Annotated in this window: 50 protein-coding genes, 1 pseudogene, 2 riboswitches and 2 other annotated features; of the genes and pseudogenes, 10 read left to right on the plus strand and 41 right to left on the minus strand. The window is 28.8% G+C overall.

The window, feature by feature from the left end; all coding sequences use genetic code 11:
• Positions 1-262 precede the first annotated feature (262 nt).
• From TY07_RS11805 to purR, 19 genes are all read right to left on the minus strand, one after another.
• Positions 263-664: a S1 domain-containing RNA-binding protein gene (locus TY07_RS11805; protein ID WP_042400035.1), complete on the minus strand. Its 402-nt coding sequence runs from the start codon at positions 662-664 to the stop codon at positions 263-265.
• Between the two features lie 88 nt (positions 665-752).
• Positions 753-1034 carry an FtsB family cell division protein gene (locus TY07_RS11810; protein WP_042400039.1) on the minus strand — a complete coding sequence of 94 codons (282 nt, stop codon included), beginning with the start codon at positions 1032-1034 and terminating at the stop codon, positions 753-755.
• Positions 1035-1112: 78 nt separating this feature from the next.
• Positions 1113-1505 (minus strand): spore cortex biosynthesis protein YabQ, encoded by a 393-nt coding sequence (gene yabQ, locus TY07_RS11815; protein WP_042400042.1) that lies wholly within the window; start codon positions 1503-1505, stop codon positions 1113-1115.
• 9 nt (positions 1506-1514) lie between these two features.
• Positions 1515-1808, minus strand: a complete 294-nt coding sequence (gene yabP, locus TY07_RS11820; RefSeq protein WP_042400046.1) for a sporulation protein YabP — start codon at positions 1806-1808, stop codon at positions 1515-1517.
• A 52-nt stretch (positions 1809-1860) separates the two neighbouring features.
• Positions 1861-2121 carry an RNA-binding S4 domain-containing protein gene (locus TY07_RS11825; protein ID WP_042400050.1) on the minus strand — a complete coding sequence of 87 codons (261 nt, stop codon included), beginning with the start codon at positions 2119-2121 and terminating at the stop codon, positions 1861-1863.
• A gap of 75 nt (positions 2122-2196) precedes the next feature.
• Positions 2197-2472, minus strand: coding sequence for an HU family DNA-binding protein (locus TY07_RS11830; protein ID WP_042400053.1), 276 nt, complete (start codon positions 2470-2472; stop codon positions 2197-2199).
• 253 nt (positions 2473-2725) lie between these two features.
• Positions 2726-4174: a bifunctional methyltransferase/pyrophosphohydrolase YabN gene (gene yabN, locus TY07_RS11835; RefSeq protein ID WP_042400056.1), complete on the minus strand. Its 1449-nt coding sequence runs from the start codon at positions 4172-4174 to the stop codon at positions 2726-2728.
• Positions 4175-4194: 20 nt separating this feature from the next.
• Positions 4195-5724, minus strand: coding sequence for a putative polysaccharide biosynthesis protein (locus TY07_RS11840; protein ID WP_042400060.1), 1530 nt, complete (start codon positions 5722-5724; stop codon positions 4195-4197).
• 115 nt (positions 5725-5839) lie between these two features.
• Positions 5840-6388, minus strand: a complete 549-nt coding sequence (gene spoVT, locus TY07_RS11845; protein ID WP_042400064.1) for a stage V sporulation protein T — start codon at positions 6386-6388, stop codon at positions 5840-5842.
• 293 nt (positions 6389-6681) lie between these two features.
• A complete protein-coding gene (locus TY07_RS11850) occupies positions 6682-7695 on the minus strand; it encodes a peptidylprolyl isomerase (protein WP_042400067.1) in 1014 nt (337 codons plus the stop codon).
• Between the two features lie 84 nt (positions 7696-7779).
• Complete coding sequence (gene mfd / locus TY07_RS11855; protein ID WP_042400169.1) at positions 7780-11304, minus strand: transcription-repair coupling factor; 3525 nt, start codon at positions 11302-11304, stop codon at positions 7780-7782.
• A 24-nt stretch (positions 11305-11328) separates the two neighbouring features.
• Positions 11329-11904 (minus strand): aminoacyl-tRNA hydrolase, encoded by a 576-nt coding sequence (gene pth / locus TY07_RS11860; RefSeq protein ID WP_042400072.1) that lies wholly within the window; start codon positions 11902-11904, stop codon positions 11329-11331.
• 98 nt (positions 11905-12002) lie between these two features.
• Positions 12003-13136 (minus strand): S1C family serine protease, encoded by a 1134-nt coding sequence (locus tag TY07_RS11865; protein WP_042400075.1) that lies wholly within the window; start codon positions 13134-13136, stop codon positions 12003-12005.
• A gap of 100 nt (positions 13137-13236) precedes the next feature.
• On the minus strand, positions 13237-14646 hold the full coding sequence (locus TY07_RS11870; RefSeq protein ID WP_042400078.1) for a sensor histidine kinase: 1410 nt from the start codon (positions 14644-14646) through the stop codon (positions 13237-13239).
• Positions 14646-15332, minus strand: a complete 687-nt coding sequence (locus TY07_RS11875) for a response regulator transcription factor (protein WP_042400081.1) — start codon at positions 15330-15332, stop codon at positions 14646-14648. The genes TY07_RS11870 and TY07_RS11875 overlap by 1 nt, the downstream gene beginning before the upstream one ends.
• Positions 15333-15473: 141 nt before the next feature.
• Complete coding sequence (locus tag TY07_RS11880) at positions 15474-16433, minus strand: ribose-phosphate diphosphokinase (RefSeq protein ID WP_042400083.1); 960 nt, start codon at positions 16431-16433, stop codon at positions 15474-15476.
• Positions 16434-16500: 67 nt separating this feature from the next.
• Positions 16501-17874 (minus strand): bifunctional UDP-N-acetylglucosamine diphosphorylase/glucosamine-1-phosphate N-acetyltransferase GlmU, encoded by a 1374-nt coding sequence (gene glmU / locus TY07_RS11885; protein ID WP_042400086.1) that lies wholly within the window; start codon positions 17872-17874, stop codon positions 16501-16503.
• A 169-nt stretch (positions 17875-18043) separates the two neighbouring features.
• A complete protein-coding gene (spoVG, locus tag TY07_RS11890) occupies positions 18044-18325 on the minus strand; it encodes a septation regulator SpoVG (RefSeq protein ID WP_042400088.1) in 282 nt (93 codons plus the stop codon).
• Positions 18326-18456: 131 nt separating this feature from the next.
• Positions 18457-19272, minus strand: coding sequence for a pur operon repressor (purR, locus tag TY07_RS11895; protein ID WP_042400092.1), 816 nt, complete (start codon positions 19270-19272; stop codon positions 18457-18459).
• Positions 19273-19594: 322 nt separating this feature from the next.
• Here purR and murC point away from each other — a divergent pair, with 322 nt between their 5' ends.
• Together murC and TY07_RS11905 are read left to right on the plus strand one after the other, a co-directional pair.
• On the plus strand, positions 19595-20971 hold the full coding sequence (murC, locus tag TY07_RS11900) for a UDP-N-acetylmuramate--L-alanine ligase (protein WP_042400094.1): 1377 nt from the start codon (positions 19595-19597) through the stop codon (positions 20969-20971).
• A gap of 28 nt (positions 20972-20999) precedes the next feature.
• Complete coding sequence (locus TY07_RS11905) at positions 21000-21818, plus strand: purine-nucleoside phosphorylase (protein WP_042400097.1); 819 nt, start codon at positions 21000-21002, stop codon at positions 21816-21818.
• A gap of 87 nt (positions 21819-21905) precedes the next feature.
• Here the strand turns inward: TY07_RS11905 and TY07_RS11910 are convergent, their stop codons facing one another.
• Both TY07_RS11910 and TY07_RS11915 read right to left on the minus strand, forming a co-directional pair.
• Complete coding sequence (locus TY07_RS11910) at positions 21906-22631, minus strand: DUF421 domain-containing protein (protein WP_042400099.1); 726 nt, start codon at positions 22629-22631, stop codon at positions 21906-21908.
• Positions 22632-22757: 126 nt separating this feature from the next.
• On the minus strand, positions 22758-23834 hold the full coding sequence (locus TY07_RS11915) for a M24 family metallopeptidase (RefSeq protein ID WP_042400101.1): 1077 nt from the start codon (positions 23832-23834) through the stop codon (positions 22758-22760).
• 195 nt (positions 23835-24029) lie between these two features.
• Between TY07_RS11915 and TY07_RS11920 the strand changes: the two genes are divergently transcribed.
• On the plus strand, positions 24030-24728 hold the full coding sequence (locus TY07_RS11920) for a metallophosphoesterase family protein (RefSeq protein ID WP_042400103.1): 699 nt from the start codon (positions 24030-24032) through the stop codon (positions 24726-24728).
• A gap of 147 nt (positions 24729-24875) precedes the next feature.
• Here TY07_RS11920 and TY07_RS17365 read toward each other — a convergent pair whose 3' ends face one another.
• Positions 24876-25478, minus strand: a complete 603-nt coding sequence (locus TY07_RS17365) for a cytochrome b5 domain-containing protein (RefSeq protein ID WP_052330710.1) — start codon at positions 25476-25478, stop codon at positions 24876-24878.
• Positions 25479-25575: 97 nt separating this feature from the next.
• Positions 25576-25811, plus strand: a binding site (T-box leader).
• Between the two features lie 78 nt (positions 25812-25889).
• On the opposite strand from TY07_RS17365, the gene asnS reads away from it, so the two are divergent.
• Positions 25890-27284, plus strand: coding sequence for an asparagine--tRNA ligase (asnS, locus tag TY07_RS11930; protein WP_042400105.1), 1395 nt, complete (start codon positions 25890-25892; stop codon positions 27282-27284).
• A 228-nt stretch (positions 27285-27512) separates the two neighbouring features.
• Here the strand turns inward: asnS and nrdG are convergent, their stop codons facing one another.
• From nrdG to nrdD, 4 genes are all read right to left on the minus strand, one after another.
• Positions 27513-28019, minus strand: coding sequence for an anaerobic ribonucleoside-triphosphate reductase activating protein (nrdG, locus tag TY07_RS11935; protein WP_042400107.1), 507 nt, complete (start codon positions 28017-28019; stop codon positions 27513-27515).
• Between the two features lie 152 nt (positions 28020-28171).
• Positions 28172-30463 carry a hydratase gene (locus TY07_RS11940; RefSeq protein ID WP_042400110.1) on the minus strand — a complete coding sequence of 764 codons (2292 nt, stop codon included), beginning with the start codon at positions 30461-30463 and terminating at the stop codon, positions 28172-28174.
• A gap of 2 nt (positions 30464-30465) precedes the next feature.
• The gene (nifV, locus tag TY07_RS11945) at positions 30466-31638 is read right to left on the minus strand and encodes a homocitrate synthase (protein ID WP_042400113.1); all 1173 of its coding nucleotides are present in this window, start codon (positions 31636-31638) and stop codon (positions 30466-30468) included.
• A 414-nt stretch (positions 31639-32052) separates the two neighbouring features.
• The gene (gene nrdD / locus TY07_RS11950; RefSeq protein WP_042400115.1) at positions 32053-34170 is read right to left on the minus strand and encodes an anaerobic ribonucleoside-triphosphate reductase; all 2118 of its coding nucleotides are present in this window, start codon (positions 34168-34170) and stop codon (positions 32053-32055) included.
• A 239-nt stretch (positions 34171-34409) separates the two neighbouring features.
• Between nrdD and TY07_RS11955 the strand changes: the two genes are divergently transcribed.
• From TY07_RS11955 to thiT, 4 genes are all read left to right on the plus strand, one after another.
• On the plus strand, positions 34410-35255 hold the full coding sequence (locus TY07_RS11955; RefSeq protein WP_042400118.1) for a DegV family protein: 846 nt from the start codon (positions 34410-34412) through the stop codon (positions 35253-35255).
• A 3-nt stretch (positions 35256-35258) separates the two neighbouring features.
• Positions 35259-35714 (plus strand): PadR family transcriptional regulator, encoded by a 456-nt coding sequence (locus TY07_RS11960; protein ID WP_042400120.1) that lies wholly within the window; start codon positions 35259-35261, stop codon positions 35712-35714.
• Positions 35715-35799: 85 nt separating this feature from the next.
• Entirely contained in the window at positions 35800-36003 is a 204-nt protein-coding gene (locus TY07_RS11965) for a hypothetical protein (RefSeq protein ID WP_042400124.1), read from the plus strand.
• A gap of 25 nt (positions 36004-36028) precedes the next feature.
• Positions 36029-36130, plus strand: a riboswitch (TPP riboswitch).
• A gap of 55 nt (positions 36131-36185) precedes the next feature.
• Positions 36186-36833 carry an energy-coupled thiamine transporter ThiT gene (gene thiT / locus TY07_RS11970; RefSeq protein WP_042400127.1) on the plus strand — a complete coding sequence of 216 codons (648 nt, stop codon included), beginning with the start codon at positions 36186-36188 and terminating at the stop codon, positions 36831-36833.
• 132 nt (positions 36834-36965) lie between these two features.
• Here thiT and TY07_RS11975 read toward each other — a convergent pair whose 3' ends face one another.
• From TY07_RS11975 to TY07_RS12020, 10 genes and pseudogenes are all read right to left on the minus strand, one after another.
• Positions 36966-37790, minus strand: a complete 825-nt coding sequence (locus TY07_RS11975; protein ID WP_052330711.1) for a YhfM domain-containing protein — start codon at positions 37788-37790, stop codon at positions 36966-36968.
• A 159-nt stretch (positions 37791-37949) separates the two neighbouring features.
• Positions 37950-39083, minus strand: a pseudogene (locus TY07_RS11980) (DUF7922 domain-containing protein); the annotation flags it as partial.
• Positions 39084-39277: 194 nt separating this feature from the next.
• The gene (rsmA, locus tag TY07_RS11985) at positions 39278-40120 is read right to left on the minus strand and encodes a 16S rRNA (adenine(1518)-N(6)/adenine(1519)-N(6))-dimethyltransferase RsmA (protein ID WP_042400133.1); all 843 of its coding nucleotides are present in this window, start codon (positions 40118-40120) and stop codon (positions 39278-39280) included.
• Positions 40121-40675 carry a ribonuclease M5 gene (rnmV, locus tag TY07_RS11990; RefSeq protein ID WP_042400136.1) on the minus strand — a complete coding sequence of 185 codons (555 nt, stop codon included), beginning with the start codon at positions 40673-40675 and terminating at the stop codon, positions 40121-40123.
• Positions 40676-40835: 160 nt separating this feature from the next.
• Positions 40836-41885 (minus strand): G5 and 3D domain-containing protein, encoded by a 1050-nt coding sequence (locus TY07_RS11995; RefSeq protein ID WP_042400140.1) that lies wholly within the window; start codon positions 41883-41885, stop codon positions 40836-40838.
• Positions 41886-42116: 231 nt separating this feature from the next.
• A complete protein-coding gene (locus tag TY07_RS12000; protein WP_042400142.1) occupies positions 42117-42902 on the minus strand; it encodes a TatD family hydrolase in 786 nt (261 codons plus the stop codon).
• Positions 42903-43008: 106 nt separating this feature from the next.
• The gene (locus tag TY07_RS17370) at positions 43009-43812 is read right to left on the minus strand and encodes a zinc ribbon domain-containing protein (RefSeq protein ID WP_052330713.1); all 804 of its coding nucleotides are present in this window, start codon (positions 43810-43812) and stop codon (positions 43009-43011) included.
• A gap of 230 nt (positions 43813-44042) precedes the next feature.
• Positions 44043-45671: a methionine--tRNA ligase gene (gene metG, locus TY07_RS12010; RefSeq protein WP_042400145.1), complete on the minus strand. Its 1629-nt coding sequence runs from the start codon at positions 45669-45671 to the stop codon at positions 44043-44045.
• 207 nt (positions 45672-45878) lie between these two features.
• Positions 45879-47822 carry a methionine--tRNA ligase gene (gene metG, locus TY07_RS12015; protein ID WP_042400148.1) on the minus strand — a complete coding sequence of 648 codons (1944 nt, stop codon included), beginning with the start codon at positions 47820-47822 and terminating at the stop codon, positions 45879-45881.
• A gap of 137 nt (positions 47823-47959) precedes the next feature.
• Positions 47960-48197 (minus strand) — a binding site (T-box leader).
• 43 nt (positions 48198-48240) lie between these two features.
• A complete protein-coding gene (locus TY07_RS12020) occupies positions 48241-48576 on the minus strand; it encodes a hypothetical protein (protein ID WP_042400151.1) in 336 nt (111 codons plus the stop codon).
• A 194-nt stretch (positions 48577-48770) separates the two neighbouring features.
• On the opposite strand from TY07_RS12020, the gene TY07_RS12025 reads away from it, so the two are divergent.
• Entirely contained in the window at positions 48771-49268 is a 498-nt protein-coding gene (locus tag TY07_RS12025) for an FUSC family protein (protein ID WP_042400154.1), read from the plus strand.
• Positions 49269-49397: 129 nt separating this feature from the next.
• Here the strand turns inward: TY07_RS12025 and TY07_RS12030 are convergent, their stop codons facing one another.
• From TY07_RS12030 to TY07_RS12050, 5 genes are all read right to left on the minus strand, one after another.
• Positions 49398-51107 carry a Na+/H+ antiporter NhaC family protein gene (locus tag TY07_RS12030; RefSeq protein ID WP_341349577.1) on the minus strand — a complete coding sequence of 570 codons (1710 nt, stop codon included), beginning with the start codon at positions 51105-51107 and terminating at the stop codon, positions 49398-49400.
• Between the two features lie 124 nt (positions 51108-51231).
• Positions 51232-51406: riboswitch (Lysine riboswitch) on the minus strand.
• 81 nt (positions 51407-51487) lie between these two features.
• Positions 51488-52744, minus strand: a complete 1257-nt coding sequence (locus TY07_RS12035) for an aminopeptidase P family protein (RefSeq protein WP_042400156.1) — start codon at positions 52742-52744, stop codon at positions 51488-51490.
• A gap of 42 nt (positions 52745-52786) precedes the next feature.
• Positions 52787-53227, minus strand: coding sequence for an ACT domain-containing protein (locus tag TY07_RS12040; protein WP_042400159.1), 441 nt, complete (start codon positions 53225-53227; stop codon positions 52787-52789).
• Between the two features lie 238 nt (positions 53228-53465).
• Complete coding sequence (locus TY07_RS12045; RefSeq protein ID WP_042400163.1) at positions 53466-53990, minus strand: spore maturation protein; 525 nt, start codon at positions 53988-53990, stop codon at positions 53466-53468.
• Between the two features lie 18 nt (positions 53991-54008).
• Entirely contained in the window at positions 54009-54584 is a 576-nt protein-coding gene (locus TY07_RS12050; RefSeq protein ID WP_042400165.1) for a nucleoside recognition domain-containing protein, read from the minus strand.
• Between the two features lie 181 nt (positions 54585-54765).
• Between TY07_RS12050 and TY07_RS12055 the strand changes: the two genes are divergently transcribed.
• Complete coding sequence (locus TY07_RS12055; protein WP_042400166.1) at positions 54766-54951, plus strand: hypothetical protein; 186 nt, start codon at positions 54766-54768, stop codon at positions 54949-54951.
• Positions 54952-54983: the final 32 nt, after the last annotated feature.

The following is a 54983-nucleotide window of genomic DNA, read 5'->3' on the forward strand; positions in this document are numbered from 1 at the left end:
ATTTCGTCGCCGTCATCTGACGACAAAATTAATTATATAGTATGAACATAATACTGTCAACATTTTTTTCACTTTTTTTTATTTTTATTTCATTTTCTATCTAAAGCCAGTAAAATAGCCACTTCCAACTGATTTATTTTCTATACTTTTTTATATTTTTTATATTTTTTTATTATTTTTTATAAAAAAATTTAATAAAAAAAGAGAAAGATAAGTGATTATCCATTCTCTCTAATATATAAAACTTATATAACGGTTCTAATTAAAAACTCTTTTTAGATCTTCCTTTAAATTCTTGATGCTTTTTAAAATCTTGTTGTCTTTCTTCACTATCCTTTAAGAATCTAGACATAATATCTTCAAAGTTTGCTGGTGCAGCTTTTTTCTTTTCAGATGTCCATTCAATTTCTGCAGGTTTTACAGATTTTTTCTTAACGTTAGCTTGCTTAATTGATAAACTAATTTTTCCATTATCATCAATTGATATAACTTTAACCTTTACCTTATCTTGTTCATTAAGATGTTGTCTTATATCCTTAACAAAAGAATCTGCAACTTCTGAAATATGAACTAAACCTGTTTTACCTTCTATCTCTACAAAAGCTCCGAAGTTTGTAATATTTACCACTGTACCCTCTAATATGTTTCCTGCCATTAAGGTCATTTTACAAAGAATCCTCCTTAAAATTAAAAATAATCTATGTCATTAATAATAATAACCATATTAATAGAAATTTAAACTTAAACCAATACTATTCTACCTCATTACTTGGAATAATTTGCTGCTCACCTTCTTTTATTAATCCTAGCCTCTCTCTAGCTAGTTTTTCTAGATACTCATTATTACTTTGAGCCCTATCTAGTTCTGCTTGCAACTTAATATTTTTTTCTTTTAATTCCTCTAATTCTTGGGCTTGAGTAGAAATATCACTCTTTATTCTTTTTAGTACAATAACTTGTTTTATTACACTTATACTAAAAAATCCAATAACTAAAACAATAATAATTCCTTTAAGGTTTACGTTTTTTTTCATAAAATAGTACCCTCTTTATATTATTCTATAAATATATTGTAAACCACTCTACATAATTAATTCAAGATATTTTTTATACTAATTGTTTTTTCCTGTAATATTGTGAAATATTACTTTAAATGGATAAATAAAATTTTTAAATATTACTCTAAACATTTTTCCTAAAGCACTTATAAGCTTTAACTCAAATTTAATACATATATTACTAATAAACCTTATGTATAAGGTCAACGAAATAATCATAAATATATAAACATAAGCTCCTAAAAAAGCATAATTAGTATAAAGGAGGAATGTAAAAACTGCCATAGCCGCTAGTATCCAAAACAATATATCTTCAATTGCAATTACAATTTTATTTACATTGCTACCTCTTATTATTCTATATAAGTCAAACATTGCTCCGGTTAGTATACCAGCTAACATTGCATAAAGTATAATACTAAATTGTACATCTGTTTTTAATGGCATAATAACCTCCTATTTAAAAAGCCTTCCAATTATGCTTTCTTTTTCTTTTTTAACTTCTTTTCCACTATAAACGATATAATATATTTCTCCATTAATCATTACATCGCCATTCTGTACATCAAGCTTATTCATTTTCAAATTTTGACCCTTTATCGTTAATGCTCCAAGCTTAGTATTAAGTAATATCTTTTCATCATCAAAGCTAATTACTTCCTCTACTCCAGTTAATGTCATTTTCTTTCTGTTTTCTAATATAATATTTCCTCTATTATCCTCTATACTACCCTCTAATTTTTTCTCCATTATTTACTCCTCCATATATTTCTTGATTAAATATATGAAGTATTATTAAAAATTATTCTTGATCTTCTACACCTTCTAAAATCTCATACATTTCTTTAGCATTTTCTTTTCTCACATGATCAGCAATATTAATAATTCTTGCCTTAAGCTTTCTATTTGCAAAAGTAATTTCTATTATATCTCCTTCATTTACATTAGTTGATGGTTTTGCTACCTTATCATTAATTGAAACTCTTCCGCCTTCACAAGCTTCCTTAGCCACTGTTCTTCTTTTTATTATTCTTGATACTTTTAAATATTTATCTAATCTCATATAATATTCCTCCACATAAGTTCATTAATTTTAGGTATTAAAAAGCCCGAGATAACTCGGGCTTAAAAATTATAATTACTTATTAACTCTCTCTTTAAATTCCTTACCTGCTTTAAATACTGGTACAGTAGAAGCTGGAATGTTTATAGTTTCTTTAGTTCTTGGGTTTCTTCCTTCTCTAGCTGCTCTTTCTCTAGTTTCGAAAGTACCAAATCCAACTAATTGAACTTTTTCCCCATTTTCTAAAGCTTCTTGAACTGAATCAATGAATGCTTTTAATGCAGTTTCTGCATCTTTCTTTGTTAATTGGCTTTTTTCTGCCATGCTAGTAATTAATTCTGCTTTATTCACGATTTACATCCTCCTTAAATAAACAGTTAAAAATATTGTAGTTAACTATTTTTAATTATGTACTATAACTACATTACCTTATTATATATCCACTTTATTCAGTAGTCTATAGTAATACGGGCTTTTTTCTATAAAAATATATTTATTACAACTTTTTCTTGTAGTATAGTCATTTTTATATTCCTCTTCTTAAAATATTCTGCACAAACTATAAAAATCCTTCTATAAATGCAGAAATTCTCTATCTTTTCTGTTAATCGTACTTTTTTGAATCTTCCCATAAAGCATTCATTTCATCTAATGTAGAGTCGTTTAAATTTTTGTCTTGCTTTAATAAATTTTCCTCAACAAATTTAAATCTTTTAACAAACTTTTTGATTGATTTATTTAATGCTTCTTCTTCATCAACATTTAATAATCTAGCTACGTTAACACAAGCAAATAATAAATCACCAACTTCATTTATTATTTTTTCCATATTATTGGATTTATATACATCTAATACTTCATTTATTTCTTCTTCTATTTTTTTAACAGCTTCATTTACATCTTCAAAATCAAATCCAACCTTTGAAACCTTTTTTTGTACCTTGTGTGCTTTAGTTAATGCAGGTAATGTCTTTGCTATTCCCTCAATTTCTTCAGTAAGAGTTTCATAGTTCTTTTCCTTTTTCTTTAATTCATCCCAATTCTCTAAAACCTCTTTAGATGAATCAGCAACTACATTTCCAAAAACATGAGGATGTCTATAAATCATTTTTGTTGTTATTGCTTCTATAACATCAGATATATTAAAATATCCATCTTCTTTTCCAATTACAGAATGGAATACAACTTGTAATAAAACATCTCCTAACTCTTCTATTAACCCATCTATATTATCATCTTCTATAGCTTCTACAGTTTCGTAAGCTTCTTCTATAAGAGAATTTTTAATACTTTCGTGAGTTTGTTCTCTGTCCCAAGCACATCCATCTTCTCCTCTTAAAATTTCAATTGTATTGATTAAATCATAAAAATCTTTTTTATTATTTATATCCTTAGGAATATATACTGAAGTTAAATAGTCTATATCTTCTTGCATATCTAATTCATATAAAGGAATTTTTCTTATAGATTCTTCTCCTTCTATTCCTGCGGCTCTTACATAGTATATCTCTGTTTCATCATTATAATATTCAAGTAATTCAAGTTTTACTTCAGAAGCAATTAATACATTATATACTTGAGTAATTATAGTACCAATTCTTTTATCCAATATTTGATTTTTTATATCAAACGCATCTATTATCTTTAGTCCTTCTATTGGATCAATTTGAAGCCTATCCATCATAGCATCCACAAAGCTAACTGCAGGTAGTATTTTATATTCTATATTATTTTCATTACATAAGTTAATAAGATTTAAAACTGATCTTTCTGCTACTAAAGGATGTCCTGGAACAGCATAAACTAGTTCACCACATTTTTTATATTCTTCTATCATTTCATTTGCAATATTAGAATATACCTCATCAAAACTACTTCCTTCTTCATAATAATTATCACAAGTCTTAAAAGAAGTTAATCCTTTTTTTAAATAATCAACTGTAGGATGCTTTTCTGTTCTAAAATAAAGGTTTTTACTTTCCTCTAAAGCTCTAACAGCTCCTATCGTTAAAGCATCTGGTGAACCAGGCCCTAATCCAACTATTTTTATCATTGTACAGTACTCTCCTTACATCATTTTCTTACTAATCTATTTTTTATTTCATCAACATTAAATACTTTAAAAAGTAGAATAGCTATTATATATATAATAATACCCATAAATATTGATAATAAGCAAGAAATACTGTTACTGTCTATTTTTTTCATTATAAAATCATAGCTAAATAAGACTACTACTATCATTGCAACTGATGCATATGCCGGCTTTATAAAAGAATCATAAATACTTACTTTACATTTAATTTTACTTTTAAGTGCTATAAGATTTAATATAGTAACTACTACATAAGCAGAAATACTTGCTATTACAGCACCAAAAATATTTATTTCTGGTATTGGAACTAATATTGTAGTTAAGATTACCTTTACAATACATCCTATTACTAGGTTTATAACTGGCCTTATATAATGATTTGTAGCCTGTAAAACAGACGTTGTCGTTTGAGTTACAATAACAAAAGGTATGGATATTGATAAATATCTTAATATTTCAATTCCCTCATATCTATCAAAAAATACTAACTTCATTATAGGTCCTGCTAAACAAAACATTCCTAATGTAGCTGGCAATGCAATAACTGCTGATAATTTCATTGCAATATTAATTTTACTTTGCATTTCTTCTTTTCTGTTTAGTATATAGTTTTCTGCTATTATCGGAATTAATGATGTACAAATTGCTACTGATAATGTTAAAGGTATATTAACTAATACAGCAGCCTTACCAGTAAGTTGTCCATATAAAGCCGTTGCATTTGCAACACCAGATTCAACTAGTTTTTGTGGCACTAATATAGAATCTATTAAATTCATTATTGTTCCTACTGTAGCACCAATAGAAATTGGAATTGCAATCTTTAATATTTTACTTAATAATTCTGGATTAGTTTTAACCCTTCTTATTCCCATTTCCCTTTTTACATGCCTATACTTTATAATCAAATATATTCCTGCAATAAAAGCTCCTCCTGCCGCTCCAAAAGCAGCTCCTCCTGCGGAATATTCAATTCCCTTGCTAAAAAGAAGATAGGCTAGTCCAACTCCAATTATCACTCTTCCTATTTGCTCTAATATCTGTGATACTCCAGACGGTGTCATATTTTGAAGTCCTTGAAAGAAACCTCTAAATATAGTAACAAATGAAACCATCATCGGTGCAAAAGATATACCTATTAATGAGTAATAAGATTTCATATCCCATTTTAAGAAACTAATAATTGGCTTTGCAAAAAAGAATAATATCAATGAAGTTCCTACCCCTAACGTTATCATCAAAAAAGAAGATTCTTTAACAACTTCATAACTTCCTTCTACATCTCCAACAGCATTTTTTTCTGATATCATTTTAGAAACTGCTACCGGAACCCCACTTGCCATTCCTACATAAAACATGTATAAAGGATATGATAATTGATAATATCCAATTCCTTCATCACCAATTAACATAATTAATGGCCATCTAAAGAAAAAGCCTAATACTTTTGCTAACATTCCAGTCATTCCCAATACCAAGCTTCCTTTTATAAGAGATTGCTTCTTCATAAAATACCTCCAAACTCAAATTACTGACTACTACTAATTTTTATTTAAAGCTTAGAGGTATTATTACAAATATTGTATAAATATTTAACAAATATTGTAATATGTCTAGTATTATTTATTGTTCCATTTGCTTTCCTAAGAAAGCTGCTGCAGTTTCAGCTAATTTTAACTCTAAATCTCCAAAAACATCTCCAGATTCTTTTGATACAATAAGCACAGCTCCAATTGCATCACCTTCAGCAATTATTGGTGCTATCACTTGGCTTGTATATTCTCCTGGGTCCTCATCATTATGTAATGGAATTGTTTTACTATTCTCTGTTATGATAGAAGGTTTTCTACCATCCATTATAGATTCTAGTTCTGAACTTATTTTTCTTTCAATATAATCTTTCTTTGTTGCTCCACTTACTGATATAAAGGCATCTTTATCAGCAATTAAAACAATATGTCCAATTGCTTGTTGCAAGCTTTCAGCATACTCCTTAGAAAAATCAGTTAATTCTCCTATTGGTGAGTATTTCTTTAAGATTACACCACCTTCTCTATCTGTAAATATTTCTAATGGATCTCCTTCTCTAATTCTTAATGTTCTTCTAATTTCTTTTGGTATAACTACTCTTCCTAAATCATCAATACGTCTTACTATTCCTGTAGCTTTCATTACTATGAGTTACCTCCTTAATTATGTTATATGATTAACTGCATTATTATTATTTGAAGTATTAGAAATTTTATACACATATACCCAATATTTATCCTCTCCTATCTAAAGAGGAATTATATGAAGTCTATGGTAATTTTACAATTATTAAATTCAAATAATAATTGTGAAAATTTAAAATAATATCTTCCATATCTTCAATAATAAATTTCCCTAAAATTCAATTTATTATTTATAATAATAAAAAAAGCCAAACAAGATTTTTATAATCTTGTTTGACTTTTTACTACAAATTAAAGTCTATCTTCATATAATTTAACATTTAAATCTTTTTTCCATTGTTCTAATGTTGAATTATATACTTCTTCTTTCTTTTGACTTTCTAAAGTTGATTTGATAGTATCTTTTACTTCATCAAGTGGAGTTACTGTATCTTCAGCTTGAACTCCCTCAACCTTTATTATATGGTATCCAAATGAACTTTGAACAGGATCTGAAATTTCACCTTCTTTTAATACTTTAAATCCAGCTAAGAAGTCAGTATCAAAGTTTTCTTGCTCATTTTCAACATATCCTAAATCTTCTGATAATGGGAAAGTTCTTGAAGTTGCATTAGCTTCATACTCTGCATATATATCATCAAAAGTAGCTTCACCAGAATTTATTTTATCCTTAGCTGCTTTTGCTTCTTCTTCAGTTTTAAATAATATATGCTTAGCATTTGCTCCAGCTTTTTTAGTATAATCCTCTATATTTTCATTATAGTAAGTTTCAATATCTTCATCAGTTACAGTAACATCTTTTGTTATTGCCTCAGTAACTTTTTGAACTTTTACTAAATTTTCAAGGAAAGAATTAAATTTCTCATCGCTCATTCTGTAATGTTCTAAAGCTTCCTTTAATTCATCTTCTCCGCCATAAGCCTCAACAAAGTTTTGTCTTTCAGTTTCTATTTCAGTTGCTAATTCTTCATCTGATGGAATATATCCAAGCTCTGTTCCTTTAGTGATTAATACTTTATTATCTACTAATTGTTCAAGAACACTTTGTCTTGCACTCTTTAATTTAGCTTTTAATGTATCATCTATATTATTTTCATAATCTTCACCATAAGTTTCAATTAAATAGTCTATATCAGCCTGTAATTCACTATTTACATCTGCCATAGTAATTTTGTCACTTCCAACCTTCGCCAATACAGTCTTTTGTATAGCTTCTGGAGTTTTTTCTATCATCTTACAACCAGCCATTGAAAATGCCATGACAGCAACTGTTGCAATAGCTACTATATTTTTTATCTTTCTCAATTTATTTCCCTCACTTTACATTCATAATAATTTGTTACATACCCTAGTATATCAGTTATATCCTTTTTATTCAAATTCTACTGTCTATTTTTTACGTGAATTTTTAATTAAATCAGTAAGAAGTTTTTTATAAAAATCTAATATTTCCTCACGCTTAATACTATTTACTTTCACAGCAAAAAATGGAGTTTCTCCAAAGTATAAAACAACATTTTCTTTATATTTTTTCATTAATATGTGATAAATATCATTAACTTTTTTATATCCTTTTGGGAACTTAAATCTTACCTCTTTAGGTGTTTCTTTTATCTCTTCAATTAATAATACTTTAGCTAAACTCTTAACATATGCAATATCCATCAAATTATATACAGCTTCAGGAATTGATGAGTATCTATCCTCTAACTCATCCTTTATATCTTTATAATCATCCATATTTTCAATTGCAGCAATTTTTTTATAAACCTCAATTTTTTGAATTTCATCTTCAATATATGATGATGGAATATATGCATCAACTTTAATATCAACAGTTGTTTCAATAGGTTCTTGTTCTATTTCACCTTTAATTAACTTAACTGTATCTTCAAGCATTCTACAATATAAATCATATCCTATAGCTGCCATATGTCCATGTTGAGATGAGCCCATCATATTTCCGGCTCCTCTTATTTCTAAGTCTCTCATTGCTATTTTAAATCCTGATCCAAGCTCAGTAAAATCCTTCAATGCTTTTAATCTTTTTTCAGCAACTTCTGTTAATACCTTATCTTTAGTATACATAAAATATGCATATGCAATTTTATTAGAACGTCCAACTCTTCCTCTTAATTGGTATAATTGTGATAATCCCATCTTATCAGCATTATTTACTATCATGGTATTTACATTTTGAATATCTATACCTGTTTCTATAATAGTTGTACAGACTAAAACATCATATTCCCTCTGCATAAACTTAATCATTTCAGATTCTAATTCTTTTTCAGTCATTTGCCCGTGAATTATTCCTACCTTACATTCTGGTACTAATTCACTAATATATTTAGCCATTCCTTGTATGCTTTCGACTCTGTTATATACAAAATAAACCTGGCCATCCCTTGCCACTTCTCTTAATATAGCATCTCTGATAAGCTGATCATTTTGCTCTACAACATAAGTCTGAATTGGAAATCTCTCTTCTGGTGGCGTTTCAATAACCGAAATATCCCTAACCCCTGTTAATGACATATGAAGCGTTCTTGGAATAGGTGTTGCACTTAATGTTAATACATCAACATTTTTCTTAATTGATTTTATTTTTTCTTTTTGCGCAACTCCAAATCTTTGCTCCTCATCAACTATTAATAATCCTAGATCTTTAAAAACAATATCCTTTGATACTAATCTGTGAGTTCCTATTAATATATCAACATTACCTTCTTTTAACGCTTGCAACGTTGCTTTTTGCTGCTTAGCTGTTCTAAATCTACTTATCATATCAATTTTCACAGGAAAATCTGAAAATCTTTTAACTAAATTTTTATAATGTTGTTCAGCTAATATTGTAGTTGGAACTAAAAATGCAACTTGTTTTCCATCCATTACAGCTTTAAATGCTGCTCTTATCGCAACCTCTGTTTTCCCATATCCAACGTCACCACAAAGCAATCTGTCCATTGGCTTATCTGATTCCATATCATGCTTTATCTCTTCTAATGAAGATAATTGGTCTGGTGTTTCTTCGTATGGAAACTCATCTTCAAACTGTCTTTGCCATTCAGTATCTTTAGAATATTTATACCCCTTTAAAGCTGCTCTAGCTGCATAAAGTTTTACTAAATCTTCAGCTATTTCATTTATTGATTTTCTTACCTTTGCTTTAGCTTTTTGCCATTCATTTCCACCTAGTTTATTTATTTTAGGGCTTTTTCCTTCACTACCAATATACTTTTGAACTAAATCTAGTTGATCTACTGGTACATAAAGCTTATCACCTTTATCATATACAATATCTAAATAATCTCTTGTATTTCCTGCAATCTCAATTTGCTTTATTCCCTTAAATACACCTATTCCATGATTTGCATGTACAACATAATCTCCAGGTTTTAATTCTGCAAAGCTAGTAATTTTTCCAACGCCCTTTTTCTTACTGCTTTTTTTAGGAAGAGATTTCTTAGCTTCACCAAATACTTCTTTATCCGATATTACACAAACTTTTAAATCTGGATACTCAAATCCCTTTACTAGATTACCAAAAGTAACTACAACTTGCCCTAATTCAATAGAGTCAACATCATCTTTATAAACACTTTCAACATCTCTATCTCTTAATGTCTTTACTAATCTTTCACCTCTAGTTCTAGTTCCAGCTAAGATTAATGTCCTATATCCATTTTCCTTTCTTGATTTTATATCTTCAATCAATAAATCTAATTGCCCATTATAACTATTTGATGTAATTTGCTTAAATTCAATATTTTTTCTTGGATATAATATATCTGTTTTATTTTCAAAAGTATTCAAAGTAATAACGTTTGACTTTTCTAAATTAACTAATAATTCATCTTTATCAATAAGTAATTTGTTTTGTGATGGTAAAATATCCCCTCTTTGAAGAAACGCTAAATAATTTTCATTAAATTCATAGTAGATACTTTCAAGTTTTCCTTCACATCTCTTCAAATCATCAATTACAAATGTATATCCATCCAAATAATCAAAAAGCGACTCTGATTTCTCATAAAAGAAAGGTAAATAACTATCAACAGTTTCAAAAGTAGATGTTTCACTTAACATTTCTAAATTTTTATTTACTATTCTTGATATTTTCTCAATTTGTTCACTATTTTTATTATTTGCCTTTTCTAATATAGAATTTAGCTCACTAATAATTGTGTCGTTAGCTCTTTTTTTTGCTTCTTCATCAACAATTACTTCTTTTGCTGGAAAAATATCAATTGATTTAACTTTTTCAATACTACGTTGTGACTCTATATTAAAAGTTCTAATCGAATCTATTTCATCACCAAACAATTCAATTCTATATGGATAAACAGCTGTAGGAGGGAAAACATCAAGTATCCCTCCTCTAAACGAAAATTCACCTTTACCTTCTACCACTTCAACTCTTTCATATCCACACTCAATTAATTTAGTAGAAATCTCTTTTAAATCTACCTCATCACCATTTTTTATATTAATACTATAACTTAAATATTTTTCTCTTGGTGTATATAATGCTGTCATCGCTTCTATAGAAGTAACTATTATCTTTTTATTTTTATTATTAAGTATTTCTTTTATAACCTTTAGCCTAGCCCATCTTAAATCGCCCGAAATAGCATCAACATTATAAAATACAACTTCTCTTATAGGTAAAAAATACACATTAGTTGAATAAAAACTTAAATCATCATATAAATTTTTAGCTTCTATTTCATTATGTGTTACTACAACTAAGGAATTATCTATTTCATTAGAAATAGCATCTATAATATAACTTTTTCCTGATTCTGATAACCCAACAATATTTATAGGAAAAGTTTTCGTCTTTAATCCCATTGAAATATCAATAAATTTTTCATTTTCAATTAAGGGTTGTAATAGCCCCTGCAATCTCATTGTATCACCTTCCATATTCCCTATTTACTTCTCTTTACCTGCATTAAAACCATTTAATTTATTCATTGCTTCTTTAGTATCTTTACTAATCATTATACTTACAGCATCACTTGAAGCTTTTATTGTTTCCCTTAATATTTCTACTTCATCATCACTAAATTTCCCCAATACATGTGAAACCAAATTCCCTTTAGGTGCACCTACACCAATTTTCACTCTTGGAAAAACATCAGTACCTAAATTAGCTATAATGCTTTTTATTCCATTATGCCCTCCATGACTTCCTTTTTCCCTTATTCTTAGTCTTCCCACTTCTAAACTAATATCATCATAAATTACTATTACTTCTTCGTTGCTTATTTTATAAAAGTTAACTACCTCTCTAATACTTTCCCCACTTAAATTCATATATGTAGTTGGTTTTAATAAAATTACTTTCTTCCCATTTATTAATCCTTCTCCAAATATACCTTTAAATTTTATCCTATTTAATTCTATATTATACTTATCTGCTATATAATCTACTGCAGCAAATCCTATATTATGTCTTGTTCCATCATACTCTTTACCTGGATTTCCTAATCCAACAATTAAAAACATTTAAACTCCTCCGTTACTTCAAATTAGACTATTTTATATTATACCATTTTTTTTAGCAAAAATTTAGACTAATTCCTGTTAGAATTAGCCTAAATCATCTAGCTTAATATTTTAATATCTACATACTTCATTTCGCCGTCACTTAAGACCTTGCAGTGTAATATATCATCTTTTTGTTTATCTTGCAATACTACTATTATATCATCAGCCTCTACAATTTCATGATCATCAATTTCAACAATTATATCTGTGGGTTTAATCCCTGCCATATATGCACTTCCACCTTTAGATAATTCCTGTATGTAAAATCCACTAAATCCCCTTTCCTTATCGACTACAATTCCACCTTCAACTATTCCCAAAAGACTCTTAAATCTATTTGTTGAATTAATCATTTCTTGAAGTTCTTTCATTTGTAATCCATAATAAAGCCCAGATTCATTTTTTTCATTTGTTATAGACAAATGAGCAATACCAACTAATTCACCTTTTGAGTTACAAATAGCTCCTCCAGTATTCTTTTCATCAATGGGTGCACTTATTTGTAATAGAGAATATTTTTTTCCATCTAAATCCCACTTCTCATTCTTTGAAGTTATTATTCCTGGAATCGAACTTCCTATATATTCATCTCCAATTGCATTTCCTAAAACAACAATCACCTGACCTTCTTTTATAGTATTTGAATCGGCTAACTTTATAGGCTTTAATTCTCCATCAAACTCTATTTTTATAACCGCTAAGTCAATACTTTCATCTTCAATCAAAATTTGTGCTTTAATTGGCCTTGATGCAACAGATGATAACTTTACATAAATATCACTTTTTCCTTTTATTGTTGAATAATTAGTTAAAATTATTCCACTATCATCAATTATTATTCCTGTTACATTTCCATCAAAATAACTATTATTATTAAGTTTATCTTCATCATCACTAATAGTAACTAAAGATGGAGATACCTCATTTATAACTTTTGTATAATCTAATATAACATTATCCGCATTATCACTTAATTCTTTTACCTGTTGCATTACTTCCCCATATTTATTTTTAACATTTATTCCTGAAATAATTGCCCCTAAAAAACTAGCTGTAACAAGATATAGAATTATTTTAACGCCTATCTTAACTCTTGCTTGAGTAGTATTTTTTTTCTCAAAAATTATATTAGCTATCCTATCTTGTGGAGTTCGTGATATTTTTCTTTCTTTACTTCTTCCAAACTTCATATCTTCCTCCAAGCATTTATAAAATATCTATAATGATTAAACACTATAAGTATTTCAAAATTAATATTAGAACTAATTTTTGATCCTAAATTAATATTTTTTAACTATTTCTTTGCAATGTAAAAGTAAATTTAACACCCTTTCCTTCTACATTATTTACCCATACATCTTGATTATGCTGCGTTAAAATTAATCTTACTATTGGTAAACCAAGTCCTGTACTTATTTTATTCGTTCTTGATTTATCACTTTTATAAAATCTATCCCAAATATGATTAATATCCTCTGGAGAAATAGTCTCTCCAGAGTTAAATATGCTTACATATATTTTTTCACCTTTTGTAGATATATTTACTTCTATTTGCCCATTATCTTCACTATACTTAATTGCATTTTCTAATAAATTAGTTACAACTTGAAGAATTCTATCTCTATCTCCTATTGCAAAACAACGATTTTCATGAAAAATAGCTTTAACATTTAATCCTTTGGCCTGTATTTTACTTTCTAAGTTTAATATACATAAACTTATTGTTTGATTAATGTCAAATTCAGAAATATTTAAATTAAATTTTCCTGATTCCATAGCTGACATATCTAATAAATCATTTACTAATCGTGCTAACCTATCAATTTCATCGTATACTATTTTTAAATAGTAATTTTCCTTATCTTTAGGTATGACACCATCTAATATTCCACCAATAAAGCCTTTAATAGATGTAATTGGTGAGCGTAGTTCATGAGAAACGTTTGAAATGAATTCTTTTCTTATAATATCTGATTCTTCTATAGATTGCGCCATTATATTAAATGACTGAGCAAGTTCTCCTATCTCATTATCATTAATCACCTTAACTCTTTCATCTACATCTCCCTTTGCCAACCTCTTTGCAGCATTATTTATTTCTTCTATAGGCTTAACAACTAGCAATTCAGCAAAATACTTTACTATAGCTGCAGCAACTATAACCGCTAAGATAACAGCAACCCATATAATAATTATGGTATGTTTTACACTTCTTTTTTCCTCTTGAAGCATAATAATATATCCATCTAATTTTTCATTTGAATAAATAGGCTTTATAAAAGCACCTAGATTTTCATTTGAATAATCCTTTATTAATTTCTTTGAATACTCCAACTTATTTGAAGTTGGCACTTTATTTGAACTTATATCAATATTTGTGTATTTAAGATAGTCGTATTTACTATTTGAAACTATATATACATATCCAAGTCTATCTACAATAATCCCATCCATATTATTGCTTAAACAGGCTATTTCCAATAGTCTACCAATTTCTTCATAGCTTCCTTCCTGAGACTTTAAATAGCTACCAACAGCCTCAGAAACAACATCTAATTGCTTATTTAATGATTCTACTGTTCCATTATAATCATTTTTATAAAACCAAATAGTTAAAACCAATCCTACTAATATTAATAATCCACCAGTTATAGAAGAGAAGGTTATTATTAGCTTTCTTACTATGCTATTTTTCTTCACTATCTCACCTCAAACTTATATCCAACACCCCATACTGTTTGAAGCTCCCACTCATCTCCACCTTTAACCTTTTCTCTTAATCTTTTAATATGTACATCAACGGTTCTTGAATCTCCTGGGTAATCATATCCCCAAACTTCATACATAAGCTGTTCTCTAGTAAAAACTTTATTTGGATTGTTGGCCATAAAATGAAGTAACTCTAACTCTTTTGGTGCTAATTTCACATTTTTTCCTTTATACGTTACTTCATATGCTCCAATATCAATAGTTAAATCTGAATATTTAATAACATCTTTTGATTGATTATCCACTGCATATCTTCTTGTTACAGCCTTAACTCTAGCTAATAATTCCTTTGGATCAAATGGTTTTACCATATAATCATCTGCTCCTAATTCTAAAGCAAGTACTTTATCAAATACCTCTCCCTTTGCTGTAAGCATTATTACAGGAATATCACTATTTTTTCTTATATGTTTTAATACATCAATACCATCTTTTCCTGGCAACATAACATCTAATATTACTAATCCGATATCCTCTGTCATTACAATATTACATGCATCATTTCCATTAAAACATTTTTTAGTGCTATATCCCCCACTTTGTAAATACATATCTATAAGTTCATTAATATGAATATCATCATCTACTATTAATACTTTTCCTAACTTATCATCCATTTTTATTCACCTTCCTTAACTAATATTCTATACTATAATTTAAAAAACTCTAATAAAATTTCAATAAAATTTACATTTGTAACACATTATTTAAAAAAGACTAAAAAAATAAGCTGTTGCATTTACAACAGCTTATTTTTATTAGTTCTCAAATAATTTACTTATTGGTTCATCATCATATATTCTCTTAATTGCCTCTGCAAATAACGGAGCTACAGAAATTGATTTAAACTTTTCTAATCCTTCTTGTTCTGGAAGTGGAATTGTATTTAACATAACTAATTCTTCAATAGCAGAATTATTAATTCTTTCAAATGCTGGTCCTGATAACACTCCATGAGTACAACATGCATAAACATTCTTTGCACCTAAATCTTTAAGTGCATTTGCTGCATTTGCTATTGTTCCTGCTGTATCGATCATATCATCAATTAAGATACATCTCTTTCCGTTTACTTCTCCAATAATATTCATTATTTCAGAAACATTTGCTTTTGGTCTTCTTTTATCAATAATAGCAATTGGTGCATTTAACTTATCAGCAAACTTTCTTGCTCTTGTTACGCTTCCTAAGTCTGGTGATACAACAACTACGTCATCTTGATCACTAAATCCTCTTTCTACAAAACTTTTTGCTAAAATAGGTGATCCTAAAAGGTGATCAACTGGTATATTAAAGTATCCTTGAATTTGAGCAGCATGTAAATCCATAGTTAAAACTCTATCTGCTCCAGCTGCTGTTAATATATCAGCAACTAATTTTGCTGTTATCGGATCTCTTGATTTCGCTTTTCTATCTTGTCTAGCATATCCATAGTATGGTATTACTGCTGTAATTCTTCCTGCAGATGCTCTTTTAAATGCATCAATCATAATTAATAATTCCATTAAATTATTATTAACTGGTGAGCTTGTTGATTGAACTATAAATACATCAACCCCTCTTACAGTTTCATTGATATCTACGGAAATTTCTCCATCACTAAATGTAGAAACCTTTGCATTTCCTAATGGTAATCCTAATAAATCTGCGATTTCCTTTGCTAATTCAGGGTGTGAATTCCCTGTAAATATTTTAATTTTCTTTCCATGAGCTATCATAATTGTGAGACCCTCCTTAATTTGCAACATTACTTGTCACTTTTTTATCTTATAGTAAATATTTATATTATTTTTTCTTAATAAGACCTCTTTTATCTACCCAGCCTTCAATATTTCTTTGTTTAGCTCTTGCCACAGCAAGTTCACCGCTATGAACATCATTTGTAATTGTTGATCCAGCAGCTATATAGCTATTATCTTCTATTGTAACTGGTGAAATTAAATTTGTATTACATCCTATGAAACTGTTATTTCCAATTACAGTTTTATGTTTATTTGTTCCATCATAGTTTACTGTAACAGTACCACATCCAAAATTACAGCTTTCTCCAACTTCGCTATCTCCAACATAAGTTAAATGAGATACTTTAGTATTATTACCTATAGTAGATTTTTTTATCTCAACAAAATCACCAATTCTTACATTATCTCCCACCACAGATTCTGGGCGAATATAAGCAAATGGTCCAACTGTAGTATTATTACCAACTGAACTATCTAAAATTACTGATGATTGTATTTCTACATTTTCTCCAATTATACTATTATTAATTCTTGAATTAGGGAATAATGTGCACCCTTTTCCTATTTTAGTATTACCTTCTAATACATTTCCAGGATAAATAATAGTGTCTTGCCCTATTTCAACATCAGCTCCAATATAAGTTGTCATTGGATCTATAATAGTAATTCCATTATCTAAATGCTTATTATTAATTCTTTTTCTTAAAATAGCTTCAACTTCAGAAAGTTGTAATCTTGAGTTAACACCTAATGTTTCTTCATGATCTATTACAAGAGCTCCTACTCTCTCAGCTTTGTCTTTTAACATTTCAATTACATCAGTTAAATAATATTCGCCTTGAGAGTTATTAGTAGAAAGATTTCCTAAACATTCAACTAACTTTTCAATTTCAAAACAATAAATTCCAGAATTAATTTCTTTTACTTTAAGTTCTTCTTCATTACAATCTTTATGTTCAACTATTTTTAATACTTCATCCCCATTTCTTATAATTCTTCCGTACCCTGAAGCATCATCTAAAATAGATGTTAAAATTGTTGCACTGTTATTATTTTCTTCATGTATCTTAAATAATTTAACTATTGTATCTTCTTTTATAAGAGGTGCATCTCCATTAAATACTGCTACTGTACCACTTTTATCTTTTAAAAATTCCATAGCACATTTAACTGCATGCCCTGTTCCTAACTGCTCTTCTTGAAGAGAGTAGCTTACATTTCTAGAACTAGTATTAGACTTAACTAATTCTGCACCTTTTCCTACAATAACGTTTATATCTTCTATTTTACTTTTTCTTAATGTATCAATAACATGATTAACCATTTCTTTTCCACAAACTTTATGTAAAACTTTAGGTAAATCAGATTTTATTCTTTTCCCTTGACCTGCTGCTAATATTAAAGCACATTTATACATTAACTCACCTCTCAATAAATTTAATGGACAAAACCTAATCTTTTTTTAAAAACGTTCGTTCATATTTCCTATATATTATATTGCATTAACTAAAGTATTTCAACACTTCAAATTAATTATAAATTAAAAGGAGTATATGCTAATCCATATACTCCTTTTATTTAAAATATTATTCACTTATAACAACGTTTTCTTCTTCCATTGCTTCTTCATAAGCTTTTAATATGGAAGTTTGAATTTTTTCCCTAGTATCAGTATTTATTGGATGAGCAATATCTTTAAATTCCCCATCTGGTGTCTTTCTACTTGGCATTGCAATAAATAAACCATTTTGTCCTTCTATTACTTTGATATCATGGACAACAAACTCATTATCAAATGTTACAGAAACTATAGCTTTCATTTTTCCTTCTGCTGCTATCTTTCTGATTCTAACGTCTGTGATTGTCACTTCACTCCACCTCCAGTTGCTTTATAATAAATATATTTCTATAAAAAGTTTAAAAATCCTTTTTTTTACTTAATTTTTTTTAAAATTTTCCACTATTTTAAAAATTTATTATTTTGCAACTGAAATTAATTCTATTTTATTAATTCTGATGGATTTACTATAAGCTTATTATTTTCTTTATCATATTCTAAATCAATAATTGAAACATACTCATCAGTTCTTTTATTTTGTATTCCAACATTATCTACTAATACACCTGTTCCAACTAATTCACTATCAAATTCACTTAAAAGGTCTTTTATTCCTTGAGCTGTTCCGCCACCTCTTAAGAAATCATCTATAAATACACATTTACTAGATGGCTTCATACATTTTTTAGCTAATGCCATTTGTTGTATTCTTCCACTTGTTCCTGATACATAGTTAATTGTAACTGTTGATCCTTCTGTAACCTTGTTATCTTTTCTTATTATAACTAATTCTATTCCTAAGCTCTTAGCAACTTCATATGCTAAAGGAATTCCTTTTGTTTCTACTGTTACTATATAATCTAAATCCATACCTTGAAAATGAGATGCTAGTATTACACCTGCTTTACTTACAATTTGAGGGTTATACATTATATCAGTTAAATACACAAAATTACCTGGTACAATTCTCCCCTCTTCTAATAAAGCTTTACATAATTCATTTGCAAATTCTTCTCTTGCCTTTTGTCCCATAGCAGGAATAAATTTAATACCTCCAGCTGCACCTGAAATTGTTTCTATTGAACCCATTTCTAATTTTTCTAAAACTTCTCTTACTATTACTATATCTTCACTAATAGTAGACTTGGCAGCATTTAACAATTCCGAAAATCTATTTAACCCAATAACCTTATTAGGAGTTTCTATTAATATCTTTGTTATGGCAACAACTCTATTGTTTCTACTTAATTTTTCCACCTAACTCACCTTCCTTATTTTCTCAAAAACACGAATTATTTCAATTTCCTCATTCCGAATATTCATATTTTATTCTAAATTAGTTATATTATCAATAGGTTTTAGCTTATTTCTTTATAAATTATTAATATTATTTTATATATTATTAAATCTATAATTTTTTTCTTTATACTTTTTTCTATTTTAAACATATTCTTAATATAATTTTGTTCCTATTTATAAGAAATTATTTTATATATTTTTTATTTTTTGTGTTCAACCTAGCAAATTTGTATATAATTATAAATATACATTTATTAATAGAATTAAAGGAGTTGATATCTTGTCTTTTGATTTAAATACAGATAAAAATAAAAAAGTGCATTTCATAGGAATTGGCGGAGTTAGTATGAGTGGACTTGCTGCTGTCCTATTAACAAAAGGATATAAAGTATCTGGTTCTGATGCTAAAGAATCAGAAGTTTTAAATAAATTAAGAAAATCTGGCGCCGAAATTTACATAGGTCATAGAAGTGAAAACTTAAAAAATGTTGATTTAGTAGTATATACGGCTGCAATTTCTTCTACTAACCCTGAGTTAATAGAAGCTAAAAATCAAAATATAGAACTTATGGATAGGGCAGAATTCTTAGGTTATATAATGAAAGGCCATAAATATAATGTTGCAGTTGCAGGAACTCATGGTAAAACAACAACAACTTCTATGCTTTCACATATAACTTTAAGTGCAGATTTAGATCCTACAATATTAGTAGGTGGAGATGTTGATGCTATTCACGGTAACTTTAAAATTGGAGAAAGTGAATACTTTGTTACAGAAGCATGTGAATATAAAGCATCATTTTTAAAATTCTTCCCATATATAGGAATTATATTAAATATAGATGCTGATCATTTAGATTATTACAGAGATATAAATCATATAGAAGATACATTTAAAAAATTCTCTGACTTAATTCCATCTGATGGTTATCTAGTTGGATGTGCTGAAGATTCTAGAGTTGAAGAAGTATTAAAATATGCAAAATGTAATACTATAAGCTATGGTTTTACTAAAGGTGACGTAACAGCTACTAATATTTCATTTAATAATAAGGGATGTGCTTCATTTACAGTATGCAAGAATGGAAAATCATTATTTGATGTTACTTTAAATACAACTGGTAAGCATAATATATTAAATGCCCTTTCTGCAATTTGTACATCTTTAATTTTAAATATCCCAACAGAAGCTATTATTGAAGGTTTAGCTAACTGTAAGGGTGCTCATAAGAGATTTGAATTTAAAGGTGAATTTAAAGGAGCTACTATAATAGATGATTATGCTCATCATCCAGTTGAAATAAAAGCAACATTAGCTACTGCAAAGTTAATTAAGCATAACAAAACTTATTGTGTGTTCCAACCACATACTTATACTAGAACTAAAACTCTTTTTGATGAGTTTACAACTTGTTTTGCTTCTGCAGATGAATTAATTTTAATGGATATTTATGCTGCACGTGAAAAAGACACTGGATTAGTATCTTCTGAGGAACTTGGAAATGCTATAAGAAAGACAGGATTAAATTGCATTAATGTTCATAGCCATGAAGAAGCAGCTAACTACTTAGCATCTAAAGTAGAATCTGGAGATTTAGTTCTTACAGTTGGTGCCGGAGATGTTGTTAAAGTAGGAGAAATGCTTTTAAATAAATAAACTAAAAGATAAAAACGAGGTGATTTTAATGGATTTATTAACACAAATTAAAGCTTCTGCTGATTTTATTTTAAAACAAAGTAAGTATAAACCTGAAATCGGATTAATACTTGGCTCTGGATTAGGTTCATTAGCTGATGCTATAGAAGATGCTGAATATTATAACTATGCTGATATTCCAAACTTTCCAACTTCAACAGTAGAAGGTCATGCTGGACGTTTAGTTATAGGTAAGCTTGGTAATAAACAAGTTGTTGCTATGCAAGGAAGATTCCACTATTATGAAGGTTATTCATTAGATAAAGTTACTTTTCCTGTAAGAGTAATGAAATTATTAGGGGTTTCAAAGCTTATTGTAACTAATGCTGCTGGAGCAGTTAATGAGAGCTTTAATGCAGGAGACTTAATGCTTATTACTGACCATATTAATTTCTCTGGTTCAAACCCATTATTTGGACATAATATTGATGAATTTGGACCTAGATTCCCAGATATGTCTGAAGCATATAATTTAGAACTTAGAAATAAAGTTTTAGAAGCAGCTAAAGAATTAGAAATTAAATTACAACAAGGTGTATATGTAATGTTCTCTGGACCTACATATGAAACTCCTGCTGAAGTAAGATTTGCTAGAATTATGGGTGGAGATGCTGTAGGTATGTCTACTGTTCCAGAAGTAATTGTTGCAAACCACAGTGGAATTAAAACAGTTGGTATTTCTTGCTTAACAAATATGGCTGCTGGTATTTTAAATCAACCATTAAACCATGAAGAAGTTATTGAAACTTCTGCTAAAGTTAAAAATGATTTTATAAAATTAATGAATAAAGTAATTGAAATAATATAATAACAAAGCTACACACAAATTAGTGTGTAGCTTTGTTATTTATATAACCTTACTTTCTTTCAGCAACTCAGTTAATTATTTTAACATTTATTCTATACCAAACTTGTTTTCTATATTAAAATCATCAGGGTACTTTTGTGAAATAATAAGCTTTTTATTTTGATCTATACCGGCATAAAAAATATCTTCAATATTATTTATAATTTTCCTTTTAAGTTCAGACTGTAACCAATTTTGATCTATACCAGCTATTTCGAGATTCTTATCTATTATTTTTCCATCAATTATAATATCATTTATTAAAGAAAGACTCTTTACCTTTAAATTCATATCATCTGGAGTTATTGGCTTTTTATTAGCCTTTATTAAAGCTGATAATTGACCATTACTCTCCATAATTGCAAATTGTACATCCTCTAAATTGAAAACATCCTTTTCTCTTAACTTCATCATAAGTTCATTTATTGAAATCCTAAGTTTTTTCATATTTTTATCAATAATACGTCCATTTTCTATTAATATCAAAGTTTTAGCATTTATTATCCTTCTAGCTGTATAGCTTTTTAAATTTAAATAACTAGTTGCTATAGTTAACAATGTAAAAATTATTAATGCTATAGTTCCAGAAAGAACTACATGATCCTTATCAATTATAATTTTAGCAATCATTGATCCTATAGAAACACCCATTATAAAATCAAAAAATTTCATTTGCGAAATAATTTTTATACCGATTAATTTACTAAGAATCAGTGCTAAAACATATATCAAAATACCTTTAATTATTGTGCTAAATAATATACTACTATACATTTAAAATTAATCCCCTTATTTAAATATAGTTATATTTTGAGTAAGTTGATTAATTTTATTCATAATAATATTCTAAATTAAAATCTCATTTACTTATGATATTGTTAACTTTTCATTACTCTAAAACTATAATACAGTTATTTCCTTAGTAACAGTATTTAATACTTCACAGCCATCCTTAGTTACAAGAACTAAGTCTTCAATTCTAACTCCTATGTTATCTTTTAAGTAAATTCCAGGTTCAACTGAGAATATCATACCTGCTTTAACTTCTTCATCATTTACTGAACTAACATTTCCAAAATCATGAACTTCAATACCTATACTATGTCCAGTTCTATGAGTGAAATATTCTCCATAACCAGCTTCAGTAATTAAATTTCTAGCAGCTTTATCAATATCAGAGAATTTAACCCCTTCCTTTATTATAGAAATAGCTTTTTCATTTGCACTTTTTACTATGTTATATACATGAGCATGCTCTTTACTTGGTTCTTTACCTATAAATACAGTTCTAGTCATATCTGAACAATAATTTTTATATCTTCCACCAATATCTAAAACAACACTATCTCCAACTTTTATTTTATCCTTACCTGTTCCATGATGTGGATCTGCACCATTAGGACTTGTAGCTATAATTGGAGAAAATGAAAATCCTGAAGCACCCTCTTCTTCATATATTTCAGATAAAAGATTTGCATAATATTTTTCTGAGTAACCTTCTTTTAAATTACTCCAAAGCTTTAGCATTACTGCATCGTTTATCTTAGAAGCTTCCTTCATTATTTTAATTTCTTCTTCATCCTTTATCATTCTTAATCTATCAATTATAGGTGATGAGTTTACAAAGGCCTTAATAACATTTCTCCCCATAAGGTCTATTAAAAAATGAGATGGTAAATCTTTATCAACGCCTAAAACTTCTCCCTGTTTTACTATCTTCTCTAATCTATCTATTGGATTTTCAATATCATCATACCAAACAATTTCTACTCCTAAATCTTCATTAATAGGAAATAGCTTATTTACAAGAAACTTGTGATTACCATTAACATCTAAATATAATGCAACTAATCTTTCTCCTGAATGAATCATCTTTCCTGTTAAATAAAAAATTGATTCTGCTGAAGTTATAATTAATTGTGGAATTTTACTTTCTTCCATTTGTGATAATATCTTTGTAACTCTTGAAATTTTCATGTCTTACCTCCATATTGTATCTTTATTTTATTATTTTTATCATAACTTAATTTTTTTATATTATCCATAATATTATTTATAACTTTTATCGTATTTTTTTTCTTTATAGTGATATAATTATTTTATAATAACTACCTTAATTTTAATAGAGTCATAGAAATTTAGGGTTTCAATCAAAAGGTGGAGGATAACAAAATGAAAATAGCAGTCATGTCAGATATTCACGGAAACATATATGCACTAATGAAAACACTTGAAGATATTGATGAACAAAATGTTGATAAAATAATATGCCTAGGAGATTTAGTTGGATATGGTCCTCATCCTAATGAAGTTGTAGCACTAATAAAAAGAAGAGAAATACCTTGTGTAAAAGGAAACTATGACGCTTCTGTCGTAGATGGAGATTTTACCTATATTAGAAATACAGCGATAAATTCATTTGCACTACCTTGGGCTTGTGAAGAAGTTAGAGTTGCTAATAAATACTATTTAGACTCACTTCCAACCTCATTAAAATACACTTTTAATGGTGTAAACATGCTTTTAACTCATGGTAGTCCAAACGCAATTAACGATTATCTTTTTGAAGATGATGAAAAGACTAAAGAAATTATGTCACAATATGAAGGCGATGTATTAGTCTGTGCACATACTCATATTCCATTTGCTAAAAAATATAATAATAAACTATTAATTAATGTTGGAAGTGTGGGAAAACCTAAAATAGGAAAACCAAATCCAACTTATGCACTTATTGAAATTAATGATAATGGTGAAGTTAAGGTTACATTTAAATATTTAGAATATGAATATAAAAGAATCATGAAAGATTGCACTATGCTAAACTTTCCTAATTCAATTACCTCTTCATACGAAACAGGAAAAGAATAACTTAACTTAGTTTAGTTAGTAGTTTGAAGTTAAGGATGAAACTCCTTAGGAGTTTCTAAAAAATATATTTTAAAGTCTACTTACGGAGATTTTATTCCTTAACTCTTAACTACTGACTCAAAACTACTAACTAAACACTTTTAACTACTAACTTTTAATGGTTCCTACAATTCTTAATTTGTTCAAAATATATTTTTCATCTTTATGACAAGTATTGAAATACTCTGTTAAATCCCTTCCAGCATATAATCCATAATGCCTACCATCGCGCCACTCTTTAATTGATGTCACATCATATACAGTTCCATCAATAACAACATAAGCTAAACTTCCATCACTTCCATCAAATTTAGCTATTTCATCCATTGTGTAATATCTCAATTCCTCTCTACTACTAAAATCATGCTTCTTCCCTGATTTTTTCTCCCTCTTTGTTTCTTGTTTAGTCGATTTTTTTTCTTCTTTTTCACACTTTTCCGTTTCTGATAACTCACTCTTAACTTTTTCTATTTTTTTATTTAATCCATCTATTTTCTTTTCTAAAATATCTATATTCTTTTCTGCTATATCTATTTTTGCTATTTTTTTTAATTTATTAGCCTCTTCATCCAAGTATTCACTTATTTCATCAAAAACATTCTGCATAACCTTAATAATGGTTTCAGCATATTCCTTAGGGTATGTTTGTAATAAATTCTTTAGTTTATTTATTTCACAATACTTTTGTTCTAAGAAATCTTTTTTAGCCATACTTTCCTCCAAAAACATTCTTTAAATATATATTATGAATTTAAGTTGCAAATGTTAGCAAAGTATTGTAAAATCGTATTAATAAAATTACAAACTTTTATTGACTATGATGAGAAGAGTAACTTTTGAAGGTAGTTTTAGCGAGTAAGGGATGGTGTAAGCCTTATACGAAATCAATAGTGAAGAACATCTCTGAGTTTCTAACTGAACTTTAAGTAAGTTTATTTACTTAAATATTAGGCTTAGACGGCTAAATGTCGTTATTAATTTACTAAGTGGCCTTTTTTAGGCAATTTGGGTGGTACCACGTAAGTAATTCCTTTCGTCCCATATATTTTGGGGATGAAGGGATTTTTTTATTGCTTTTATTTAATTTTGAAATAATAAATATTTTATTAACAGGAGGTTATTATGGAAAAAGTAGTTTTAGTAAAATCACTTTATAGAAACACATCAGAATACTTATCTAAAGAAGTAACAATTTCAGGTTGGATAAGAACTCTTAGAGCATCTAATGCTTTTGGATTTATCGAAGTAAATGACGGATCTTTCTTTAAAAATATTCAAGTTGTTTTTGATAACAAATTAGAAAACTTTAAAGATATTTCAAAGTTACCAATAAGTTCATCAATTAAAGTTATTGGTACATTAGTTGAAACTCCAGAAGCTAAACAACCATTTGAAATTCAAGCAAAAGAAGTTGTAATTGAAGGAATGTCAGACTCTGACTATCCATTACAAAAGAAAAGACATACTTTTGAATACTTAAGAACTATTGCACACTTAAGACCAAGAAGTAATGCTTTCTCTGCAGTATTTAGAGTTCGTTCTGTAGCCGCTTATGCTATCCACAAATTCTTCCAAGATCAAGGGTTTGTATATACAAACACACCAATCTTAACTGGAAGTGACTGTGAAGGTGCAGGTGAAATGTTTAAAGTTACTACTTTAGACTTTGACAATGTTCCAAGAACTGAAGATGGAAAAGTTGATTACAAAGAAGACTTCTTTGGTAAGGAAACTAACCTTACAGTTTCAGGACAATTAAATGCTGAAACTTTTGCTCTAGCATTTAGAAATGTTTATACTTTTGGTCCAACTTTTAGAGCTGAAAATTCAAATACAGCTAGACATGCTGCTGAGTTCTGGATGGTTGAACCTGAAATAGCATTTGCTGATTTACAAGATGATATGGAATTAGCAGAAGCAATGTTAAAATACGTAATTAAGTACGTTATGGATGAATGTCCTGAAGAAATGGCATTCTTCAACCAATTCGTTGAAAAAGGATTATTAGATAAGTTAAATCACATCGTAACTTCTGACTTCGGAAAGGTAACTTATACTGAAGCGGTTGAAATGTTAAAGAACTGTGGTAAAGCATTTGAATACCCAGTTGAATGGGGTGTAGACCTTCAAACTGAACATGAAAGATATTTAACTGAAGAAATATTTAAGAAACCAGTATTCGTTACTGACTATCCAAAAGACATTAAAGCTTTCTATATGAGACTTAATGATGATGGAAAGACTGTTGCAGCAACTGACTGTTTAGTTCCTGGAATAGGTGAAATCATCGGTGGTAGCCAAAGAGAAGAAAGACTTGATGTATTAAAAGCTAGAATGGCTGAATTAGGTCTTAATGAGGAAGATTACTGGTGGTATTTAGAGCTTAGAAAATATGGAGAAACTAAGCATGCTGGATTTGGTCTAGGATTTGAAAGATTAATAATGTACATCACTGGTATGTCAAATATCAGAGACGTTATTCCATTCCCAAGAACTACTGGTCAATCTGATTTCTAATATATTAGAGAACTACTGCATTTTTTAATGCAGTAGTTTTTTTAATTTTTTTCAAAAGTATGTATAGAACTTCTAATAACTGTACATAATTATAATGTAAATATAAAACCTGTAATATACAGGTTCCCATCCCCCCATTATTTAAAAAAAGCGCTTATGCGCTTTTTTTGTTTATAAGAAAATAAGGATATTAATCTTATAAAACATAAGTTAATATCCTTAAAAATTTTATCCTATAACTATTATATTGCCATATTCTAGACTTTTTTTTACATCAATTATGCGTTGATTAGTCGAACCTTTAAATTTCAATTCTTCATTTCTATTCATTATTTCAAATCTACCATCAACTAATACATCTATATTATTCAATAACATTCTTATATTTTCATTTTTTTTCATAAGCTCTAAAAGCTTCTCAAAAGTATATCCTGTATAACACCATATATTTAAATTAGCTTTCTTAAATGCCTTTGCCATATAAGCAAAACTATGAGCTTGTTCTATAGGATCACCACCACTAAATGTTACTCCTTTTAACATAGGATTATCTAAAACATCCTTTATCAATTTATCCATATCCATAATTTCTCCACCATCAAAACTATGTGTTTCTGGATTAAAGCAACCTTCACACTTATGTTTACAGCCCTGGGCAAAAAACACTCTCCTCATTCCAGGTCCATTTACTAAACTTTCATAGGCTATTCCTGCTAACCTCACAGTTTTATTCATATTTAACTGACCTCCAAAAGCATTATGATTTTATGCTTTATCTAATTGCTAGCCATTGTAACACTCCAACCTATTCAGGTGGAAGATAACAACAGACATTCCTCTATACAATAAATTTTAACCTTAAAATAGAATTAATACTCTATCTCAAACTAAGAATTTAATTTATAATAATTAATTAAACATCCTTTTAATATAATTTCTCGTTCATCATCAGTAAGTTCACCTAGTTTTAATTCAAGTTCTTTCATTGATTTATTAACAACATATGCTTTTATGGAATCTTTCTTTTCTTTAATTGCTTCTATTATATTAGGTACAAATAGATAATCCCCATTATCAAAACATATATCTTCTTTAAGAATAAAAGGAAGCATACCCCAGTTGATTAAATTTGAACGATATCTCTTTGTAGCATATTCCTTCGCTATATTAGCCCAACCACCTAATACCTTTTGACAAGATGCTGCTTGTTCACGAGCTGATCCATCACCAGGCTTAACTGCATAAATGGTACTTCCTATTCCAGTGTTTTTATAATTAACATCAGTAAACACCTCTCTAATTGAAGTAAATACAGAACCTAATTCATTAACAGCATCTATAGGCGATTCATTTGCTATTCTAGCTTTTTCAGCTTTTTGAATTTCCTTAGCTCTTCCAACATATTCTGGATCTTTACGAGATAACGTAAATTCTGCTAAACCTAATGGATTAGAACGATATGATGAAGTCTCTCCTGATGGAATAAGTTCATCAGTTGTAGTAACTGGATCATGAATCACAGAAACTACTTTTAATAATAAGTTATCAGTTAAAGCCGACATTGTTGGCCAATCTACTATATTAGGTCCAAATTTAATTTCTACTGATGGATCGGCTTTTCCAACTCCATCATAAACACGATTTTCATATATAGATTTATCAAAATAATATTTTGGTTTTGTAAAATTAACATCTATATCAGTTGCTGCCGTTAAATATCCTTTATTAGCTGCTGTTGCTGCAATAGATCTAGCATCCATTAATGCAACTGATGCAATTTGTCCATTAGTTATCTTTGACCCTTCTCTATTAGGGAAGTTTCTAGTTGAATGACGTATACTTAATCCATTATTTGCAGGAACATCTCCTGCACCAAAACAAGGCCCACAAAATGCAGTACGAACAGTAGCACCTGTAGCCATAATATCTGCAATTCTACCATTCTTAACAAGTTCCATAAATACCGGTTGAGATGCCGGATAAACACTTAATGAAAATTCATCACTACCTATTGAAGTACCTTTTAAAATATCTGCTGCATCACAAATATTTTCAAATCCTCCGCCTGCACATCCTGCAATTACTCCTTGCTCTACATAAAACTTACCATTATGAATTTTATCTCTTAATGTAAACCTAACTTTATTATCTAAGCTAATTCCAGCTTTCTTTTCAACATCTGCTAATATATCATTAAGATTTGCATTTAATTCTTCAATGCTATAAACATTGCTTGGATGGAATGGCATAGCTATCATTGGTTTAATTTTAGCTAAATCAACATAAATCATTCCATCATAGTATGCTACAGTTCCAGGATTTAATTCTTTATATTCATTTACCCTTCCATGAATATCATAAAATTCCTTTATTGTATTATCAGTTTTCCATATAGATGATAAACATGTTGTTTCCGTAGTCATAACATCAATACCAATTCTAAAATCAGCACTTAAGTTATCAACTCCATCACCTACAAACTCCATTACCTTATTATTAACGTATCCATTGGCAAAAACTGCTCCAATTATAGCTAAAGCAACGTCTTGTGGACCAACTCCTTTTTGTGGTGAACCTGTTAAATATACTCCTACTACATCTGGCATATTAATATCATAAGTTTTACATAGTAATTGTTTAACTATTTCAGGGCCACCTTCTCCAATTGCCATGGTTCCTAAAGCACCATAACGAGTATGACTGTCAGAACCTAATATCATTTTCCCACATCCAGCTAACATTTCCCTTGCAAATTGATGTATTACAGCTTGATGGGGTGGTACATATATCCCACCATATTTCTTTGCACATGAAAGTCCAAACATATGGTCATCCTCATTTATTGTTCCTCCAACAGCACATAAGCTATTATGACAATTAGTCAAAGCATATGGAACCGGAAATTTTTCTAATCCTGATGCTCTTGCTGTTTGAATTATTCCTACAAATGTAATATCATGAGATGCTAATTTATCAAATTTTATTTTTAATTTGTCCATATTTTCTGATGTATTATGTTCTTTTAAAATATTATAAGCAATAGTATTTTTTTTAGCATTTTCCTTGCTTGGATAATTATTTCCAAGTTTATTTGCCAATATTGAATTAACTTCGTTACAATCTTCTACAATCTCCCTATTATTAATAAGGTAAACTCCATTTGAAAATAATTTTATCATTTTTAATTCTCCTTATTTTTTTCTTTTCTTAATTGTTTATATTCTTTATAAAGTTTAACTAATTCCTTATCAAATAAGGTTCTCTTTAATCTAACAGAAGCAGCTCTTACCATTTCTAATACGCCTTGTGCTTCTTCATCATTTAACTCAATATTGTACTCTTTAAACTTATTAATTATGCCAGCTTTTCCAGAATGCTTTCCTATAACAATTTGTCTTTGTAATCCAACTACATCTGGATCAAAAGCTTCATAGTTTTTAGGATCTTTTATTGCACCATCTGCATGAATTCCAGACTCATGAGCAAACATATTCTCACCAACAATTGCTTTCCAAGAAGGTAAGATTCTCCCCGAAGCTTGTGCCACATATTGAGACACTTCTCTAAACATCTTAGTATCTACATCAACTTTATATCCATAAACATATTCCAACGCCATTAATACCTCTTCCAATGCAGCATTTCCAGCCCTTTCTCCAAGCCCATTTACAGTTACGCCAACATGGCTTGCTCCACCTAAAATACCTGCTATTGCATTAGCCGTTGCCATTCCAAAATCATTATGTGTATGCATTTCTATATTGAAATTTGTTTTCTTATATAACTCTTCGATATCTGCTCTTAAAGAAAAAGGTTCTCTTATTCCAACAGTATCACAATATCTAAATCTATCAGCTCCTGCTTTTTTAGCTTCTTCAATAAATCTAACTAAAAATTCTTTGTCTGCTCTAGATGCATCTTCCCCATTTACAGATACATATAAACCATTCTTTTTAGCAAATTCAACTGATTTTATCATATTTTCTAATACCCATTCTCTTGAAGTCCTAAGTTTATGCTTTATATGAATATCAGAAACAGATACAGAAATTGCAACTGCATCTACTCCACAATCTATAGATTCTTCAATATCTGATATAACAGCCCTATTCCATGCCATTATACTTTTTCTATTATTATTTCTTTTAACAATTTGCTTAATTGCCTTTTTTTCATCTCCACCCATTGTAGGAATTCCAACTTCTAATTGATCTACCCCAAGATCACTTAGCATATCTGCAATAACAACCTTCTCTTCATTTGCAAAAACAACTCCAGCTGTTTGTTCCCCATCCCTAAGAGTAGTATCTACTATATAGATTTCCCTATTATCACTATCACATCTAATAGCCATTTTTTTGCCCCCTTTAAATTTATATATAGTTGTATATAAAAAATAGGGGTTTTGCCCCAATTATTACAACTATATCTTTATTTTACCATTTTATCATATCCAAAATTTTTCCACAATGTTTTTTTCTAAAAATTGCAAGTTTTATATTTTTAAATTCATTTTAAAAGACTATTTTTACTCTTTTAATGATTGAAGTTTTAATTTTTGCAATTATTTTATCTTTTCTTTCATTTTATGTTAAATGCCTCTAAGGTTGCTACTATATTAATAGTATCCTTAAAGGCATTTATAAAGTGAATTCTTAGCTTAATATTGAATTTTAACTGAGTATTAAGGTTAGAATTCGTTATCTAGGAAGCGTCAATTGTTATCTCTGCATAGATAGAAGTATTATAATGGCTAGTCACAACTAAATCACATTACATCATAGTTATTTTTATATCTTCCTGTATGTGATCTCCTATCTAACCTTTCCTCATACTTTCCAGGCCCAAACCTTTCATCCAAACTCAAATATCCTGTAACTCTTGATACCCCTTGAATATTTCTACTATTGCATTTTGGACATTTACTTAAATTGCTTTCAATACTTGTTCCACATTCTTTGCAATATCTAATATGAAAATTAATTCCTATATAACTTATATTAGTATTTGTATAAGCATATTTTATTATATCCATAATTACTTCAGGTGATGGAGAGTCATCTACTTCAATATAAGAAATATGACCTGCATTACAAAGCTTGTGATATGGAGCCTCAATATCTATTTTTTCTTTTATTGATATGTTATAACTTACAGGAATATGAAAACTATTTGTGTAGTAATCTTTATCTGTTACTCCTTTTATTACTCCATATACTTTTTTATCCTGCTTTATAAACTTTCCTGATAACCCTTCAGCTGGTGTTGCATAACAACTCCAATTAAGATGTGTCTCTTCAATTAATTTATCTGTATAATTTCTAATGAACTCAATTATTTCTAACCCTAACTTTCTAGCTTCTTTAGATTCTCCATGATGACATCCAATTAAAGCAGTTAAGGTTTCAGCAAGGCCTATAAATCCTATAGCCCATGTACCTTGTTTAAGAATTGGTTCAATAGAATCATCTTGTGACAATCCTTCCGAACCTTTCATTAATCCTTGACCTGCAACAAATGGCAAATCTTTAACTCTTAATTGCTTTAAAACGCCATATCTATGAAGCAATGCTTCTTTTGCTAAAATTAATCGTTCTTGTAATATTTCAAAAAATTTATCAATATTTTTATTAGCTTCTATCCCTATTCTAGGTAGGTTAATAGTTATTGGAGCTATATTACCTCTTCCTTTACATCCTGGCTCTCCATTAACATTTTTCATCAAATAAGTACGACATCCCATGGTTGCTGGAAGATATCCTTTATCATAATATTCCTTATTAAAATCAGCATCTATATTCATAAATGTTGGATTCATTCTTCTTGATGCAACCTCACAAGCAATCTTAAATAAATAGTAATATGGATCATTTGGCTCTCTATTAACGCCTTCTTTAACTCTAAATATTATATTAGGAAATATCGGTTGCTCTCCTTTTCCCAATCCCTTTTCATATTCTTTTAAAAAGATTTCACAAACTAATGCAGCATCTTTAGAATTTGGTATTCCTAAATTTATAGAAGAAAATGGAACCTGAGATCCTGCACGTGAATGCATAGTATTTAAATTATATACAACACCTTGCATAGCCTGATGGATTCTATACTTTAATTTTTCCTCTACTAAATTTTCAAATTCTTCTTCTTTAATTCCATATTGTATTAATTCTTTTCTTATTTCTTCTCTTGTTGGCTCAACAAATTGAGCCATATCATTATCAAAATCTGGATGAGACTGTCCCCCAAACATATCATTTTGAGTTGATTGCAATAATATACAAGACAATTCTGCTGCAGACTCTATACGTTTAGGTGGTTTTATAGTGCCGTATCCAGTATTAAACCCCTTGCTTAATACCTCTCCTGTAGGGATATGCAAACAATTTGTTGTTAAATTATACGAATCAAGATCATGGAAATAAACCTCTCCAACTTCATGAGCCTTTGCCAGATATTTAGGCATATTATAAAGATTATGCCATTTATTAGACTCAGAAGCTATTCTTAATAATTTAGAGCTGAAATTATTTCCAACATTCGCATTATCCCTATCTGTTTCAATGCCTATATTTTTAATAGCTTTCATCAAATCTGACTTTATATCTCTAACCCTAGTTCGCTCTCTCCTATAAGAAGAATATGCTCTTTGAATATTTATATGTCCGCTATCAATTAATGCTTTCTCTACTAAGTTTTGTACTTCTTCTACTGATACTTTTTCCTTTTTAGACTCTTCTATATACTGAATAACCCTTTGAATGCAAACTAGAACTTCACTTTCTCTTAATTGTTCCCCAACTTCATCGCTTGCTTTTTTTATTGCATTGCCAATTTTATCAGTATTAAATTTAACTTCTCTGCCATCTCTTTTTACCACATATAGCACTTTATTCGCCTCCTACACACAATATATTGTGTATATTTTAACTCTCATATACATTCTATCTCTTTTGGAATTATATGTAAATAGTTTTTAATTATATATATTTTTTAACTTTACCTAATAAATTTTTATGAAATTGTATAACCTTATCAATAGTGATAATATTACACTTATCACTATTGATAATATTATCTAATATGATATACTAAAAATATACAATAAATTATCGGAGGATTTTTTATATGCAAAAAATTGCTTTAATTACAGATAGCGCTTGCGATCTTGATTTAAATACATTAAGAGAAAATAACGTTAATTTATTACCACTTAGAATAATCTACTCTAGTGGTGATTATAGAGATAGAATAGATATTTCACCATCTGAAGTTTATGAGAACTTGGAAAAAGAAATTCCTACAACATCTTTGCCAAGTGCTAAGGAAACTGAAGAAATCTTAAATAAATTAGAAGAAGAAGGATATACACATGTTATTTGTATTTCTATTTCAAGCGGTCTTTCTGGAAGCTATAATGCTTTAAGATTAGCTTTAGAAGATCATCCTAAACTAACTTCTTTTGTTTATGACACAAAAATACTAGCTTATCCACAAGGAGAAATAGTTATAGAGGCTTCTAAGCTTATAAAAGAAGGTAAAAGTTTTGAAGAAATAGTAGAAGAACTTCCTAAAATTAGAGAAAGAGTTACTGGTTACTTTACAATTAGCACTTTAGAATATCTAAAAAAAGGTGGTAGAATAGGAAGACTTGCAGGAACTGTTGGTGAATTCTTAAATCTTAAACCTATAATAACTACTGACGAAAACGGAATTTACTATAACGTGGCTAAAGTAAGAGGTAGAAAACAATCTTTATCTAAAATGACTGAAATTTTAAAAGGTTATTTAGAAAAAGGAAAATGTGATGTAGCAGTTTTACATGCTGGCTGTGAAGAAGAAGCTACTAAATATATGGAATCTATAAAGTCATTACCAAATGTAGCTTCAATTAAAATCGCAGAAATAAGCCCTGCCCTTGGCGTGCATGGTGGGCCTGGATTAATGGGATTCTCTGTGAAAATGGAAAAATAAATAATGGGTGACTTTGATTTTAACAATCTAGAAGATATTAAAGCTGAGGAAAAAAGACTACATGATGAGTATAAAGCTAAGCTTGCTGAACTAAAAAAAGTACAAAAAGAAAAAGAAGCTGTTGGTCAGGTTTTTACAAAAGGCTTATTGCCCATCTATGTACTTCATATATTAAAATCTGGCCCTACAAATGGTAATGAAATCTCTACAAAAGTTTCAGAAAGAACCAATGGACTTTGGACTCCTAGTACCGGTGGAATATATCCTTTATTAAAAAAATTAGAGAAAGAAGGATTAGTAGTAGGAAAATGGGATGATCCAAAAAAGAAATTTCAAAAATTTTATTCATTAACTCCATTAGGTGAAAAGGAATTTGATAATAGAAAAAAATTGCTTAAACATAAAATTGAAGAATCTTTAAAAGTCTTTCAAATAGTTTATAAAGACTTATATTTATAAAAATACATCCAAGAATATTCTTGGATGTATTTTTATTATATTTTAGGGTAAACTAATAAAAATTTATTTAGGATGGTGTATTATCATGAAAGGAATGATATTAGATTATACAGGCAATGATGCCTTCATATTATTAGAGGATGATTCTGTTATAACTATGCCACTAACTTCATTTGAAACTATCATGCCCATAGGTACTAATATAAGTTTAACAAATTTATTTAATAAATCTTCTAATACAAATTATAAGTCCTCTCAAATGCTTAATAAGACCGTTGACTTTTTGTAAATTTATGGCTAAAATATATGTTATATAAAGTTGCTAGGGGTGCCCCAAGGCTGAGAGATGACTTTTTCATCAACCCTTTTAACCTGATCTGGATAATTCCAGCGTAGGAAAGCCATTATAGAATAAATTATGTATATTCTAATGCCTAGGTACCTCTTACGCAAATAAGGAGGTATTTTTTTATGTCAAATTTTCTAGCAACACTTGGAGAAAATTTCAAAACTATTTTTAGCAGTCCATTAACATTAATCACATTAATTGGCTGTGCAATTTTATTAATTGCTTTTATTAAATTTAAATCATTAAAATTTAATTCAAAGTTAATAGCGCGAATAGGACTAGCTATTGCTTTAGCATTTATCTTAGACATGATAAAGATTTATTCCCTACCTAATGGTGGTGGAAGCATTTCTTTAGGTAGTATGATTCCAATAATCATTATTTCATTTGTTTATGGTCCTTCTATTGGACTATTTACAGGTTTCCTTTTCGGATTATTCAAATTAATACTGGATCCATATATATTAAATCCTATTCAAGTATTATTTGATTATCCTTTACCATTTATGGCTGTTGGAGTTGCCGGATTCTTTAAAAATAAATACTTAGGCGCAAGCATCGGTATGCTACTACGCTTTATTTCACATTTTATTTCAGGCGTAGTTTTCTTTGGTTCATATGCCCCAGAAGGTATATCTCCAATTATTTACTCATTAAGCGTTAACGGTCTAGCAGTAGGTGGGGAATTAATGATTTGCTTAGTTTTACTTGCATTCTTACCTGTAGAAAGACTAGTTAAAATGCTTAAATCTAATATAGCAACAATTTAGTAGTTAATAATTTTAAGTTAATAATTAAAAAATAAAGTCTGCCTAGGCAGACTTTAAAATATATTATTAGAAACTCCCCAAGGAGTTTTATCCTAAAACTATTAACTATTAACTATTAATTCTTAACTCCTATTACCATCCTTTAGGTTTACTTTCTAATACCTCTATATTCCATTCCTTAAATTCATTAACTGCAGAAACATAATATTTATCTTCTGTATTTTCTTTTTTATTTTTTACAGTAATTAATGTTTTAAAATTGCTACTATCATACCCTCTATTTTTTACAGTAATAACCATATCAAAATCTGCTTCGTTATTTTTCACTAACTCAACATTTGGAATAATTTGTTTAGCTTTATCTAAAAAACTAATTATATCAGTAGAAAACACATATTTTAAACAATCAATATCTCCACTTATGTTTACTCCTACCTTATAATCATTTATATTTTCTGTTTTACTTACTTGTTGTAATATTTCTAAAATAGATTGATAATAAATATAATCAAAATCTCTAGGTTTTCTTATAAAAGATAAATTTTTAATTATTACTTCATCTAATCTTTTAGAAACTGAAAATGTATTACCATCATTATAAAAATTCCCATCTTCTGTTCCAACAACATAATAAAATTCTTTAACTTCATCACCTAAATCAAATTCAAACTTATAATCTGGATCTAAACTAGACTTATTTTCGCTTATCTTTGCCCTAGATAATATATTATAAATATCTCTAATGGCACTTGTTTCCGTTACTATAAATTTAAATCCTGTATCTCTTGTACTTTGTATACTAATTTGTTCTATATCACTTGAATTTAAATACTCGAAATAATCATTCTTCAATCCAAGTTTTTTTTCAACATTTTCTATAATTGTACACCCTGAAAAACCAAGTACAAACATTATTAAAAATGAACTTAAAATATATTTTTTTAATGCTCTTAACATTTGTATCTCCTTTTAATTTGTTAATTAAAATAATAGGAGAAGCATATGCTTCCCCTAATAAAGATAATTATAATACTTTATTCCAATATTAGCAATTTAATTTATTATATTAACCTTCAAATAAAATTTAGATATAATATCTAAGCACTATGTTCTTCATTATTGCATTGGGACAACAACTGTTGAATTTTTGAAATCATAAAACATTAACCAACAGCCCTCACTACGTCCTCCATTAGTATTTACCCAAGTTACAAAACCTGTTCTTCCATCGTAAGGCTGTTCATCCTTATCTTTCTTTCCTGGCACTCCATAAATAATATGTTTTAGGTTTCCTCTTGAATCGCACTTATATCCAAGCATAAAATATCCATATTTTTTAATGTATGGATAATAATTTAACATTGGATAATAAGCTAATGTATACTTATTATAATTAGACATATTACACATTTCATGTAAATCATGAATAGGTATTCTGTACCACTTCGTATACTTTAACTCATCTATGCTATTATAATCTCTTTCAAATCCATCAACTATTGATTCAAAATACTCTCCTATGCTTCCTCTTATCTTTCCATTTATCGGATCAAACTCTTTATTAGCTTCAATTTCTTCTTCATAATCTTCGAACTTACCCCTTAAGTTTTCCCTTGGTGTAATTTCTTCTATTATTTCATTTAAAGCCTCTTGTTTTACTTCGTGTACTTCTTGTACTTCTTGAACTTCTTGTATTTTAATTTCTTCTTTTGATTTTTCTTCTACTTTTTCTCTATCAACCTTTTCTTCAGTAGCTTTTTCTTCTACCTTAGAATCTTTAACTTCATTACTAGTAGATTTACTTTGGTTCTTCTTTAATTCTGGTTTTCTTTGTTCTTTCTTAGAATCCTTATCTGAAACTGATTTTATTACTCTAACATCTTTAGCTTTAACAATAATATAACTCTTCCAATTATCGCTAGGTTGTTGTCCATTTAAAAATCCGCACATCACAAAAATTGGAGTATTATTATTCATTTTAGCTATAGCAGTTCCACAAATCTTATCAAATTCTAAGTTTAACCCAGCAATATTTGATACATTATATTCCTTTGTTGCTTCACCTTTACCACTATCACTCACGTCTAAAGGACCCAAATTTACTATTTGCTTTGTATCCTTTTTACAACAAATAAGTAACATGTAGTATTTATCATCATCCTTTTTAAGATTTTGAGCATAGAAAGAAATTTTACATTTATCTCCTTTTGCTTCTATCTTAGAATATCCAGATAATGTCTTATCATCAGAGTTTGCATATCCTCGTTAGTCCTCCTGCAAAATTACGAAGTTTCTATACAATCTACTATTACTTGCCATTCTCTAGAACCCCCACTTTATATTAATTCCATATATTATATGTTCAACATTATAAAATATGTTATTATTTTTAAGTGGCTTACTTAATGACTTTATAGAATTTATAATTTAAAACAACTCAGTTCTTATAAAATTTCATTAATACAGTTTGCAAGATTAGCAAATTCTTGGATAGATAATGTTTCTCCTCTTCTCTTAGGATTAACTCCAGCTTTTTCAAAAGCTTCTTCAAGCTTTTCCTTTGCTGGTCCAATACTCTTAACGCCATTCCATAAAGTTTTTCTTCTCATATTAAAAGAACTTCTTATTATATCAAAGAACAATTTTTCATTTTCAACTTTAACTTTTGGCTCACTAAGCTTATCTAATCTAATAACTATTGAATCAACCTTTGGTCTAGGTATAAAACAACTTGGTGGTACTTTTCTTACTATACTTGTATTACAGTAATATTGAACAAGTAGAGACAGTGCACCATAATCTTTATTCCCAGGCTCTGCATTCATTCTCTCTGCAACTTCTTTTTGAATCATTATTGTTAATGATTTAAAATTGTACCCATCCTTAAGTAATTTTACTATTATAGGTGTTGTAACATAATAAGGCAAGTTTGCAACTAGCTTTACACTCTTTTCATCACCTATTACTTCATTAAAATCAACCTTTAATGCATCATTATGTATAAGTGTAAAATTAGGATTAGCTCCTAATTCTTGTTCTAATATTGGTATTAAATCATTATCTAATTCTATTGCAACTACTTTTTTAGCTTTCTTTAATAATTGAGCAGTTAATGTACCTACTCCTGGTCCTATTTCTATTACTAAATCTTCTCCATCAACTTCAGCTCCTGAAACTATATCTCTAGGCACCGAATCATCAATTAGAAAGTTTTGACCTAAACTTTTAGAAAACTTAAAATTATATTTTTTAACCAGCTCAGCTGTTTTTACATCTTTTATATCCATTTATTTCTCCTTCTCTAGTTCCGCATCTACATATTTAATAGCTTCTATAAATTCTTCTTTAGTTATTCCATAATTATTTAATCTTGATAACATTTGATTTGCATTTCCATAACCAATTCCCAACTTATTTCCAAGTTTTATTCTTCTAGCTTTTGCATTAGGATCACCATTTAATCTAAAATAAAACATATCTTGAGCATCAAATGTTTCAGCCTTTTCTTCTAATGTTACTTTTGCCCTATTTAAAGCTTCGATAATAACTTCTGGACTAGCATTTTCTACTCCTATATCATCATCCTTAATTCCATCTTCTTGTGCAATATATGCATGCTTTATTCCAGGTACTCTTTTTGCTATTATCTTTCTTATTTTTTCACCAGCAAAATCAGGATCCGTTAATACTATTACGCCTTTTCTTTTTTGTGCTTCTTTAATTCTAGCAATAACTTTAGCATTTATTCCAAAACCACCAGTGGCAATCATTTCTGCATTAACAGCTTTTTTTACAGCTGCGATGTCATCTTTTCCCTCAACTACTATAACCTCTTTAATCAAAAGAATCTCTTCCTTTCCTTTATTATCTCTTATTAATTTATCCTTATATTCATATAATGTCAAACCTTTGTAAATTTATATTTATTATTCTAAATAAATTTTATACTATATTTTTAGAAATATTAAAGGAGGCTAGTCCAATAACTAACCTCCTTTATTATTACCATTCTCCAGGATATGCTAAAATATATACTGGAACGTTATATTTTCTTCCCCATGTTCTACATTCAGATTCTGAATTAAGGAACACATCGATTATTTTTCCTTTAATTAAACCACCTGTATCCGCTGCAATAGCTTTACCATAATTTTCTACGTAAACTAAACTTCCTAATGGAATTACTCTTGGATCAACTGCTATTGTGCTTATTCCACCTGGATTATAACTTGGCACAGTTCCTGTCGCAGTAATAGTATCTCCTGCATATGCAGTAGATTCACAATAAATTAAATCCTTATATTCCATTTCTCCATCTCTGCTAGCAAATACCCTTCTGGTACCTTGTACTATAATTTCATTTACAGGCTCTTTAATAACCTTTGATTGAACTACTTCCCTAGATACTTCCTTGCCATCTTTTTTTATAACCTTATAAGTTATTTCTTTTTGACCAGCTTCACCTGCTTGTCTAACGTCCTCAGTGTTTATATCTAAACTTTCGTCCTCTTCCACTATTGTTTCATAATCAATATCTTCAGTGGCTACTTCATTTGTTACTTCAACCTTAACTAATTGAATCGTGAGATTATCTGATATTTTAGTATCTAACGAAGGTGTTATTTCATCTAATCCTTCATTAAATTCAATTCCTTCAGCATTAAGTTCATCACTTTCAGCTTCAAGCATATCTTTTACAGTATCTTCAGCAGTTTTTATAACAATAGTTTTGCTACCAACTACCATTTCAATTTCTACAGCTCTCTTAATGTTAATAATATCCTTTGATGAAATTTTTTCATCTAAAGCTGGTTGTACTTTGTCCTTAGGAGCAATTTCTATCTCCTTCTCTGCAAGTACGTCTTTAACAGTCCCTTTATATGTTATAAATGTTTCTTCTTTTCCGTCAACGATTATTGTTATGTTTTTTCTCATACATGCAAGTGTTACTATTAATGTAACTAATACAACACCTACAGTACCTGTAATTATTTTTGCCTTAGGACTATTAGTAAAATTGTTTCTTAAGTTTTTCTTCCATTTTTCAACCATCTACATTTAACCTCCTCTGGCAAGAGCGACCATTGAATTATATAAATAATTCATGTTTTTGTCAAATTTCCCACCCTACCCTTAATAAAACCTGTTTTTTTAAGTGTAATAAATACACCTTTAATAATTAATTTGAATAAAAATAAATAATGGCATTTTGCTTTTTGAAGTTTGTAGATACTGTTTATAAATTTTTAGAAAAATTTTACAATTGTTAATATTTATTTTACTTTATTTCTTATTATGAATCAAGCGATAGAAATTGTCATTTACAGCCAAATTAACCTCTTTTGAAGAAATTTCCTTTATCTCGGCTATTTTTTCTATTATATATCGTATATAGTCCGATTTATTCCTTTTTCCTCTATTTGGCACAGGAGCCATATAAGGACAATCAGTTTCAACTAATAATCTATCTAATGGAATTCCTTCAACTACTTCACATATTTTTCTAGCATTTTTAAATGTTACAACACCTGTAATTCCTATATAATATCCTAACTTTACACATTCTTTTGCAAATTCAAGACTTCCAGAAAAACAATGAACTGTACCTATTACCTTTGGAAACTCTTTCATTATCTCTAATGTATCAGCATGAGCATCTCTATCATGAATAACTACTGGTAAATTTAATTCTTCTGCTAATTTCATTTGCTCTCTAAATACTCTTTTTTGTATATCTCTAGGAGGATTTTCTTCCCAATAATAATCTAGCCCTATTTCTCCAATAGCTAAAATCTTTTTATTATTTGTTGCTAATTCAATTATCTCTTTTCTTACATCATCATTATAGTCATTTGCATCACTTGGATGAATTCCTAAAGCTCCATATATAAAATCATAATTTATCGTTAAATCATTAGTAGTTTTTAAGCTTGCTTTAGAACATGCGCAATTCAAAATCCCTACTACTCCTTCTCTTTTAATTTGTTCAAAGACAGCTTCTCTATCTTCATTAAAAGCTTCATCATCATAATGTGAATGTGTGTCAAATATTTCATATTTAAATTCCATACTTAATTCTCCCTTAAAAATATAATTCTATTGTTTATTATACCAAAATAAAGTAAAAAAACTCAGCTAATACTGAGTTTCTTCTTATTCAATAATATTTAATTATCTAAAAATGAAAATAAAAACTTCCTTTAAAATTTATATACTCTATTTCAATCTTAGTAGCATACCCATTATCAGATACAAATACATCATTAAATTTTTTAGAATTTATTGGTTCAGACTCTGATAGTAAATTTCCCTGAGAATCATATAATCTAATTATTACTTCTCCATTTTTTCTCGTTCCAGAATAATCTACAGATCTGATTCCAGCACGTAAATTGTAAGTTCTTATATCTGTATATTCTACTTCATAATCAGAACCAATATATCCCCTTTCATCTGCATCATTACTTGTTACTATCTCATTTTTACTACTACTAAAAACTTCTCCATTAAATGAGTATGTTATAACACCTAGAAAAGAAATTACTATTAACAAAGCTAATATAGTAATAGTAATTACTATAGCAATCATTACCTTTTTATTTGATTTCTTACTAGCTTTTGATTCTTTTATTTCATCTGGAAGTTCTGTTGTACAATGAGGGCAATAATTCCATCCACTTTCAACTTTTTGTCCACAGCTTGGACAAAAGAATCCACATTTCATTCCACAGTATGGGCATGAATTTATATTATGTGGAATTTCCTTTCCACAATTATTACATTTGCTTTTATCACTTCTTGTTACAAGTGCATAAACTATTAATCCAATAGGAAAAGCTATTATTGCCGCAATAGTCCATAACCACCAATATTCTTCTCCCTTTTTTCTAGAATCTATAGCAACCCAAACAGCTTGCCATATAAATGCTGCAAATATTATTAATATAAATAATAATGTCAATATCATAGCTATAATCATCTAAACTCCCCCTTTAAGTAAATTCAACCATAAAACTTTCTCTAATTTATTTTTTATTAAGAATAGTTAATATTTTCTTCAGAAATTTGACACCTAAATGACACAATTAAAGTTTATTATAATAACTGTAAAGTAGTTAAAGCATTATTATTTACCCCTAAAACCATCTTGTAAAGTTGGTTTCCTAGAGTTATTCGTCCCCCAAATGAAATAACTCTAGGTTTTTTTTGTTAATTTTTCTTTTCTTTTAATCTAGCTACTTCTTCACTAACTCTTTTTTTATCAATTTTATTAAAAAGAACTTCACATTCTTTAATTAATCCTTCTTTTTTTTCAGTAAAGCTCCAAATACTTTCATTTAATCCTATTGATACTTTTATTTTTTCACAAGTTCCTGGCATAAATGGATATAATAAATTTGATAAATTAACTATAATTTGAATACAATTATAAGTGACATCTTTACATTTAGCAGAATCACTACTTAATAAATCCCAAACCTTACTATTATCAAAATATTTATTTCCCTTTTTGCATAAATTCATTATGTCATTTAAACTATCTCTAAAATGACCTTCTTCGATTTTATCACCTATATCAAAATATAAATTCAAAATTTCATTTTTTAACTTTTCATCCATCTTTCCATTAGGTACTCTATTAGCATAATTTTTCCTAGAAAATAATAAAACCTTATTAACAAAATTATTTAGTTCTCCTACTAACTCATTATTATGTATATTTATATATTCTCTCCAAGTAAAATCAGTATCTTTATCTTCTGGTGAATTTAATGATAAATAGTATCTGAAACTATCAGCATTATATTTTTTACATACGTAATCTGCCCAAAGAGCCCAATTTTTAACTGCTGAAAAAGGCTTACTTTCAAGTTTTAGATGTTCTCCTGATATTATTCTCAAATTAGGATTTTTTATGCCAAGTCCTGCTAAAATTGCTGGGAATATTACAGTATGAAAAGGTATATTATCTTTTCCGTGAATAAAATAAACTCTTGAATCTTCACCTTCCCAATATTCTTTATAATCCTCGCCTCTTTCTTCAAGACATTTCATACTAGCTGTTAAATATCCCATAACCGCTTCTATCCAAACGAATATTTTTTTATCTTCATAACCTTCTAATGGAACATCAACACCCCAATCAAAATCTCTAGTTACTGCCCTATCTCTTAGTCCTTCATCTAAATATCTTTTTAGTATCTTCTTTGCATTTTCTCTCCATCCATCTTGATTTATATATAATCTTTTAACATCATTCTCGAATTTTGATAAGCTAAAAAATAAATGTTTAGTTTCTTTTAAAACTGGCTCAGAATCACAGAATTTGCATCTTATATCTATTAATTCACTACTTTCAAATTCACCATTACAATTTTCACAACCATCACCAGTTGCTTCTTCTCCGCAAATTGGGCATTTTCCTATAATATATCTATCAGCTAAATATTCATTACATTTTTCACAATAAGTTTGTTCTACATTCTTTTCATATATAAAACCCTTTTTATATAATTCTAATATGAAATACTTAACCTTTTCTTCATGATACTCTGAATGAGTTTTTGCAAAAATATCAAAAGAAAACCCTAATGATTTAAAGCATTTTTTAAACTCTTCATGATATTTTTCTACAGCTTCTAATGGTGTTATTCCTTCTTCTTTTGCCTTCATTGTTACAGGAGTACCATGACAGTCTGTTCCAGAAAGAAAAACAACCTCATCCCCCATCATCCTATGATACCTAGCTAAAATATCTCCCGGTAACAAAACTGCAATTCTTCCCAAATGTAAAGGTCCATTAGCATAAGGCCATGCATTACCTATAATAATATTCATTAAAAAACCCCCTTTTATTTAGTTAATAGTTTTGAGTTATAGTAAAAAGGTCAGCAAAGCTGACCTTTTTTTCATTTCCTAAAATCCGCTTATGCCAACTTTATTCCTTAACTTATCACTTGTCACTCACTACTTTAATGAAACACCTACTCATTAACACTCGTAGGTGTAAGTTCAGTTAACTAAATCAAATATTTAGAACTTCACTTATCTAACAACGCTTCCTGTTGGTAATTCACCTGGATTTACTAACTTTAATACGCTATCATCATCTGTAGCTGCTGCTAATATCATTCCTTGTGATAATTCACCTCTTAAAGTAACAGGTTTTAAATTAGCAACTAAAACTACATATTTACCAACTAATTCTTCTGGTTTATAGTGCATTGCTATTCCTGAAATAACCTGTCTTTCTTCTCCATTTAAATCAACCTTTAATTTTAATAATTTTTTAGCTTTTTTAACTGGTTCACATTCTAAAACTTTAACTACTCTTAAATCTATTTTTTCAAAATCCTCAATAGTTATTTCTTCTTTAATTGGTTGCATTTTATATTCTTCTTTTGGCTTGTTAGCTTCTAATTGAGCTAATCTCATAGCTTCTAATTCTTCTAAAGTCTTAGCTACATCTATTCTTGGGAATAAAGCTTCACCTTTTTTAACTTCAGTTCCTGGTGTTGTTCCATCAAATCCTGATAATGAATCCCAAGTTGTTGTAGTAATATTTAATTGAGCATTAATTTTTTCACTTGTACTTGGTAAGAATGATGATAATAATACAGATGCAAATCTTAAGCTTTCAGCTAAATTATATAAAACTGTACCTAGTCTTTCTTTCTTTTCTTCATCCTTTGCAAGTATCCAAGGAGTTGTTTCATCTATATATTTGTTTGCTCTTCCTATAAGTTCAAATACATTTTCTAATGCTTCTGGAATTCTTAAATTATCAATTGCTTTTGTTACTTTAATTGGAGTTTCTATAGCTAAGCTAATTAATTCATTATCAATCTCTTCTTTAGCTGTTGGTGCTGGAATTACTCCATCAAAATACTTTTCAATCATTGCAACCGTTCTTGATAATAAGTTACCAAGGTCATTACAAAGATCCGAATTAATCTTCTTTATAAATATTTCATTATTAAATAATCCGTCTGCTCCAAATGGAATTTCTCTTAATAAATAATATCTAACTGCGTCAACGCCAAATTTATCAACTAAAACTACTGGATCAACAACATTTCCTTTAGATTTTGACATCTTTCCACCATCTACAAGTAACCATCCATGCCCAAATACTTGCTTTGGTAACTCTTCACCTAAAGCCATTAGCATAATTGGCCAGTAAATAGTATGGAATCTTAAGATATCTTTACCTATTAAATGAACGTCTGCAGGCCAGTACTTCTTATATAATTCATCATTTTCACTTCCATATCCTAAAGCAGATATATAGTTAGATAATGCATCTATCCAAACATAAACTACATGTTTTTCATCAAAAGTAACTGGAACTCCCCAGTTAAAGCTTGTTCTTGATACACAAAGATCTTGTAAACCTGGCTTTAAGAAGTTATTAACCATTTCATTTTTTCTTGATTCTGGTTGAATAAACTCTGGGTGCTCATCAATATATTTCATTAATCTATCAGCATATTTGCTCATTTTAAAGAAATAAGCTTCTTCTTTTGATTTTTCAACTGGTCTTCCACAGTCTGGACAATTTCCATTAACTAATTGTGTTTCTGTCCAGAAAGATTCACATGGAGTACAGTATAATCCTTCATAAGAAGATTTATATATATCACCTTGGTCATATAATTTCTTAAATATTTTTTGAACTGTTTTCTTATGATAATCATCAGTAGTTCTGATAAATTTATCATAGCTTATGTCCATCATACTCCATAACTCTTTAATTCCAGCAACTATTTCATCAACATGCTCTTTAGGAGTTATTCCCTTTTCTTCTGCTATTCTTTGAATTTTTTGACCATGTTCATCTGTTCCTGTTAAGAACATTACGTCATATCCATTTAATCTCTTAAATCTAGCTAAAGCATCCGCTGCTACTGTTGTATAAGTATTACCGATGTGTAACTTAGTAGATGGATAATAAATTGGCGTAGTTATATAATATGGTTTTTTAGTCATATTACTTCCTCCTCTTTTTTGTTAACAATTTATTGCTAAAAGTTATAGCTTAAAATAATAGAATCATTAATTTTAATTACTAACTAAAAACTCTAACTCCTAACTAAAAAATGCCTCTATATAGGCTTTTATACCCATATAGAGGCGTTATATACGCGTTACCACTCTATTTCATATTTATTTCACAATAAATATCTCATTAGGTGACTATCATCACCTTGCAATATAACGGTTGCTCCCGTATTACCCTAACTTTTTCAAGCTCAGATAATCAGCTCCAAGACCATCTTCATAAAGTTCAGTAACACTAGCTCTCACCCATTCTAGCTCTCTTTAGATACATTCCTTAACTACTCTTCTCTTCTATGCATTTATTAATTTTATAATATGCTAAAATGTAAAAACTGTCAAACCTATTCTATTTATTTTTAAACTTCTTTTTTATTATGCCCTCTATTATCATAAAATTTACACATATCACAATAAATAATATGAAAATAATAGTAATTATATTAATATCAAATAATAATCTTGCTATTATTATAATTGTAAATAATAACGTTCCTGTTGTACTAAAAACCTTACTAGCAACCTTATTTCCATACTCCCATTCTAAATTACTATTTTTTGCACTTCCAAATTTATATCCCCTACTCACATCAGGATATTTCGAATATTTATTTTCAAAATACCATCCACATGCCCATAATATTATTGGAACTATTTCTAAAATAACAAGTATAATAAAATCCATTTTATCCCCACTTTACTATATATTCTTAAAAATAATTATAAATCATTTTTTATTATAAAGTATGAATAATATATAAATTTATCTATAAAAATATAATTTTTAACATTTTTTGATTTTAATAAAAAATATAATATTAAATAGTGAAATTTGACTATTTCTTAGATATAATATCTAAAGGGATAGGAGGCTTAATTATGGAAAAATTTCAATTTCCTAAGGTTGGACTTAGAACAATAAAATCAGGTATAGCTGTTTTTCTATGTTTGTTACTTTTGCCTAACGAACCTTTTTTTGCTTGCCTTACTGCAGTAATTTGTTTACAAGATACTGTTTATAACTCAATTCATATGGGTATAAATAGAGGTGCAGGTACTATATTAGGTGCTAGTTTTGGCTTAATATTTTTATTCTTATTTAGATCATTAGAAAATCATATATCTAATGCTTACATATCAAAACCACTTATATACTTAATTATTGCTATAGGTATTATCTTAATGATTTATCTATGCAATATTCTAAAAAGGCCAGGTGCTATAAATATAACATGTATTGCATTCCTAGGTGTTACTACAGCTCATGCTTATAGTGATCCCTTATTTTATGCAACTAACAGAATAATAGAAACATTGCTTGGAATAGTAATTTCAATATTAGTTAATAAACTTATAACACCACCACCACATAAATAATTGGAATTTTATAATAAAAAAATTTAAATATAAGTGTATCTACATTATAGATTAAAACTATCAAAAAAGGGTTATGCTTCTGCATAACCCTTCTAATATATAGCCCTCTTTATTTATTTTTCTTATTGCTTAAGCTTCTTCAACCTTCTTACCGAATATTTGTACTCCTACATATAATGCTATTAATGAAATTGGCAATACTATATATATTGGAACTCCAAATCCCGATGGAATATATCCAAATAATATAGTTACTGCTGCAACAAATAGCGAATACCATATTTGTGTCTTAACATGTTCAATATGATTGCATCCAGCTCCCATTGAAGAAAGTATTGTTGTATCTGATATTGGTGAACAGTGATCGCCAAAGATAGCTCCTGTTAATACCGCACTTGTACAAACTACTACAAATGACATATCTGGATTAATTGAATATGCTAATGGAATTGCAAGTGGCATTAATATACTCATTGTTCCATATGCAGTTCCTGTAGAGAATGAAATTACTGCCCCTAAAATAAATATTAAACTTGGTAATAAGAATGCTGGTATTGCCCCTTTTAATACTTCAACTAAATAATATGCAGTTCCAAGTTCTTTAATTACTGATCCTAATGACCAAGCTAATATTAATATAACTCCAGTTATTATTAACCCTTTCATTCCATCAACCCAAACTTCAATAGCTTCACTTAAAGTAAATATTTTCTTACAAACTCCCATTAAAATAGCAACTATTGAAGCAAATAATGCTGATTGGAATAATGCTACAGAAGCATCTGAAGCAGCAAATGCTTCCATTATGCCTTTAAATGAAAATGGTGAATTAATCATAATTTCTTGAGTTGCAGATGGATCTCCACCAATTATTGCACTATATCCACTATAATAAAATGCTACTAATGCAGAAATTATTAATGCTCCTATTGGAATAATTGCATTCCATATACTAAGCTTAACACCTTCTTTTGGCTCTAATTCATCCATTTGAGCTGTTGCTTCAACTGCAACCTCATCTTTAATATTCTTATCTCTGTTTCTTGCCGCAATCTCAGCTTTTCTCATTGGCCCAAATTCTTTTAAAGTTAAAGCCGTTATCACTATAAATGCCAATATCAATATGTTATAGAATCTATAAGGTATTGTTTGAAGAAATACTCCAAAACCACTTGCCTCTACACCTATTGAACTAAATCCTTCACCAATTAAACTTACTTCTAATCCAATCCAAGTAGAAATAATAGCTAGCCCAGCCACTGGTGCTGCTGTAGCATCTATAATAAAAGCCAATCTTTCTCTTGATATCTTCATTTTATCAGCTACTGGTCTCATTATTGGTCCAACTATTAGTGAATTTGCATAATCATCAAAGAAAACACATAAACCTAAAAGCCAAGTTGTCATTTGTGTACTTTTTACCGTCTTAGCCTTTTTAGCTAAAGCCTCTGCTATAGCCTTTGCTCCTCCCATTTTTGCAACTAAATTAATTACTCCCCCAATTGCAAGCACTTGAAGAACTATCCCAGCATTCCACGGATCTGCTAATGAATTCAAAGCTCTATTTACAAAATCTAAGAACGCTTGTATAAATGCCCCAAATACATTATGTCCTGCCAAACTAATTAAAAAGCTTCCTGATAAAATACCTATAAACAATGAAATAACAACATTTTTTGTTATAAAAGCTAATATTATTGCAACTAATGGTGGTAGTAATGTCCATAGCCCAAACTTATTTGCATTCACCGCCGGTTCAACTTCTGCTGCAAATACAACTGACGTTGAAAAAATAAATACTAGCATTGTAAGTAATAATACTTTGTAACTTCTTTTCACTTCTTTTTCCCCCTTATTTTATATAAAAGCGAATAATAAGGGCACCCCAAACTAACAATAAAAAAAGACCTTGAGTTAACACTCAAGGCCTTGTATGTACTAAAAAATTATAAAACTACAAGTCTTAAATGATAGCTCACCACAAAATACTTTGTGACAGTAATACATATATTCTATGTATTCCCAGCTATACAACCTTAAAGCATTAGTTGTACGCTTCGGCGATTGCTCCTTTCTTATTGAATCACAGTGCTTTCCTCATCAATAATACTATTAACTTTCGCGCCTCTACCCTAGTTTATTCACTTTTGTTATTTATAAATTGATTATATAATCAATTTATTGCATTTGCAATACCATTTTATAACTTTTTATACATATTATTTTCCATTTTTACTCATAAAGTTTTCAATCTCTTCCACAGTCTTTATAATATCACTAGATAAATTAATAACGCCATCTTCTGTAACAAGGATATCATCTTCAATTCTAATTCCTATTCCTTCTTCGGCGATATATATTCCTGGTTCAACAGTAAATACAACTCCTGGCTCAAAAATAATATCTCTATGCGGAGTTTCAATATCATGTGTATCCATACCTAAACTATGACCTATACTATGATAGTAGTACTTTCTTACTTCACTTTTATCTTTAATTAATCCAAGCTTTATACATTCTTCTGCAATTAGCTCTGTAGCTTTTTCATTTACATCCTTATATTTCATACCTGGCTTAATTAATTTGATAATCTCTTCATTTACCCTTAAAACAGCATTATAAACTTCTTTTTGTCTTTCAGTGAATTTACCATTAACAGGGAATGTTCTTGATATATCTGCGTTATAACAATTATATTCAGCCCCTAAATCAAAAAGAATTAAATCATTTTCTTTAAGCTCACAATTATTATCAACATAATGTAATGTTGTAGCATTTTCTCCTGCGGCAGCTATTGTTGTAAAAGCTAGCCCTGTTGCACCTTTAACCTTACAATTAAAATCAAAATATGCTTCTAATTCATATTCCTTCATTCCAACACGAGCTTCAGACATTAATTTTTCAATTCCGCTTTTTGTTATTTCAATAGCTTTTTTTATTTTATCTACTTCTTCTTGTGATTTTTTTAATCTTAATTCACCAATTTTACTATAAACATTATTTATTCTAACTTGTGGATACTTAGTTGTTATTTCATTGGCAAATCTATGTGAAATAGTTCCTTCTCTGTTTGCACTCATTCTTTCTAAATCTAAATAAAGATTTATTTCTTCCTTCATAGTAATCATTCCATGGATGTCTCCGTCAAACTGGCTCTTGAATTTAACTTCATCTACAGCCGCAATCTCTTCAGCTTCTTCTTTACGTATGCTTTTACCTACCCATTTTTCCATCTCTAGATCAATGTCTTTTATATAAAGTTTAGAAGATTTTACTCCATTAATTTTTGTCATAACTAATATATGATCTTCTTCTTTTATTCCTGTTAAATAATAAAAATTTCTATTTGGTGTAAAAGGATAAGTTTGATCTCCTGTCTTCTGAATTGCCTTTCCTGCAAATAAAATCACAATTGAATTATCCTTAATTTTATCTAAAAGATTATCTCTATTAAATTTATAAATATTTTTATTCATAGCCCTATCTCCTTGCAAATAATATTTTGTCATTTAGTTTTATTACTCTGCTGCTAATAACTTAACGCTTCTAACATTAGGTAAAGAATTTAACCTTGCAGCTAATTGACTTATACTTTTCTCCATATGCGAAATATCAATAGTAACAGTTACATTAGCTGATAAGTTTATAGGAATATCTTGGTTTATAGTTAATATGTTTCCCTTATAAAAAGCAATACAATCTAATACTTTAGATAATGTTCCTGACTTATGTGTCATTAAGATTATTAAAGTTACCTTTTTTGACTGCATATCTTGTCCCATTGGAAATACATCATCTTTATATTTATAGTATGTACTTCTACTAATACCTACTAATTTTATAGCCTCACTTATATCCTTTGCATTCCCAAGTTCAATATTCTCTTTTACTTCAATTACCTTTTTAAATATCTCTGGTAATGATCTTTCATTTACAATGTAAAATCTATCTTCCCCCATAATCATTCTCCATTCGATTTATTTTATTAATATTATACAACCAAAATTTTTACAACGCACTATAAATTTTACATTCAAAAAATTATTTACCTTTATATTAATTTACAAATTTCACCTTTTTAAATTTTAATAATGATGAAAATTAAGAATATTACTTAAAAGAATAATATAAATTCTTAATGAAAATCATACTAATTTCTGAAAATAATATCCTTAACTTTTCAGTATTAACTCATAATTAAAGAATAAGTACTTTAACCATTAATATTGCCATTATAATAGCAGACATATCTGCCATTATAGCTGCCCAAACAGTATGACGTGTTTTCTTTATTTTAACTGCTCCAAAATATACAGTTACAGTATAAAATATTGTCTCTGTAGTTCCCATAATTACCGAAGCTACTAAACCTATAGGGGTATCAGCACCATAATTTTTTAAAATATCAGTAAAAACTCCCATAGCTCCACTTCCTGAAAGAGGCTTGATTAATACTAAAGGTACAACCTCCTTTGGTAAATCTATTAGTTTGCAAAGTGGTGCAATTGCATTGTTTAACATGTCTAACAGATTAGCTTCTCTAAATATTTGAACTGCTATTATCATTGCTAAAAGATAAGGAAAAATATTTACACAAACCTTTAATCCATCCTTTGCTCCTTCAACAAACCAATCATAAACCTTTCTACCCTTTATCATTCCATAAGTAATAATAATTAAAACTATTATAGGAATAATACTTTTAGTTATATAGTTAAACATTAATATCACCCCATAATCCTAAAAATATCTTTGCAAAATTTTACAACAAATAACACCAACAATGGCTGCAGTACCAGTTGATATTATTGCTGGAAGTATTATTACTCCAGGATTTGTGGAACCTGCTGCTGCTCTTATAGATAATACTGTTGATGGAACTAATTGAATACATGCCGCATTTAATACCAAAAATAATGCCATATCATTACTAGCTCGCCCTTTTTCATTATTCAACCTGTCCATTTCTTCCATTGCTTTTATTCCAAAAGGTGTAGCTGCGTTTCCAAGCCCCATCATATTAGCAGTTATATTCATAACTATAGCCCCTAAAGCTTTTTCATCCTTTGCTGATTCTTTAAAAATAAGTTTTAATATTGGTTTCATAAGCTTGGCTAGTTTTTCTGTAAATCCACTTTTTTCTGCAACCTTCATTACTCCACACCAAAAGCACATTAATCCTACTAATCCAATTATAAAACTAACTGTAGAATCAATAGATCCTATTATGGCATTAGATATTCCTTCACCATTGCCAGTAAATATTCCAACTATTAAACCCAGAAAAATCATTACAAACCATATATAGTTAATCATTTTTTTCCCCTCTCTTTATTCTTTACTTTACAATATATGCCTTGCATCACATATTTATTAGTGATAGGATAAAGATATTAACATAAGTGAAATTCTATTTTTTGAGTTTTACTTTCACCTTCAAGGGTACTTAGAAGGATTTTCATACAAGTTTTAGTTACCTAATAAAGGAGATACATAAATGAAAGAATCAAATTTAAAACTAGCTCAAAAAGATATCGATGAGGCATTAAAAGCTGTAGAAGAAATGGAAAGCTACATTAATGAGGGAAATGAAGAAAATGCTATATTAAAACAAAAATTCATGACTCTAACAGAAAAAGTTCAAAAATTAGAAAATTTACTTAAAACAGAGGGAATATTATAAAATATTTTACTTAATATCACTTAAATCAAAAA

It is taken from the genome of Clostridium saudiense (assembly GCF_000577815.1).
Lineage (GTDB): Bacteria > Bacillota > Clostridia > Clostridiales > Clostridiaceae > Clostridium > Clostridium saudiense.

Bases quoted from the DNA above. Each gene is read 5' to 3' on its own strand.
- TY07_RS11965 (WP_042400124.1), top strand. From the start codon at position 35,800: ATGAAAGGAATGATATTAGATTATACAGGCAATGATGCCTTCATATTA.
- metG (WP_042400148.1), bottom strand. From the start codon at position 47,822: ATGACTAAAAAACCATATTATATAACTACGCCAATTTATTATCCATCT.
- asnS (WP_042400105.1), top strand. From the start codon at position 25,890: ATGGAAAAAGTAGTTTTAGTAAAATCACTTTATAGAAACACATCAGAA.
- TY07_RS11920 (WP_042400103.1), top strand. From the start codon at position 24,030: ATGAAAATAGCAGTCATGTCAGATATTCACGGAAACATATATGCACTA.
- TY07_RS12020 (WP_042400151.1), bottom strand. From the start codon at position 48,576: ATGGATTTTATTATACTTGTTATTTTAGAAATAGTTCCAATAATATTA.
- nrdG (WP_042400107.1), bottom strand. From the start codon at position 28,019: ATGAATAAAACTGTGAGGTTAGCAGGAATAGCCTATGAAAGTTTAGTA.
- TY07_RS11810 (WP_042400039.1), bottom strand. From the start codon at position 1,034: ATGAAAAAAAACGTAAACCTTAAAGGAATTATTATTGTTTTAGTTATT.
- TY07_RS11825 (WP_042400050.1), bottom strand. From the start codon at position 2,121: ATGAGATTAGATAAATATTTAAAAGTATCAAGAATAATAAAAAGAAGA.
- TY07_RS11995 (WP_042400140.1), bottom strand. From the start codon at position 41,885: ATGGTTGAAAAATGGAAGAAAAACTTAAGAAACAATTTTACTAATAGT.
- metG (WP_042400145.1), bottom strand. From the start codon at position 45,671: ATGAATATTATTATAGGTAATGCATGGCCTTATGCTAATGGACCTTTA.
- TY07_RS11910 (WP_042400099.1), bottom strand. From the start codon at position 22,631: ATGTATAGTAGTATATTATTTAGCACAATAATTAAAGGTATTTTGATA.
- TY07_RS12055 (WP_042400166.1), top strand. From the start codon at position 54,766: ATGAAAGAATCAAATTTAAAACTAGCTCAAAAAGATATCGATGAGGCA.
- TY07_RS11880 (WP_042400083.1), bottom strand. From the start codon at position 16,433: ATGATAGCTCATGGAAAGAAAATTAAAATATTTACAGGGAATTCACAC.
- TY07_RS12000 (WP_042400142.1), bottom strand. From the start codon at position 42,902: ATGGAATTTAAATATGAAATATTTGACACACATTCACATTATGATGAT.
- TY07_RS11805 (WP_042400035.1), bottom strand. From the start codon at position 664: ATGACCTTAATGGCAGGAAACATATTAGAGGGTACAGTGGTAAATATT.
- yabN (WP_042400056.1), bottom strand. From the start codon at position 4,174: ATGATAAAAATAGTTGGATTAGGGCCTGGTTCACCAGATGCTTTAACG.
- pth (WP_042400072.1), bottom strand. From the start codon at position 11,904: ATGTTTTTAATTGTTGGATTAGGAAATCCAGGTAAAGAGTATGATGGA.
- TY07_RS11915 (WP_042400101.1), bottom strand. From the start codon at position 23,834: ATGAAAATTTCAAGAGTTACAAAGATATTATCACAAATGGAAGAAAGT.
- TY07_RS12025 (WP_042400154.1), top strand. From the start codon at position 48,771: ATGGAAAAATTTCAATTTCCTAAGGTTGGACTTAGAACAATAAAATCA.
- yabP (WP_042400046.1), bottom strand. From the start codon at position 1,808: ATGGAGAAAAAATTAGAGGGTAGTATAGAGGATAATAGAGGAAATATT.
- TY07_RS11940 (WP_042400110.1), bottom strand. From the start codon at position 30,463: ATGATAAAATTATTTTCAAATGGAGTTTACCTTATTAATAATAGGGAG.
- TY07_RS12050 (WP_042400165.1), bottom strand. From the start codon at position 54,584: ATGATTAACTATATATGGTTTGTAATGATTTTTCTGGGTTTAATAGTT.
- TY07_RS17365 (WP_052330710.1), bottom strand. From the start codon at position 25,478: ATGGCTAAAAAAGATTTCTTAGAACAAAAGTATTGTGAAATAAATAAA.
- yabQ (WP_042400042.1), bottom strand. From the start codon at position 1,505: ATGCCATTAAAAACAGATGTACAATTTAGTATTATACTTTATGCAATG.
- rsmA (WP_042400133.1), bottom strand. From the start codon at position 40,120: ATGGATATAAAAGATGTAAAAACAGCTGAGCTGGTTAAAAAATATAAT.
- TY07_RS12035 (WP_042400156.1), bottom strand. From the start codon at position 52,744: ATGAATAAAAATATTTATAAATTTAATAGAGATAATCTTTTAGATAAA.
- TY07_RS12040 (WP_042400159.1), bottom strand. From the start codon at position 53,227: ATGGGGGAAGATAGATTTTACATTGTAAATGAAAGATCATTACCAGAG.
- TY07_RS11905 (WP_042400097.1), top strand. From the start codon at position 21,000: ATGGATTTATTAACACAAATTAAAGCTTCTGCTGATTTTATTTTAAAA.
- TY07_RS17370 (WP_052330713.1), bottom strand. From the start codon at position 43,812: ATGATTATAGCTATGATATTGACATTATTATTTATATTAATAATATTT.
- TY07_RS11865 (WP_042400075.1), bottom strand. From the start codon at position 13,136: ATGAAGTTTGGAAGAAGTAAAGAAAGAAAAATATCACGAACTCCACAA.
- TY07_RS11875 (WP_042400081.1), bottom strand. From the start codon at position 15,332: ATGGATGATAAGTTAGGAAAAGTATTAATAGTAGATGATGATATTCAT.
- TY07_RS11840 (WP_042400060.1), bottom strand. From the start codon at position 5,724: ATGAAGAAGCAATCTCTTATAAAAGGAAGCTTGGTATTGGGAATGACT.
- spoVT (WP_042400064.1), bottom strand. From the start codon at position 6,388: ATGAAAGCTACAGGAATAGTAAGACGTATTGATGATTTAGGAAGAGTA.
- TY07_RS11975 (WP_052330711.1), bottom strand. From the start codon at position 37,790: ATGTTAAGAGCATTAAAAAAATATATTTTAAGTTCATTTTTAATAATG.
- glmU (WP_042400086.1), bottom strand. From the start codon at position 17,874: ATGTATAAATGTGCTTTAATATTAGCAGCAGGTCAAGGGAAAAGAATA.
- TY07_RS12045 (WP_042400163.1), bottom strand. From the start codon at position 53,990: ATGTTTAACTATATAACTAAAAGTATTATTCCTATAATAGTTTTAATT.
- nifV (WP_042400113.1), bottom strand. From the start codon at position 31,638: ATGGCTATTAGATGTGATAGTGATAATAGGGAAATCTATATAGTAGAT.
- mfd (WP_042400169.1), bottom strand. From the start codon at position 11,304: ATGAGATTGCAGGGGCTATTACAACCCTTAATTGAAAATGAAAAATTT.
- TY07_RS11955 (WP_042400118.1), top strand. From the start codon at position 34,410: ATGCAAAAAATTGCTTTAATTACAGATAGCGCTTGCGATCTTGATTTA.
- thiT (WP_042400127.1), top strand. From the start codon at position 36,186: ATGTCAAATTTTCTAGCAACACTTGGAGAAAATTTCAAAACTATTTTT.
- TY07_RS11960 (WP_042400120.1), top strand. From the start codon at position 35,259: ATGGGTGACTTTGATTTTAACAATCTAGAAGATATTAAAGCTGAGGAA.